52 protein-coding genes, 1 tRNA gene and 4 pseudogenes (2 of these 57 cut by a window edge) are annotated in these 57,671 nt (G+C 40.2%); 26 read left to right on the plus strand and 31 right to left on the minus strand.

Features of this window, described 5'->3' with window-relative positions:
- Together QT327_RS05690 and QT327_RS05695 are read right to left on the minus strand one after the other, a co-directional pair.
- A protein-coding gene (locus QT327_RS05690) for a ribose-phosphate pyrophosphokinase (RefSeq protein ID WP_289552324.1) crosses the window boundary here: on the minus strand, nucleotides 1-616 show its 5' portion. Its footprint begins 341 nt before the window's first position; 616 of the gene's 957 nt are visible here — the first part of the coding sequence; it begins with the start codon at nucleotides 614-616; its stop codon lies beyond the left edge, outside the window.
- A 67-nt stretch (nucleotides 617-683) separates the two neighbouring features.
- A tRNA-Gln gene (locus QT327_RS05695) sits at nucleotides 684-754 on the minus strand.
- Between the two features lie 283 nt (nucleotides 755-1,037).
- On the opposite strand from QT327_RS05695, the gene QT327_RS05700 reads away from it, so the two are divergent.
- The gene (locus tag QT327_RS05700) at nucleotides 1,038-4,073 is read left to right on the plus strand and encodes a glycosyltransferase family 117 protein (protein ID WP_130856489.1); all 3,036 of its coding nucleotides are present in this window, start codon (nucleotides 1,038-1,040) and stop codon (nucleotides 4,071-4,073) included.
- Nucleotides 4,074-4,137: 64 nt separating this feature from the next.
- Here QT327_RS05700 and QT327_RS05705 read toward each other — a convergent pair whose 3' ends face one another.
- Nucleotides 4,138-5,322, minus strand: coding sequence for a C1 family peptidase (locus QT327_RS05705; protein WP_207303764.1), 1,185 nt, complete (start codon nucleotides 5,320-5,322; stop codon nucleotides 4,138-4,140).
- Between the two features lie 189 nt (nucleotides 5,323-5,511).
- Nucleotides 5,512-6,033, minus strand: a complete 522-nt coding sequence (locus tag QT327_RS05710) for a hypothetical protein (RefSeq protein WP_013668345.1) — start codon at nucleotides 6,031-6,033, stop codon at nucleotides 5,512-5,514.
- A gap of 250 nt (nucleotides 6,034-6,283) precedes the next feature.
- Between QT327_RS05710 and QT327_RS05715 the strand changes: the two genes are divergently transcribed.
- From QT327_RS05715 to QT327_RS05730, 4 genes are all read left to right on the plus strand, one after another.
- A complete protein-coding gene (locus QT327_RS05715; protein ID WP_013668346.1) occupies nucleotides 6,284-6,634 on the plus strand; it encodes a hypothetical protein in 351 nt (116 codons plus the stop codon).
- Between the two features lie 5 nt (nucleotides 6,635-6,639).
- Nucleotides 6,640-7,542 carry a lysylphosphatidylglycerol synthase transmembrane domain-containing protein gene (locus tag QT327_RS05720; protein ID WP_130856487.1) on the plus strand — a complete coding sequence of 301 codons (903 nt, stop codon included), beginning with the start codon at nucleotides 6,640-6,642 and terminating at the stop codon, nucleotides 7,540-7,542.
- Nucleotides 7,543-7,619: 77 nt separating this feature from the next.
- Nucleotides 7,620-8,324 (plus strand): SDR family NAD(P)-dependent oxidoreductase, encoded by a 705-nt coding sequence (locus tag QT327_RS05725; protein ID WP_013668348.1) that lies wholly within the window; start codon nucleotides 7,620-7,622, stop codon nucleotides 8,322-8,324.
- A gap of 78 nt (nucleotides 8,325-8,402) precedes the next feature.
- The gene (locus tag QT327_RS05730; RefSeq protein ID WP_130856486.1) at nucleotides 8,403-8,921 is read left to right on the plus strand and encodes a hypothetical protein; all 519 of its coding nucleotides are present in this window, start codon (nucleotides 8,403-8,405) and stop codon (nucleotides 8,919-8,921) included.
- A gap of 50 nt (nucleotides 8,922-8,971) precedes the next feature.
- On the opposite strand, the gene QT327_RS05735 is transcribed toward QT327_RS05730, so the two are convergent.
- Nucleotides 8,972-9,322: a single-stranded DNA-binding protein gene (locus QT327_RS05735; RefSeq protein WP_130856485.1), complete on the minus strand. Its 351-nt coding sequence runs from the start codon at nucleotides 9,320-9,322 to the stop codon at nucleotides 8,972-8,974.
- Nucleotides 9,323-9,506: 184 nt separating this feature from the next.
- Between QT327_RS05735 and QT327_RS05740 the strand changes: the two genes are divergently transcribed.
- The 4 genes from QT327_RS05740 to QT327_RS05755 all read left to right on the plus strand — a co-directional run bounded on the left by QT327_RS05740 (nucleotide 9,507) and on the right by QT327_RS05755 (nucleotide 11,759).
- A complete protein-coding gene (locus QT327_RS05740) occupies nucleotides 9,507-10,001 on the plus strand; it encodes a pyrophosphohydrolase domain-containing protein (protein ID WP_289552327.1) in 495 nt (164 codons plus the stop codon).
- Nucleotides 10,002-10,068: 67 nt separating this feature from the next.
- The gene (locus QT327_RS05745; RefSeq protein WP_013668352.1) at nucleotides 10,069-10,545 is read left to right on the plus strand and encodes an OsmC family protein; all 477 of its coding nucleotides are present in this window, start codon (nucleotides 10,069-10,071) and stop codon (nucleotides 10,543-10,545) included.
- Between the two features lie 330 nt (nucleotides 10,546-10,875).
- The gene (locus QT327_RS05750) at nucleotides 10,876-11,250 is read left to right on the plus strand and encodes a GreA/GreB family elongation factor (RefSeq protein ID WP_013668353.1); all 375 of its coding nucleotides are present in this window, start codon (nucleotides 10,876-10,878) and stop codon (nucleotides 11,248-11,250) included.
- Nucleotides 11,251-11,582: 332 nt separating this feature from the next.
- Nucleotides 11,583-11,759 (plus strand): hypothetical protein, encoded by a 177-nt coding sequence (locus tag QT327_RS05755; RefSeq protein WP_242627217.1) that lies wholly within the window; start codon nucleotides 11,583-11,585, stop codon nucleotides 11,757-11,759.
- On the opposite strand, the gene QT327_RS05760 is transcribed toward QT327_RS05755, so the two are convergent.
- Nucleotides 11,749-12,585: a hypothetical protein gene (locus tag QT327_RS05760; RefSeq protein ID WP_130856484.1), complete on the minus strand. Its 837-nt coding sequence runs from the start codon at nucleotides 12,583-12,585 to the stop codon at nucleotides 11,749-11,751. The two genes, QT327_RS05755 and QT327_RS05760, sit on opposite strands and share 11 nt — an antisense overlap.
- Nucleotides 12,586-12,850: 265 nt before the next feature.
- Here QT327_RS05760 and QT327_RS05765 point away from each other — a divergent pair, with 265 nt between their 5' ends.
- The 7 genes and pseudogenes from QT327_RS05765 (at nucleotide 12,851) to QT327_RS05795 (ending at nucleotide 22,899) form a co-directional block, all read left to right on the plus strand.
- Entirely contained in the window at nucleotides 12,851-13,897 is a 1,047-nt protein-coding gene (locus tag QT327_RS05765) for a TonB-dependent receptor (RefSeq protein WP_289552329.1), read from the plus strand.
- Nucleotides 13,779-14,753, plus strand: a complete 975-nt coding sequence (locus QT327_RS05770; RefSeq protein WP_289554412.1) for a TonB-dependent receptor — start codon at nucleotides 13,779-13,781, stop codon at nucleotides 14,751-14,753. The genes QT327_RS05765 and QT327_RS05770 overlap by 119 nt, the downstream gene beginning before the upstream one ends.
- A gap of 337 nt (nucleotides 14,754-15,090) precedes the next feature.
- Nucleotides 15,091-18,231: a SusC/RagA family TonB-linked outer membrane protein gene (locus QT327_RS05775; protein ID WP_289552330.1), complete on the plus strand. Its 3,141-nt coding sequence runs from the start codon at nucleotides 15,091-15,093 to the stop codon at nucleotides 18,229-18,231.
- An 11-nt stretch (nucleotides 18,232-18,242) separates the two neighbouring features.
- The gene (locus tag QT327_RS05780) at nucleotides 18,243-19,697 is read left to right on the plus strand and encodes a RagB/SusD family nutrient uptake outer membrane protein (protein ID WP_289552332.1); all 1,455 of its coding nucleotides are present in this window, start codon (nucleotides 18,243-18,245) and stop codon (nucleotides 19,695-19,697) included.
- A 50-nt stretch (nucleotides 19,698-19,747) separates the two neighbouring features.
- Nucleotides 19,748-21,229, plus strand: a complete 1,482-nt coding sequence (locus QT327_RS05785) for a sulfatase (RefSeq protein WP_242627216.1) — start codon at nucleotides 19,748-19,750, stop codon at nucleotides 21,227-21,229.
- Nucleotides 21,230-21,239: 10 nt separating this feature from the next.
- Complete coding sequence (locus tag QT327_RS05790) at nucleotides 21,240-22,088, plus strand: sialidase family protein (RefSeq protein WP_289552333.1); 849 nt, start codon at nucleotides 21,240-21,242, stop codon at nucleotides 22,086-22,088.
- A 92-nt stretch (nucleotides 22,089-22,180) separates the two neighbouring features.
- A pseudogene (locus tag QT327_RS05795) lies at nucleotides 22,181-22,899 on the plus strand (sialidase family protein).
- Nucleotides 22,900-22,926: 27 nt separating this feature from the next.
- Here the strand turns inward: QT327_RS05795 and QT327_RS28175 are convergent.
- The 8 genes from QT327_RS28175 to QT327_RS05830 all read right to left on the minus strand — a co-directional run bounded on the left by QT327_RS28175 (nucleotide 22,927) and on the right by QT327_RS05830 (nucleotide 30,091).
- Nucleotides 22,927-23,475 carry a glycosyltransferase family protein gene (locus tag QT327_RS28175; RefSeq protein WP_354004752.1) on the minus strand — a complete coding sequence of 183 codons (549 nt, stop codon included), beginning with the start codon at nucleotides 23,473-23,475 and terminating at the stop codon, nucleotides 22,927-22,929.
- Nucleotides 23,476-23,501: 26 nt separating this feature from the next.
- Nucleotides 23,502-24,065, minus strand: a complete 564-nt coding sequence (locus QT327_RS28180) for a lipid-A-disaccharide synthase (RefSeq protein ID WP_354004753.1) — start codon at nucleotides 24,063-24,065, stop codon at nucleotides 23,502-23,504.
- 18 nt (nucleotides 24,066-24,083) lie between these two features.
- Entirely contained in the window at nucleotides 24,084-24,350 is a 267-nt protein-coding gene (locus tag QT327_RS05805; RefSeq protein ID WP_013668362.1) for a hypothetical protein, read from the minus strand.
- Between the two features lie 145 nt (nucleotides 24,351-24,495).
- Complete coding sequence (gene surE, locus QT327_RS05810) at nucleotides 24,496-25,266, minus strand: 5'/3'-nucleotidase SurE (protein ID WP_013668363.1); 771 nt, start codon at nucleotides 25,264-25,266, stop codon at nucleotides 24,496-24,498.
- Nucleotides 25,267-25,794: 528 nt separating this feature from the next.
- Nucleotides 25,795-25,980: a CsbD family protein gene (locus QT327_RS05815; RefSeq protein ID WP_013668364.1), complete on the minus strand. Its 186-nt coding sequence runs from the start codon at nucleotides 25,978-25,980 to the stop codon at nucleotides 25,795-25,797.
- A gap of 112 nt (nucleotides 25,981-26,092) precedes the next feature.
- Nucleotides 26,093-28,012: an acetate--CoA ligase gene (gene acs / locus QT327_RS05820; RefSeq protein WP_289552335.1), complete on the minus strand. Its 1,920-nt coding sequence runs from the start codon at nucleotides 28,010-28,012 to the stop codon at nucleotides 26,093-26,095.
- A 258-nt stretch (nucleotides 28,013-28,270) separates the two neighbouring features.
- The gene (locus QT327_RS05825) at nucleotides 28,271-28,489 is read right to left on the minus strand and encodes a DUF6814 family protein (RefSeq protein ID WP_130856478.1); all 219 of its coding nucleotides are present in this window, start codon (nucleotides 28,487-28,489) and stop codon (nucleotides 28,271-28,273) included.
- 24 nt (nucleotides 28,490-28,513) lie between these two features.
- A complete protein-coding gene (locus QT327_RS05830) occupies nucleotides 28,514-30,091 on the minus strand; it encodes an MFS transporter (protein ID WP_130856477.1) in 1,578 nt (525 codons plus the stop codon).
- Nucleotides 30,092-30,559: 468 nt separating this feature from the next.
- Here QT327_RS05830 and rpmB point away from each other — a divergent pair.
- From rpmB to QT327_RS05880, 10 genes and pseudogenes are all read left to right on the plus strand, one after another.
- Nucleotides 30,560-30,792: pseudogene (rpmB, locus tag QT327_RS05835) on the plus strand (50S ribosomal protein L28).
- Nucleotides 30,793-30,872: 80 nt separating this feature from the next.
- The gene (gene rpmG / locus QT327_RS05840) at nucleotides 30,873-31,055 is read left to right on the plus strand and encodes a 50S ribosomal protein L33 (protein ID WP_013668369.1); all 183 of its coding nucleotides are present in this window, start codon (nucleotides 30,873-30,875) and stop codon (nucleotides 31,053-31,055) included.
- A 44-nt stretch (nucleotides 31,056-31,099) separates the two neighbouring features.
- Nucleotides 31,100-31,282: a DUF4295 domain-containing protein gene (locus tag QT327_RS05845; protein ID WP_013668370.1), complete on the plus strand. Its 183-nt coding sequence runs from the start codon at nucleotides 31,100-31,102 to the stop codon at nucleotides 31,280-31,282.
- A 205-nt stretch (nucleotides 31,283-31,487) separates the two neighbouring features.
- Complete coding sequence (ftsY, locus tag QT327_RS05850) at nucleotides 31,488-32,450, plus strand: signal recognition particle-docking protein FtsY (protein ID WP_013668371.1); 963 nt, start codon at nucleotides 31,488-31,490, stop codon at nucleotides 32,448-32,450.
- 13 nt (nucleotides 32,451-32,463) lie between these two features.
- A pseudogene (rimO, locus tag QT327_RS05855) lies at nucleotides 32,464-33,793 on the plus strand (30S ribosomal protein S12 methylthiotransferase RimO).
- A 110-nt stretch (nucleotides 33,794-33,903) separates the two neighbouring features.
- Complete coding sequence (gene bshC / locus QT327_RS05860) at nucleotides 33,904-35,253, plus strand: bacillithiol biosynthesis cysteine-adding enzyme BshC (protein ID WP_502910523.1); 1,350 nt, start codon at nucleotides 33,904-33,906, stop codon at nucleotides 35,251-35,253.
- On the plus strand, nucleotides 35,175-35,495 hold the full coding sequence (locus QT327_RS28505; protein WP_502910524.1) for a hypothetical protein: 321 nt from the start codon (nucleotides 35,175-35,177) through the stop codon (nucleotides 35,493-35,495). The genes bshC and QT327_RS28505 overlap by 79 nt, the downstream gene beginning before the upstream one ends.
- A 106-nt stretch (nucleotides 35,496-35,601) precedes the next feature.
- Nucleotides 35,602-35,955, plus strand: a complete 354-nt coding sequence (locus QT327_RS05865; protein ID WP_289552338.1) for an MmcQ/YjbR family DNA-binding protein — start codon at nucleotides 35,602-35,604, stop codon at nucleotides 35,953-35,955.
- 87 nt (nucleotides 35,956-36,042) lie between these two features.
- Nucleotides 36,043-38,849 (plus strand): annotated as a pseudogene (locus QT327_RS05870) (glycosyltransferase family 117 protein).
- On the plus strand, nucleotides 38,846-39,067 hold the full coding sequence (locus tag QT327_RS05880; RefSeq protein WP_289552342.1) for a hypothetical protein: 222 nt from the start codon (nucleotides 38,846-38,848) through the stop codon (nucleotides 39,065-39,067). The pseudogene QT327_RS05870 and the gene QT327_RS05880 overlap by 4 nt, the downstream one beginning before the upstream one ends.
- Before the next feature lies 1 nt (nucleotide 39,068).
- Here the strand turns inward: QT327_RS05880 and QT327_RS05885 are convergent, their stop codons facing one another.
- From QT327_RS05885 to QT327_RS05965, 17 genes are all read right to left on the minus strand, one after another.
- Complete coding sequence (locus QT327_RS05885; protein WP_130856472.1) at nucleotides 39,069-39,605, minus strand: CopD family protein; 537 nt, start codon at nucleotides 39,603-39,605, stop codon at nucleotides 39,069-39,071.
- 121 nt (nucleotides 39,606-39,726) lie between these two features.
- Complete coding sequence (hemE, locus tag QT327_RS05890; RefSeq protein WP_041388786.1) at nucleotides 39,727-40,752, minus strand: uroporphyrinogen decarboxylase; 1,026 nt, start codon at nucleotides 40,750-40,752, stop codon at nucleotides 39,727-39,729.
- A 13-nt stretch (nucleotides 40,753-40,765) separates the two neighbouring features.
- Entirely contained in the window at nucleotides 40,766-41,278 is a 513-nt protein-coding gene (locus tag QT327_RS05895; RefSeq protein WP_013668378.1) for a tetratricopeptide repeat protein, read from the minus strand.
- Between the two features lie 3 nt (nucleotides 41,279-41,281).
- The gene (locus QT327_RS05900; protein ID WP_013668379.1) at nucleotides 41,282-41,992 is read right to left on the minus strand and encodes a response regulator transcription factor; all 711 of its coding nucleotides are present in this window, start codon (nucleotides 41,990-41,992) and stop codon (nucleotides 41,282-41,284) included.
- A gap of 2 nt (nucleotides 41,993-41,994) precedes the next feature.
- Nucleotides 41,995-42,858, minus strand: coding sequence for a sensor histidine kinase (locus tag QT327_RS05905; RefSeq protein ID WP_013668380.1), 864 nt, complete (start codon nucleotides 42,856-42,858; stop codon nucleotides 41,995-41,997).
- Nucleotides 42,859-42,942: 84 nt separating this feature from the next.
- Nucleotides 42,943-44,307 (minus strand): glutamate-1-semialdehyde 2,1-aminomutase, encoded by a 1,365-nt coding sequence (gene hemL / locus QT327_RS05910; RefSeq protein ID WP_013668381.1) that lies wholly within the window; start codon nucleotides 44,305-44,307, stop codon nucleotides 42,943-42,945.
- Between the two features lie 133 nt (nucleotides 44,308-44,440).
- The gene (gene hemB / locus QT327_RS05915) at nucleotides 44,441-45,409 is read right to left on the minus strand and encodes a porphobilinogen synthase (RefSeq protein ID WP_289552346.1); all 969 of its coding nucleotides are present in this window, start codon (nucleotides 45,407-45,409) and stop codon (nucleotides 44,441-44,443) included.
- A 165-nt stretch (nucleotides 45,410-45,574) separates the two neighbouring features.
- Nucleotides 45,575-47,215 (minus strand): hydroxymethylbilane synthase, encoded by a 1,641-nt coding sequence (gene hemC, locus QT327_RS05920; protein ID WP_013668383.1) that lies wholly within the window; start codon nucleotides 47,213-47,215, stop codon nucleotides 45,575-45,577.
- Between the two features lie 272 nt (nucleotides 47,216-47,487).
- The gene (hemA, locus tag QT327_RS05925; RefSeq protein ID WP_130856470.1) at nucleotides 47,488-48,732 is read right to left on the minus strand and encodes a glutamyl-tRNA reductase; all 1,245 of its coding nucleotides are present in this window, start codon (nucleotides 48,730-48,732) and stop codon (nucleotides 47,488-47,490) included.
- A 370-nt stretch (nucleotides 48,733-49,102) separates the two neighbouring features.
- Complete coding sequence (locus QT327_RS05930) at nucleotides 49,103-49,699, minus strand: OmpH/Skp family outer membrane protein (RefSeq protein ID WP_013668385.1); 597 nt, start codon at nucleotides 49,697-49,699, stop codon at nucleotides 49,103-49,105.
- A gap of 140 nt (nucleotides 49,700-49,839) precedes the next feature.
- Nucleotides 49,840-50,376 (minus strand): OmpH/Skp family outer membrane protein, encoded by a 537-nt coding sequence (locus QT327_RS05935; RefSeq protein ID WP_013668386.1) that lies wholly within the window; start codon nucleotides 50,374-50,376, stop codon nucleotides 49,840-49,842.
- Between the two features lie 285 nt (nucleotides 50,377-50,661).
- Nucleotides 50,662-53,229 carry an outer membrane protein assembly factor BamA gene (gene bamA, locus QT327_RS05940; RefSeq protein ID WP_130856469.1) on the minus strand — a complete coding sequence of 856 codons (2,568 nt, stop codon included), beginning with the start codon at nucleotides 53,227-53,229 and terminating at the stop codon, nucleotides 50,662-50,664.
- Nucleotides 53,230-53,346: 117 nt separating this feature from the next.
- Entirely contained in the window at nucleotides 53,347-54,087 is a 741-nt protein-coding gene (gene uppS, locus QT327_RS05945; protein ID WP_013668388.1) for an undecaprenyl pyrophosphate synthase, read from the minus strand.
- Nucleotides 54,088-54,094: 7 nt separating this feature from the next.
- On the minus strand, nucleotides 54,095-54,910 hold the full coding sequence (gene porG, locus QT327_RS05950) for a type IX secretion system protein PorG (protein WP_165446991.1): 816 nt from the start codon (nucleotides 54,908-54,910) through the stop codon (nucleotides 54,095-54,097).
- A 286-nt stretch (nucleotides 54,911-55,196) separates the two neighbouring features.
- The gene (locus QT327_RS05955; RefSeq protein WP_289552348.1) at nucleotides 55,197-56,087 is read right to left on the minus strand and encodes an NAD kinase; all 891 of its coding nucleotides are present in this window, start codon (nucleotides 56,085-56,087) and stop codon (nucleotides 55,197-55,199) included.
- A gap of 88 nt (nucleotides 56,088-56,175) precedes the next feature.
- On the minus strand, nucleotides 56,176-56,841 hold the full coding sequence (locus QT327_RS05960; protein ID WP_013668391.1) for a CBS domain-containing protein: 666 nt from the start codon (nucleotides 56,839-56,841) through the stop codon (nucleotides 56,176-56,178).
- Nucleotides 56,842-56,982: 141 nt separating this feature from the next.
- Nucleotides 56,983-57,671 carry the 3' portion of an alpha/beta fold hydrolase gene (locus QT327_RS05965; protein WP_013668392.1) on the minus strand. 73 nt of this gene lie beyond the right edge of the window, so only the last 689 of its 762 coding nucleotides appear in the window; its start codon lies beyond the right edge, outside the window; the stop codon is at nucleotides 56,983-56,985.

The following is a 57,671-nucleotide window of genomic DNA, read 5'->3' on the forward strand; positions in this document are numbered from 1 at the left end:
TTGATTCAATCTCATTCGCCCGCTTGCGCTGTTTATCGCAAATAACCACTTCGGCATTAAAGTATTTGGCGAAGGTTCGCGCTCGGTAAGAACCGCCCATGTCAGGCGAAGCTATTGTAAGATTGGGAAGATTCAGCGATTTTATATAAGGCACAAAAATACTCGCCGCATCTAAGTGGTCAACAGGTATATCGAAGAAACCTTGAATTTGAGCGGCATGCAGATCCATTGTCATAATCCGATGAGCCCCCGCAGCTGTCAACAAATTTGCGATCATCTTCGCTCCTATAGCCACCCGAGGTTTATCTTTGCGATCCTGACGGGCAAACCCAAAATAGGGCACCACTGCCGTTATATAGTGGGCAGATGCTCTTTTTGCAGCATCAATCATTAAAAGCAATTCAAATAAGTTATCAGTGGGCTGATAGGTAGACTGAATCAAAAATACGTCGCTACCACGAACCGATTCGTTATAAAAAGGCTGGAATTCACCATCACTAAAGCGAGACAAAGTCATCTCACCTAATTCCTTTCCATAAGCTTGAGAGATTTTTTGAGCCAGTTCTTTGCTACCAGATCCGGCAAATAATTTAACCGTGTTAAATTGAAGAGGCATGAGTGCGGGTTTGGTGTTTAAAAAAATTCGGGCCGTTTTAAAACGACCCGAGTTCTCTTTTGTTATGTTGCCCGACCAGGATTCGAACCTAGACAAACTGAACCAAAATCAGTTGTACTACCTTTATACTATCGGGCAATCCTTTGTGTTTATCAGCCTTCTGCCGTAAACGGAGTGCAAATATAAAGCGATATTCTAAATACTCAAAATATTTTATTCATTTTTTTTCGCTTTTTTAGCACCTACTTGAATATCAAGCGGATTTTTTTCACTACCCCTTTTTTTACTTTTTACTTTTTAATTTTTCCTTTATATCAATACTAATACTTATTTTCGGCACTTAATTGTATTATAATGATATATTATGCGTTTATCCTAACAAGGTATGGGCATAAAAGAATGAAATAAACAATAGTAACTGATGGATTATAACAAAACAAACAATTTACTTGGATGGATAACATTTATGGTGTCCACCTTAGTTTATGTGTTAACCCTAGAACCTACAGCCAGTTATTGGGACTGTGGTGAATTTATCGCAGCGGCCTATAAGATGCAGATTGTGCATCAGCCCGGCGCCCCACTTTTTTTGATGTTGCAAAATATCTTTAGCAATTTGGCTTTCGGCAATAAAGAGTCCATTGCCTATTGGATGAACTTTGGGTCTGCTGTTTCCAGTGGCTTAACCATTCTGTTCTTGTTTTGGACCATCACCGCGTTAGCGCGTAAAGTACTATGGAGAAGCGGTACAGAACTTACACAGGGGAATCTCATTCAAATTATGGGTGCAGGCCTTGTGGGCGCTCTGGCTTATTCCTTTTCAGACACTTTTTGGTTTTCTGCTGTGGAGTCCGAAGTGTACGCTATGTCCTCACTGTGTACTGCTATCGTGTTCTGGGCAATCTTGAAATGGGAAGCTCATGCAGAGGAACCCCGTGCCGATAAATGGCTATTATTAATAGCTTATGTAATGGGGCTTTCTATTGGTGTTCACTTGCTCAATTTGTTAACCATTCCGGCATTGGCACTGGTCGTTTATTTTAAACGGGTTAAAAGTCCGACTAATAGCGGTGTTTTTAAAACCCTTCTTATCGGCTGTGTTATTGTGGCATTTGTACTATGGGGAATCATTCAGTACTTAATCAAGTTTGCCGCCTATTTTGACCTTTTCTTTGTCAACACATTGGGCCTGGGCTTTGGTACCGGTGTTGTATTCTTTGCTTTATTGGTAATAGGAGGCTTGACATTTGGCATATTCCACTCAATTAAAAAAGCAAAACCCCGGCTCAATCTTATTTTGCTGGGCATATGCTTTATTATTTTTGGATATGGTTCTTTTGCTATGATTTTAGTACGTGCAAAAGCTGATCCAAGCTTAAACAATAGTGATCCCGATAATGCATTTTCATTTTTGGGTTATCTTAATCGCGAACAATATGGTGAAGAACCACTATTGAAAGGACCCTACTTTACCTCAAAAATTATTGATCGGAAGGAAGGGGGCAACAGTTATATCAAAGGCGAAGAAAAGTATGAGAATATAGGAAAAAAATACAGTTATGTTTATGATCGCGAAACCATATTCCCGCGTATTTATAGTAATGATCCGGGAAGAGGGCATCCGCAATTTTACAGAAGCTGGTTAAACTTGGGAGAGAACGACCAACCGACTTTCGGGAACAACCTCAGTTTCTTTTTCACTTACCAAGTCGGACATATGTATGCCCGCTATTTTTTCTGGAATTTTGTTGGAAGACAAAATGATCAAAAAGGTGACGGCAGCTTCACCGAAGGGAATTGGATTACGGGTATCAAACCAATTGACCAAGCCCGCCTAGGTGGCCAGGACGCACTACCTGAATCATTAAAAACAGATCCCTCGAATAACAAATTTTATGGATTGCCTCTAATTCTAGGTATAATTGGCGCATTATGGCACTTTAAGCGTCATCAAAAAGATGCCGGTATTGTTGGTCTGCTCTTTTTCTTTACCGGTTTGGCTATTGTACTTTATCTTAACCAAACGCCACTCCAACCACGCGAACGCGATTATGCGTATGCAGGATCTTTTTACGCTTTTGCTATTTGGATCGGATTAGGCGTCATTGGCCTGGCTGATATGCTACAGAAGAGAACCAATGCCAAAACAGCAGGCATCGCGGCTACGCTCATTGGCTTACTCGCAGCTCCTGTTTTAATGGCGAAAGAAGGTTGGGATGATCACGATCGCTCTACTAAATATGTAGCAAGGGATCTCGCAAAAGATTATTTGCAATCCTGTGCGCCTAACGCTATTTTGTTTACATATGGAGACAATGACACCTACCCGCTTTGGTATGTGCAGGAAGTTGAAAATTTCAGACCCGACGTCCGCATTGTTAATCTTAGTTTATTGAGCGCAGATTGGTATGTACGCCAAATGAAAGAAAAAGTGAACGAAGCGGATGCCCTGCCTATCACTATGAAGGATAGTCAGTTTAAACAAGGAACACGTGATGGTTTATCTTTTATGGATGCCGGATTCAAGCAACCGATTGAATTAAGCTCCGTTCTGGACGTTTTGTTGTCCGACAATCCAAATGATCAAGTTGAATACCAAGATGGTAGTCGGTCAAACTATCTGTTTACCAAAAACTTTAAACTGACGGTAAATAAGGCTGACGTTTTGAAAAACAAGGTAGTTCCTACAAAATGGGATAATAATATTGTGGATACAATGGTTTGGACCTATAATAAGGATTTTGTATCTAAAGCAGAATTGGCCATGTTTGATATTTTGGTACATAACAACTGGAAACGGCCGATCTATTTTGCTACAACCGTACCTAACAGTAACTATTTGGGTCTTGACAACTACCTGATTAATGAAGGTTTCGCATTACGACTCATGCCGGTTAAATTTAATAAGACGGAAGAGCAGATGCGGATGGGAGAAACTGTAAATGTCGATGCCCTCTATGATAATACGATGAATAAATTTGTATGGGGCAATATGGCCAAGGCACGTTATCTTGATCATGAGTCTTATGGAATGCTTTCTTTGATTATCAACAACTTCAGTACACTTAGCCAGACTTTATATGAAGATGGGCGCAAGGAGGAAGCTAAAAAGGTATTGGAAAGATGCTTAGCTGTGGTTCCGAAACGTATTTACTCACTTGGCCAATCAAGGGTGCTATATTTCTTGTCTCGACAATTGTATCAGGTTGGTATGACTGATAAAGCAAATGCACTCTTGGAACAAAATGGCAAATATGTAGATGAGCTTCTGCGGTATTACATCGCAATTGCAAACACAAAGCCCAATTTAGAAATGCAAAATATTCAAATCGGCACACAGATTATCTACAGTTCAGCGGAACTTGCTAAAGAGTATAAACAAAGCAAACAAGCAAAGTCTTTGGAAGACGCCTTAAACAATATCGAAAAGCTATTTTCGGGAACTCCCCAAGGCTAAGAAAAAAGCGCCTATCGCATTTGTCGATAGGCGCTTTTTTTTCTAAGCAGCATAATTGAACAAGCTACAATCCTAATTTTTTAGCTATATCTTTAGGCAAGCCCCCTTTGTGCAACATAAACGCAGTGGTTTTAAATTGGACAAAGGCTTTGGTCACGTAAAGATAACCGTTATAATCGTTTGATACACCCCACGAATTTTTCACTATATAATACTCCTTACCATTTTGATCTTTGGCTAAACCCACGATATGCATTCCATGATCATCCGTGGTAGAATAATCGTCAAAAGCTTGTTGCCTCAAATCTTCCGTTATGGCCAGTTCAGGCTTCGGACCATTGAACATAGTCGCCTTCTCTTCCTCCGTCATTTTTTCATAAGCTTTCTCGGGCACATAAGCCACGCCGTTTTTCCAACTGAACCCTTTCTCACTTACATCTGTAGCCCAACCTACCGTATACCCATTTTTTAATGCATGATCGATAATAGCAGTGATATCGGTCATTGAAACATTATAAACTTGATCAAAAGACCAATTGTCTGGAATCAGAAGCGTAAATTTACTATAATAAGGATGGTCTTTAAAAGAAGAAAGCTCTATATAGTCATCCGCATTTAAGCCGATCACTTCTTTAGCAAAGGATTTTGGTGTATAACTTTTCCCTTTGTAATTGAACGTTTCAGGAACTTTCCCTAAATAAGTATCAATTGTATTGGTATAGGCACTGATCCAATTGGGCGTTAACTTACCATTCGGATTTTTCACAACCGCAGCTAATATGGCATCTGTCATCGCGCTCATTTCTGCCAACTTGTTCCCCTCCGTTCCATAATTTAATCCGGTATATACGTCACGAGGCACCGCACCATATTTACGATACATATTGATCACATCGTGCAGTTGCCCGCCTTCGCCCAAACTCAAACCACCATGTAAACGAACATAATTTTTGCCTTTCTCAATATATACATTTCTTGCGGTAAATAATTGAGATATTTCTACCGGCTCTCGCCCATTTCTGATCATTTCAGACTCAAGGAAGGAATTTCCTGAATAACTCCAACATGTACCCGATGACCCTTGATTCTTTACAGATGTATTTTGCAGGTTGATTACTTCTGTAAACTTAAATCCGAATTTACTGCTGTCGCTTCGGTTGTTCTGAAGCGCCCTCACCAGATTGTCTTGTGCAAAGCTCTGCCCACTGCCTGCGATAAAGAAGGCCGCGGCAACGACGAGCGTTTTCATATTAAATTTTAGCATGTGTGAAATATGTTTAGGGCCGTAAATGTAGAATTTTAGGAAACAAACTACAAGAAGAGGTTGATATATTGGAAGGTTCGTGGTAAAATGTGCTTATTCACGATACCCAAAAAAGAACAAAAGCCCTGTAACTTAATTGCTTACAGAGCTTTGTAAAATCTTTATTAAGCTAACTTAGCGTTTACTGAATTTAAATTCCAAAAACGAGTCGTTATTACCTCCCGTATTTACGGGCATTTGTAAAGTAAATGTTTGCTCATCTGCATAAGCCAAATCCAACCGGTAACCTTCAGTTACATTTTTAGCTTTTTCTCCGGGATAAAGCTTTTTAAATTGAAATTGAGCCTCTCCCCCATTTTCAGGTTCATAAATCGACCAAAAAATGTCTCGTGTTGCACCAGGTGCGCAAAGTTCACCATCAGTTGAGAACGTAATGGTGCCTTTTCCATTAGCGATCAAGTTCCAAGTACTTCCTATAAAGCAATCAATCGGTGCTTCATCAAAAATACGCTTCACATTAGCGCCTGAGGGAAAGTTCTTTTTCTCAACACTATTAAGTACCCATTGTCCCTTCACACCTCTCTTCCATTGTCCGGAACTAGGCGAGGATGACGATACTGCTTGTTTCGAGGATGAACAACCAACGAAAAAGAACAGAAAGGGCACTAAAATTAAAAGTTTCAAAGTTGTTTTCATTCTTACTAGTTATTAATGGTAAAGTACTCACTAAAGATTACTCCGATTGCGATACGAATCGCATCCGATAGCCGTTTATTCTTTAGTGATAGATTTTAATCTTAATACAATAAAGTTGTACATTTGTTTCCTTTGTAAAGGTTTCAGTAATAAAAAACGCAACGCAAATATATAGCATTGTGCAGCTTTTTAAAATTATTATCGCTCGATTTAATTATAGGCAGCTGCAAAAAAATAACAAAATAAGTACATGAAGTCTAGTTCTAAGAAATCCATATCCAAAAATCATACCATAAGTAAATTTGTTTCCAAATTATTGGTACGCCTTTTTATCCTTATCTTGGCAGCAGCTGTTATCCCTGTTTTTGTAGACGATGAGATCGGCGCAAAAATGGAAACTACTTACGTGTATATTGAAAACAAATGGGTCTTTGTATTTCCGTTAATCTTATTTTTAAGCTTTTTAACCTTATTAATCTTAACAGGAAGGGCTCGCCACGAAAAAACAGACCTCAACTGGATGCTCTCGCTAAACACCTTACTTCTGATCATTTATGTAATCATGCTCTTTATCCGCTTAGCTCCTCTGATCTATAAATAGCCCCAATGACCAAACAGACACTCTGGACTACTTCCAAATTACTCTTAAAATTTGCCGTTACCGCCCTGGCCTTATATTTAGTATTTACTAAAGTAAGTTTGAACGACTTGAAGGAAGTTTTCACAAAATCTGACCCTTTGTTTCTCTTCCTTGGCTTTTTGAGCTTCTTTATTTCGATTGTTATCTCCGCATGGCGGCTAAATACGTTTTTCAAAGGCATTAACCTCAATCTTCCGGAGTTATACAATTTCAAATTGTACTTGTTGGGTATGTTCTATAACATATCATTACCCGGTGGTATAGGTGGCGATGGTTACAAAATATACTTTTTGCGTAAAAAATATCAAGTAAAAGGGAGAAAGTTACTGTCATGCGTTTTTTTTGACAGACTAAGTGGTTTATGGGCTCTCTGTCTGATAACTGCTGCACTCGTTATTTTCATTCCAAAACTTGGCATTCCCAATTGGATCCCCATTTTCGTAGTCATCATCGGAACGATTATATATTATTTAATTATGCGCCGATTTTTTAATGACTATGCCTATTCATTTACTTTCAAGCACCTCAAGGCATTGGGTGTTCAATCGCTACAGGTAATTTGCGCGATATGCATTTTGTATGGACTACATTTCGAAGGCAAATTCTCTCCTTACCTATTGCTCTTTTTGCTTTCGCAAATTGTTGCGGTGATTCCTTTGTCAATAGGCGGATTAGGAGCAAGGGAAGTCGTATTTATGTATGGGTCAGATTTTTTCCATTTAGACTCCCACCGTGCGATCTTGATCAGTTTAATATCATACTTTATATCAGCAATTATATCCTTGCTGGGCTCCTATTTCACCTTTCATCCGAAAGCCTTGGGAGAGGAAAAGCTTCCCGAAACCAATGAGATAGATTTAGCCGACTAAGGAAAAGAATATTAACTTTATATAAACATTTACAGCACTGGAATGTAGTGCATAGTAGGTGAAAACTAGTGTTAAATATGAATATAGTAATAACGGGTGCGAGCAGCGGTGTAGGATTTGAAGCCGTTTTGGAGCTAATCTTACGAAATGAACATCATGTCGTGGCTTTGGCCCGATCACATGATAAGCTAAAAAAGCTGTTCGAAATAGCTAAAGGTCTAAATCCCGATTGCAATATATATCCGGCAAGATTTGACATCGTCCATGATGACTATGAGTCGGGTCTGTTGCCGTTTATTGTAGAAAAAATAGGTCATGTTGATATATTAATTAACAACGCCGGGGTTCTCATCAATAAATCTTTTGAAGAAACGAGCACGATTGATTTTGCAGAAATGTTACAAACAAATGTTTTAGGACATGTAAAAATGATTAAGCACCTTTGTCCAATCATGCCGGCTGGAAGCCATATCTTAAATATCGGCAGCATGGGCGGATTTCAGGGTAGCGTAAAATTTCCAGGCCTGGCAGCCTACTCGGCGAGTAAAGCGGCACTTCATACACTGACAGAGTGCTTGGCCGTTGAATTTGCAGAGAGAAAGATTCACATCAACTGTCTCGCACTGGGGTCGGCACAAACAGAAATGCTTGAAAAAGCGTTCCCTGATTACCAATCACCGATTGCTGCTTTTGAAATGGGTAAATATATTGCGGATTTTGCATTGACCGGACATAAGTTTTTTAATGGGAAAGTATTACCGGTGGCGGTTACAACACCATAAAATGCAATGATGATCTGCAAGTTCTAGACGCTTGCAAGTCAGTATCAAAAGGAATTTTTGGACTTTAGTAAAAATCACATGAGAGCAAAAAAGTCATTCACAAGAATTATCATTATAACAATGATGTCCTTTTTAATTTTCGCTTGTCGAAACGAACAAGAGAATAAAGCTAATCGAACTAGCTCAGACACCGTTGATACAGCGAAAACTATTTCCTCAGCGAGCAAAACGCTGACCTTGCCCTTTATTGCTGTTGTTGACTCAAATACAACACGCATAGAGCTACAGGCGAATCCACAGAAGAGTAAAGTTCCTTTAAATAAAGAAGAACTTGCTGAAGCACTAAATATCAAATATCCTGAAATTAAATTAGAACTTGGAAAAACCAGCCACGATACGTTATTAGTCAATATTCCAAGTGCTACTTTTTTGACGCAGCAAATGGGAACAACCGGTGCTCTTACTTACCTGGCAGAAGCAACGTATGCTTTTACTGACTTAGCAAATATTAAAGTGGTAAATTTTGTATTCAAAGAGGGGGATCATGCTGTTCCCGGCCCGTATACTCGTAAGAGTTTTAATACAAAAAACATTTAATTTTTATGCAATTGTCCCACTAGGACCATAGCGGGACAATGCTCCGATAGCTATTCAGAATGCGTTTCCATCTTACGAATTGCCTGCACCTCATTGACAACGATTTCCGTGGCATATCTGATTACCCCTTCTTTATCCGTGTAGCTTCGATTGATTAATCTTCCTTCGATGGATATTTCACTTCCCTTATCCAAACTTTTTTCAACAAAGGAAGCTTCTTTCCCCCAAAAAACCAGTTGATGCCATTGAGTATCCGTTAACCATTCTCCTTCTTGATTTTTGTAACGCTCGTTGGTTGCAAGTGATACACGCGCTAAACATTTGTTATCGCCAAATTTTTTAATAACAGGTTTATTCCCTAAAAAGCCTGTCAATCTTACGCTGTTTTTTAAAGTGCTCATAATTACTGATTAATTTGAAAAACTGTATGTACCCACAAATTTCGCACAGCTCCATGATCTAGTCGTATAATAAACGGGTATATCCGTTTATATCCGTTTATAAACGGTTAAAGAAACCGAAAACGACCAATAAATCTTTCCGTGAGATCACTTATTGATTGCCGTGATTTCCTCCATTTTTTTTATGTTTGAAAAAAATTTTATTATCATCATGCAGGATCCCATAACGCTTACCTCGGTCGCAGAATTTCATAAAACATTTAAACATCCTATTCTTGAAGATCCCACAATTCCCAGTGAACAACGTTGCAAACTACGTGTTTCACTCATTGCCGAAGAATTGAAAGAATTAGAAGAGGCTATCCAAAACAACGACATTGTAGAAGTTGCGGATGCGCTTTGCGATATTCAATATGTGCTGTCAGGAGCTATTCTTGAATTTGGTTTAGCAGAAAAGTTCAAGACACTTTTTGACGAGGTCCAACGTTCAAACATGAGCAAAGCCTGCAAAAGTATAGAAGAAGCCGAGGCAACGGTACTTCATTATAAAAACAAAGGTGTCGACTGTTTTTACGAGCAACAGGAAGATCTATACTTGGTATATAGAACGGAAGACCGCAAGACCTTGAAGTCGATCAACTATTCTCCGGCCAACCTTAAAGGTATTATCGAAAGTTAACAGATCATTTGTTTGTTCTAAAGAAACCGGCTTACAAACGAGCTGTATTTTATTTATATTTTCCACCATGCAGAAAACACATCAATACCGACTTCAAACGGAATGGACGGGTAATTTGGGGAAAGGTACGGCGAACTATAGTGCATATGATAGAAGTTATAAAATAGCTGTTAATCAAAAAGTAGTTATAGAAGGCTCTTCCGATCCCGCTTTTAGAGGGGATCGTACTAAATATAATCCCGAAGAGCTTTTGCTCGCATCCTTATCGAGCTGTCATATGCTGTGGTATTTGCATCTATGCGCAGAGGCCAAGATAACAGTTCTAGCGTATACGGATGATGCGACGGCATCCATGATTGAAACAAATGAAGGTGGAGGCGCTTTCAGCGAGGCTCACCTTCACCCAAGTGTGATTATCGCCGAAGAAGATATGATAAAAATGGCAATCGCCCTTCATAAGAAAGCAAATGAACTTTGTTTTATCGCTAACTCAGTTAATTTTAAAGTACACCATCACCCTACGTGTTCAGTGAAACAGGGATAAATGATTCCCTTACTGTTATTACTGAACCGTTGCAGGAAACTATTGTCTTTCCTACAAATTTTACATAGCTTTGCTATTGTGGAAAAGACATTACAAGGTCATTTAGGGAAGATCTCCTTCTATACAATTCATCGTTGTATGGAAAGTTTTTACCGTTTTTCCAGTCTTAAGGAATTCCACATGCAAACCCCGGACTTCCCTTTCAAGAAATCCACTTAGTCTCGGGGAAAAATCACTTAGCATTCAATAATTTTTCTAAGCTCATCCTGATTGATGAGCTTCTGCAATTTCGTTCAATTTAATTTTGCTATCTATAAAACTATAAAGAATATGAATAATCTAAAAAATCAAGTTGTATTATCCGAGGAGGACTATAATGTACTCATCAAACACGTAAGACCTTCCAATAATCCCGACCAGACCATGTCGCTGGCTTATGAGTTAGGGCGAGCAAAGGTTCTTGCAAAAGATGCCATTGAAAAGGAACGGGTGAAACTCAATTCGCAAGTTATGGTAAAAGATCTCGATAGCCAAAACACCATGGTATTTCGTATCGTAACACCCGACTTGGCCGATATGAAGCAACAGAAAATATCTGTTCTTACCCCCATGGGTTCTGCCCTAATCGGATTTAAAGAAGGTGATCAGGTAGAATGGAAAATGCCGATAGGTATAAAAAGATATGTTATATTGAAAGTAGAGTGAGCAAACACCGGATAATTTTCAGGATGAAATCGAAAAATTTAAATTGTTCAGTTTATTCATTCTCTAGTCGTGCCGTAGCATTCGTTGTTTATTTTGGTATATTGCAACATTCAGCCTATTGAGCAACACTAATCGCGCATTTAACTATGAATCGGTTTTGTTTAGATTGCCAGGAGCCTTTAATTGGTCGTTCAGATAAAAAGTTTTGCAACGATGCCTGCCGAAGTAATTTCAACAATAAACTGAAAACTCAAGATCAGAACTATGTTCATCGCATAAACGCTATACTCAAAAGGAATAGGCGGATAATAATGGATCTCAATCCCAACGGAATGAAAAAGGTCCTCAAAGAGGACCTTTCAAACATGGGTTTTGATTTCAAACATTATACGCATATACTCAATACCGCCAAAGGAAGCAGGTATTTTTTCTGTTATGAATTTGGTTACCTATTCATCAAACAAGATGAAGTGCTATTGGTAAAGAACGAATCCTTACTCAATCAATAGACCGCGCTGTTTGGTTTCTTTCGTTAGCGACATATCCCAGCGTACCAATAGCCACTGCAGCAGTTACTAATGCAACGCCCCGCCCCTTTGTCTTCTTGTTAAAGAAAGTATCTCCTCTTTTGCTTTTAAAGCTTAAAAGATTGGCAGGGCTTATCCCGAGCTTCGATACTTGATTTACATAAAAATTCTGTTCGAAGACCATTCGTTTCGTTTTTTCGGTTTTATCGTCACGCACATACATTGTTAGATAGCTTCTGAGGGTAAGGGGTGTGTTTTCTTGCGTGTAATTTCTTACTTTAATTTTTCGCATCGCCCCATCAATCGTTGCAAGGTCGACACTTCTATAGCTTGAGTCAGCTATATTTTCATAAAACAAATTAGTGAGTTTCAATTTGGTCTGTTTTATCTTCGAATGAGGTGGTATAAATGTTAAGCTTTGCGGAACAGTTGCCGTACCGGCAAAGGCACCCTCACTTAGTGACGTACGCCAATCATCGAAAGTGCGGTAACTCGAACCGGTAGACAAACTGCGTCCCTTAATAACCAGGTTGTCTCCTACGTAACTGGTTGCTTGGTCACCAACAATCAATGCCGATCGCTGCCAGTCGATATAAAGGGGTTCCTTTAGTTTATTATATACGTCAATGGTAACCGGCGCGTTCTCTCCGAAAAAATTATAAGTAACTTGTACAGAATCGTTTTCAAAAACGAACACACCCGTTTCATCGTTCTTATTTAGATCAGGGCTATTTAATTTACTCACATAATAGGTCGAACAGGAAGAAAACAGAAATGTCAAACCAAGAAGGGAAAACAGTCTATTCATAAAGATACGATTTAATAGTAAGTCTACGATTGCTTATTTGACAAGCTTTTACTACTTTAGTTTAATATCCTGAGACAAAAATGAAATTTAGTTTTTTGCATTACTTTTTCTAAGCCTTTGCCTATCATCTATTGAAGAAAGCCGCGCACAAGAAAAAACACCTGATACCTTACGTCAGTTACCTACGGCTTCCGTAAGAGCTTACTTAAGAACACAGCCCTATCTTCAACTGACAAGTTCTGTTGGTCTCATTGATAAAGAATTATTGAATTTGCAACAGGGGACCACCTTGCTACCGGCTTTTAACACAATTCCCGGTGTGCGCATGGAGGAACGCTCGCCCGGTAGCTACCGACTGTCGATCCGAGGGAGCTTACTACGGTCTCCCTTTGGTGTAAGAAACGTTAAAATATACTTAGACGAAGTGCCCTTAACCGATGCCAGTGGCAACACCTATTTGAATTCCATCGACCCATCTACACTTCATAATATTACCATTTTAAAGGGACCAGATGGGAGCTTATTTGGTGCAAACTCAGGCGGAGTAGTTATTATGACACCGAATGGACTGCAAAGTAACCCCTCCACCACATGGGGTATAAGAGAAAGCGCAGGCTCTTATGGATTGTTCCATCATCACCTTACCGGCAATTATGTGGTCAACAACAAGTATAATGTAGGCTTAGATTATGCTTATCAACGATCAGACGGATATCGCGAAAATACCGCCAGTCATCGACACTTTATACAAACTGCCCAACGTTTCAAATATACCGAAAAGAACGAATTACGTTTTATCGGTCTATACTCCAGTATGGCTTACAGAACACCGGGAGGACTTACTGAAGCACAATATGCAGAAAATCCCAAGCAGGCAAGACCAGCCGCAGGCCCTAATCCCGGAGCTACACAACAGCAAGCAGCGATTTACAACAACACCCTTTTGGGAGGTCTTATTCACGATGCCTTCTTAACAAGTCATCTTAAGCACGTATTTTCTGTATTCGGATCGTATACCGATTTTAAAAATCCTTTTATAACGAACTTTGAAAAAAGATATGAACATAATTATGGAGTGCGTTCCTATTTCTCTTATACCGGCCAATTTCACTCAAATTTCACTTGGCAAGCAGATGCAGGCATAGAATGGCAGCAAAGTAAAGCCGATATACTTAATTTCGACAATAATGGAGGTGTGCAGGGAAAGGAACAAGCCGGAGACGCGCTTAAAAAATTATCAACACTTTTACTTTGTCCGTTTTTCAGGCGACTTAGCAAAGCGGCTGAATATAGAAGCCGCCTTAAGTCTTAACTATTATAAATATGCTTACAAAGGTCTTTTCCCAGAGACCAATGATCAGTATCAAATAGTGGATTTTAAACCAACGTGGATGCCGAGGGTGGCAGCCTCTTATTTAATTACGCCAGCTATCAGCTGGAGAGCTTCTGTTGGAAGAGGCTTTTCTCCACCTACTGCTGCGGAAGTAAGATCCTCGGATAAAATTATTAACACCGCATTACAGCCGGAGACAGGTTGGAACAAAGAAACCGGCGTCAGATGGCAGAGCAGCAGCAATAGATTCCAATTGGATATTTCAGTGTTCAGCTATCGAATGCAGGATGCGATCGTACGTTTAAGCAATGAAAATGGAGAAGAGTTTTTTACCAATGCAGGAGGCGTTAAACAACGGGGTGTGGAGGCCGCTGTAAGTGCGTGGATCTTACAACCCGATACGCATCGGTTTATTAATGGATTGCGTCTTTCAAGCAACTTTACATGGAGTCACTTTAGGTTTGATGATTACCGCGATAATGGAAATAACTATTCCGGGAATAAACTAACAGGAGTACCCGGAGAGACTGTAGTGAGCGGAATGCACATACTTTTCCCAAAAAAATTCAGTTTTTATCTTCAACATAATTATACCTCTTCCATCCCTTTGAACGATGCCAATACAGCTTATGCAAAAAGATATCACTTAGTACAAAGCAAACTTAGCTGGGAAAAATCAATCTTCGGAACAACCAGACTCCAACTATTTGCTGGAATTGATAATTTATTGAACGAAAATTACAGCTTGGGAAATGACATTAATGCCTTTGGTGGGCGCTATTACAACGCAGCGATGCCACGCAATTATTATATGGGCCTGAATGTACAACTGTAATTGCTTGAGTCTAGGAAATTCGTCATATGCTTGGTAAATGGCGTAATTGTTAACTCTTTCACTTCTTTCTCAAAAAATAAGATCTACACATTTTTTTGTTTTGATCGGATATATCGTATATTTGAAATATGTTCTACATAAGAACTAAAAAACCAGTTATAAGCAATTTTTAATAGACATTCCTTCACTACAAAAAATCCACTTTCGATTTTTTAACAAAAGTTTTGAAATACGGAATTAAGTCTATTATATTTGTTTATATGTTCTACATAATAACCAATTCCAATTAGTAAACTTAACACGATGTTATGAAGGTTCGTTTGTTATTCATTATTTTTTGTATTGCACTGCTTTTGCAACGCAACTTGCAGTCGCACAAGACAGAAAGGTTACCGGCACTGTCAGTGGGGCTGACGGAAAGCCGTTAGAAGGGGTGACCGTCTCACTTAAGGGTTCGGCTGTAAAAGCCACCACGAATGAAGGCGGTGCATTTCGTATCGACGTTCCCTCTTCAGGTGGAACACTTGTTTTTTCAACCATTGGTTTTGAAACAAAAGAAACTGCAATCCCGGCTTCCAATGAAGTTATCATCACGCTGACCGAGACACATGAAAATTTAGATGAAGTAGTAGTGGTTGGTTATGGTACACAATCCCGCAGAACAATTACTTCGGCGATTACAAAAATTGAAGGAGAAGTTTTGCGAGACATTCCCATCAGCACAGTGGGAGAAGGTTTGAGAGGAAAAGTTGCCGGCGCACGGGTGTATCAATCTAACAATACACCGGGAGCAGATGCCGTTTTTCGGATACGTGGGGGCTCGTCCATTAATAAATCAAACGATCCGTTAGTCTTGGTGGATGGAGTAGAACGAGCTTTTTCGGGGATCAATCCCAATGATGTTGAATCAATTGAAGTACTGAAAGATGCTGCTTCGACTGCCATCTATGGATCACGCGCATCCAATGGGGTCGTGCTGATTACTACGAAAAAAGGTTCAGCTTCACAAACGCCACTGATCACTTTTGACGCAAGCCTTGCATATCAGGAGCCGGAAACGCTAATTGACTTCATGAACGCGCGCGACTATATCAATACGGTAAGGCCCGCCGTGGCCTTGAGTCCGACCCCTGAGTACAACAACGCTTCGGGATATTCGGCCAGTTCGGGCAATGATGAAAATTCGCTTTATTCCACTCGATACCTAAGGGAGGGTGAAGCTGTGCCTGCAGGGTATCATTCGATGCCGGATCCATTGGATCCAAGTAAAACTTTAATCTATCAGGATAACGATTACCAATCGCTGATGTTCCGCGAAGCGCTTTGGCAAAATTACTACCTGGGTGTAGATGGCGGTAACGAATTTCTTCGCTATGCAGCGAGCGGAGGTTATACGGATGACGCGGGCGTAGCCTTAGGGACCGGTTATAAACGTTATAGTGCGCGCGCAAAGACTGATGTAAAAATATCCGATCGACTTACGCTGAACACCGTTTTTGACTTCTCATCAACACACTCAAGTCAGTTCGAGAACCAGATGAACGTGATTGCCAGAGGCCTAGCCACTCCCCCTACCCAGAAAGTATACTATGCTGATGGACGGCCAACACCTGGCTATAATGCCAGCTCGCCAAACCCGGTTTGGTGGGACTACACACGGGATGTAGCAAATAAAGACAAACGACTTTCGTTGATTGGAGGATTAAATTACCGGATTTTAGACCAATTAAAGGCCAATGTTCAAGTTTCTAACTATAGCCATGTCACGCAATATGACTATTTTGAGAAAGCTCACGAATTCAGTGGCCTTCGGACCACTAAAGCGGAATTCGGAGAGCTGGAACGAACAAAACTGGATGCCTATCTTTCTTATGACGAGACTTTTGACAGCAAACATACCGTGTCCGGAATGGCAGGTTACTCTTATCAGGTTACAGATAACAAAGGATTTTCCGCCAGCGCCACGGGCGCTAGCTCGGATAAAGTACCCACACTTACTGCCGGGCCGAACAAAACCGGTGCGGACAGTAATTTTGACAAACAGGTCCTTATCGGTTATTTTGGGCGGTTGTCTTACAATTTTAAACAAAAATACCTGCTGATGGCCACCTTCCGAATGGATGGGTCGTCCTTATTTGCAAAAGAAAATCGCTGGGGCTTTTTTCCGGGTGTATCCGGTGGTTGGATTATGTCGGATGAAAATTTCCTAAGAGACAACCGATTGATTAACTACCTAAAGTTGCGGGCAAGTTACGGGCAAACAGGTAATAACTCCATCGGATTATACGATGCCCTGGGTCGCTTCGCCACCGATGCACGATATAACGGAAATGCGGGTATTCTGCCGAATATTATGCAAAACAGAAAACTGACTTGGGAAACCTCTACGCAGTTCGATGCAGGTTTCGATCTGAATGTTGTTAACAGTCGGATTTCAATCAGCGCCGATTATTTCAACAAAATCACGGAAGATCTTCTTTTCAGCATGGAGCTGCCCAATACTTCCGGGTTTAATAATGTGCAAACCAATGTCGGTAAGGTACGGTTCTATGGTTATGATCTTGAATTGTCATCACGAAACATTCAGACGGACGCCTTTTCTTGGGATTCTAAGCTTACCTGGAGCTTTGTTAAGAATAAAGTACTTGAATTGCCCGACAATGGCCGTGATCGGAATCGTATCGGTGGAATCACTTTATCGGATGGAACAGCTTATGGTGGTACGGCTGAAGGGGAACCTTTGTATAGATATTACGGTTATATGGTAGATCATATCCTTCAAAACGCCGAACAAGCGGCAAATGCACGATATGATGAGAGCGCTCGAGGCTGGGATCCTGCAGACGGAAAGAGCGTTCGCGGACGCAAGCTGCCCGGCGACTATGAATGGGTGGATCGTAACGGTGATGGACGAATCAATAATATGGACCAATTTGAGCTAGGCGTAACGGTGCCACACACTACCGGTGGATTGAACAACTCCTTTTCTTACAAAAACTTTAGTCTAAATATCTTTGTGGATTGGGCATTGGGTCATTCCATCAACCATAATGCGTATATGCGCTATTTCATGAATACCTTCGCCAACAATTATACACTTGTGGACAGAGTGAAGGAGACATGGAAGCAAGAAGGCGATGACACGAAATATGCCCGGTTTACGGCGAACGATCCGGATGCCGGTAATTCGAACTTTTCGAGAACGTCTAACGTCTTCAATTACAAAGGAGACTACCTCTGTATCCGGGAAGTAACCCTACAATATCGTCTACCCGAGAGCGTTTTCAGCAAATTGGGGGTAAAAAGCATGGTTCTTACCCTTTCCGGCAATAATCTGCATTATTTCTCCGCCGTGCGGGGCACGGGCATTTCACCGGAAGTAGGCGCTTCTACTACGTATAGTAATGCCAGTGGCAGTGCATATTACAACTATCCTCCAATCAGAAGATTTTCGATTGGCGCTAAAATCACCCTGTAAATCTAAACATTATGAAAATCAAACGATATTATCTAATCTCTATAATGGTCAGCTCGCTCGTAATGCAAGCATGCCATGACAAATTGGATGTTGATCAAAAAAGCGCTATTACAGCGCCCGCCATGTGGGCGGATGAAGGGGATGCCACTGCGGCAATGTATGGCGTGTACAATAAAATGCGTTCCTCTTTTGCGGATGCTTATATTTTCTGGGGAGAGTACCGATCTGGCCTATGGGGAAAGGGTTTGGCCACCAATGCAACTTATAGTGACCCGTTTACCAACCAATTGAACAGTTCACACACGTATGCTAACTGGCAAAACCTGTATACGACAATCAACGATTGCAATCTTATCCTGAAATATACGCCTACCATTTCCTTTGCTGACGAAGCAGACAAGAACAAGGTGCTAGCCAACGCGCTATTTGTTCGCGCGTTTTGTTATTACTGGATTGGCCGCGTTTGGGGAGATGCGCCTGTATTAATCGATGGATTCGAGTCCGGTGAACAAGAAGGCCTCTATCCTTCCCGAGAGCCCGCCGACCGTGTGTTCGAGCAGGTGAAAGTCGACCTGGAAGCAGCTAATTCGCTCATGCCTGAAAACGTGACCGACCGCAATTTAGCATCAAAGGGAGCGATCAATCTATTGCAAGCAGATTACTATTTGTGGATTGCTAAGGTGAGGAACGGAGGTGATGCAGCCTTAAATTCAGCAAAGCAAGCCATTGATGTCGTTTTGAACAACTCCAATTATACATTAATGAATGATTTTTCAAGTGTGTTCAAAAACAAACTTAACCAAGAAATCATATTTGCATGGAGCTTTGTAATGGATGAGTATACAGGCGGCTATCCTGCGGATCACCTAGTACCTTTACAATACATATCGGCACAATACATAGAAAATCCGATTAAGGTAGGTAGTCATCAACAATGGATTTTCTTAACGGATGAATATAAGGACTTCCTGTCGGAAAATGCAGATGATCAACGGACAAACGTAAGTTTTGAAACTTTTTTTGATGAACCGAAGAATGCAACTTTTCAATGGATCAATAAGTATGCGGGTAGCTGGCAGAATCAAACTCGCGTTTTTGATTCGGACATTATCGTTTACCGATACGCGGATGCCTTACTGATGAGTGCCGAAATTGAAAACGCTTTGGGTAATTCGGCCCTGGCGATTGAACGGCTTAACGCCGTTAGCCTACGAGCTTATGGTATAACTAATTTTTATCCTACTATATTATCAAAACAGCAAGTAGATTGGGCGATTCTGGACGAACGGAAGAAAGAGTTCGTAGCTGAAGGGAAAATCTGGTGGGATCTGATTCGATTTGGTGTTGTGTTCAGCGATGTTCCTAGTTTAGTAGGTCGCGAAAACGAACAGAATATTCTCCTTTGGCCGGTTCACAACAACTCGATTAACACGAATCCCAACATTATCCAAACACCTGGCTATTAATACAAGTATAAAAATAATCTACTTTTGAGTTAATCGCTAAATTAGAGGGTATGATGTCCGAGATCAAGAAAATGACTACAGTTATCATTACTATGCTGGTATTGATGGTAGTTCCAAATCTTTATGCACAAATATTACCGCGGTCGACAACTGCTAAAAAAGTCAATGTTTTATTTATAGCCGTTGATGATCTAAGAAATCAGTTGGGATGTTATGGTGATTCAGTGATCATAACGCCTAACATTGACCGTTTAGCAAAAAATGGCATTGTTTTTAACAATGCCTATTGCCAACAAGCTGTTTGCGGGCCTTCGCGTGCCTCTTTATTAACTGGACGACGGCCTGATGTAACGAAAGTTTGGGACTTAGAGACCCACTTCCGCAAGGCCCTTCCAAATGCAGTTACACTACCGCAATATTTTAAAGAAAACGGCTATCAATCGCTGTGTGTTGGTAAAATTTATCATGATCCTGCAGCTTCGCAAGATTCGATTTCATGGTCGGCTCCTGAGATCATGGCAGTAACGGGTACTGTTGGACATAAATATGTGCTTAAAAAAAACAGCAAAGCCAAGGGGAAAGCGGCAGCTGTCGAATGTGTAAATGTACCTGATAGTGCATACGTTGATGGTATGGTATGTAATGCTGCCATAAAAGTTCTTAGAGAGATTAAAGATAAACCCTTTTTTCTAGCGGTAGGATTTCGCAGGCCGCATTTACCTTTCACGGCTCCAAAAAAATATTGGGATTATTATAAACGAGATGAAATCCCTATGCCAAAACAGCCTGCACCTCCTCAAAATGTACCTGAAATTGCCTTACATAATTCCACAGAACTGAGAGGTTATACAGACGTTCCGGACGAAGGACCAATACCTCCGGATAAAATTCGTCAATTACGCCATGGCTATTATGCCAGCGTCACGTATACCGATATGCAAATCGGTAGACTGTTAGATGAACTGAACAAGCAAGGTTTAATGGATAACACGATCATTGTGCTTTGGAGCGACCACGGTTATCACTTGGGTGAACTCGGTCTTTGGTGCAAAAGCACAAATTTTGAGTCGGATACCCGCATCCCATTGATCATTTCCGCACCTAATATCAAAAATAAAGGTGTATATACCGATGGCATTGTGGAGTCGGTCGACCTGTACCCCACCTTAGCTCAACTGGCAGGTTTGTCCATTCCCGACGAATTAGACGGGCTCAGCATGGTTCCATTAATGGAAGCTCCGGAAAGACCTTGGAAAAAGGCGGCCTTTAGCCAATTTCCACGCCCCTGGATGTATAAAAACCTACCTAGGGTGATGGGTTATTCGGTACGTACAAAAGATTTTCGTTATACCGAATGGCGTAATTTTAAAAATGGCACGATTGAATTCACAGAACTTTATCGTTATCAAGCAAATGGCCGATTAGAAGAAAAAAACTTAGCGGCAATGAAGCAATACGATAACATAAAGATTACACTGAAACAGTTGTTAGATGACGGATGGCAGAAAGCACTTCCGGTTAAAAATCGATAGATTAAGAACCATGAGTATTTACAAAATATCATTACTAATTTATGTGTTTGGCATTTTTTTCCATCTGTCTATAGCTAAACCGGTTATCCAAATTGAACAGACACAATTTCAAGTTCCAATTTTAATTGGAAAACCGGTAAACCCGGTACTTCGGATCAAAATTACCATAGAGGGCACAAAACCGCATCAGCTTAAAGCTCTCTCCTTGCAAACACAAGGCACAACAGCTATTCAAGATTTAAATACTGTAGAGGTATACTATACAGGCAAAGACACGCTGTTGAACAAAATGTCGACAGCACTGAAGCTCTTCGGTAAAAAAGCCAATCCTAAAGCCAATATAACCCTAGAGGGTGATACGGAACTAAATCCGGGAATACATTATCTTTGGGTCACCTGTCGTCTTACTGATCAAGCCAATTTGCTACATAAAATAGCTTTCCAATTAGAAGATGTACACTTTAATGAATCCACCGATGTGAGAATAACCGACCGTCCAATAATGGAACAACGCATCGGCATTGCCATACATCAGCGCATGGAAAATGGCATACATACCGCACGCATTCCTGGTTTGGCCGTCACTCCCAAAGGGACTTTGCTTGCCATTTTTGATGCCCGCAGAGAAAGCTCTCGCGACTTACAAGGAGATATAGATATCGGTCTCCGTCGAAGTACCAATGGTGGACAAACCTGGGAGCCTCTAACAATTGCAATGGATATGGGCAAATGGGGAGGCTTACCGGAAAAATTTAATGGTGTATCAGATGCATGCATACTTGTTGACAAAAACTCAAATACCATTACATTGCAGCATTGTGGATGCACGGTATTATCGACAAAGATGGACAGTGGGTAAAAGGTTTAAAGGAAAACAGCGACCATTGGAACCATCAATGGAAAAACAAGGGCTCTCAACCTGGATTCGGGATAAAGCAAACATCACAATTTATGCTGGTTAAAAGTACCGATGACGGTAAAACTTGGAGCAAACCGCTGAACATTACAAAAATGTGTAAAAAGAAAGATTGGTGGCTCTTTGCTCCGGCACCTGGTAATGGCATTGTATTGAACGATGGTACACTGGTTTTCCCACTCAGGGTCGTGATTCTTTAGGCACGCCATTTTCAACCATCACATATAGTAAGGATAGCGGAAAAACATGGCAAACCGCCAAAAGAGCCTTAAATGAGGTAGCGACGACTGAATGCGCCGTTGTACAACTTGCAGACCGATCGCTTATGCTCAATATGCGGGCTAATAAAAACAAAGGCGAGATAGGCTCCAACAACGGCCGGGCCGTTTGTGTAACCCGTGATATGGGCAAGACATGGACTCAACACCCAAGCGCTTTTCATGCACTGCCCGAACCGGTTTGTATGGCGAGCTTGTATAAACATTCGTTTATGGATCCAGGAAAACAACGGCATCTTTTACTGTTTTCCAATCCAAACTCAAAAACGGATAGAGATCACTTAACGATTAAAGTTAGCACTAATGACGGCCAAACATGGCCACAAAAATACTGGGTGCTTTTGGATGAATGGAAAGGCAGAGGATATTCGTGTATTGCCGCTGTGGATGAACAACATATTGGTATTTTATATGAAAGTAGTCAAGCCGATATGGTCTTTCAAAAAATAGCTGTAAGCGAATGGCCTGAAAAATAGCCATCATCACGTTAAAAATCGTGAATTTTAATGAGAATCCCTCTTAGGTGTGCCTTGCTGAAGATATCGCAATATGTGCTGTGCTACTTTTGGTGATGCGCCAGGCAGGCCCATCCGTTCATGCAGCGACTTGTATTGCGCAAGCATCTCTTCCCGATAAGCCTTATTGTTCAGTAATTGATCCAACTCTTCGGCAATGGTATGATGATTAGCTTCCTTTTGTATCAATTCTTTAACGATCTCTTTATTCATGATCAGATTAACCAAAGAAATATAATCGACTTTGATCACCATCCGCCCGATGGCGATGGACAACGCATTTGCTTTATATACAACAACTTGCGGAACGTTTAGCAGAGCCGTTTCTAACGTCGCCGTTCCACTGGCAACAACTGCTGCTTCTGCATGCTGCAATAAATCATATGTCTGTCCGAAAACGAGCGGTATATTATCATTATCTAGAAATTGCCTGTAAAAATGAGTATTTAAGTTAGGGGCACCCGCTATTACAAATTGGTGCCCCGGAAAAAGTTTAGCGAGCTTCACCATTTCAGGAAGTAGCTTGCTTATCTCCATTTTTCTACTTCCAGGTAGCAGTGCAATTATTTTTTACCTTCCAATCCATAACGCGCTTTAAATGTCGTGTCCGGATGATGTAAGGTGACCGCATCTAATAGCGGATTCCCTACATAATCAACGTGCATATTCCAGTGTTTATAGAAATCGACTTCAAAAGGGAGGATACAGAACATATGATCAACGATACGTTTGATCTTTTTTACCCTACCTGTATTCCAGGCCCAAACTTTCGGCGAGATATAATAGAAAACCTTTATATTATGTTGCTTAGCAAAGGACGCGATCTTCAAATTAAATCCGGGAAAATCAATCAGAACCAAGGCGTCAGGACGGTATGCGAGGAGGTCTTTTTTAACAATTTTTAAGTTTTTAAGAATACTTTTTAAGTTCAACAACACTTCAACAAAACCCATAAAGGACATGTCCCGCACATGTAAAACGGCTTTTTGTTGGCTCGCTTGCTCCATACGATCTCCCCCCACAACCCTAAATTGGACATCTGAGCCCTGTTGTTTCGCTAATTCGCGGATCAGATTAGCTCCATGTAAATCACCGGAGCTCTCGCCCGCGATAATATAATATTTCATATCAATCGTGTATCCTATTTAAACCTTTATGCCACCTTTGAAATATAAAATCAATATCAAACCAATAAAGGTGATCCCCATAACACTTCCACCTGTTTTCGAGGCCTGCTGTTTATAACAATACCTGACTATAAGTAAATTTACTGCCCCCGCAATGGCATACAATGTCAGCGGTTTGTCTGCAAATTTACTACCTAAGCTTGTATATTCATTAAATAAAAAAGCAATTAAAGGAGCAATAGCACCTAACAAAATGCCAAGCAGTGGGTTATTCTTTTTTAACATATTTATTCAGCTATCAGCTGCTCGTTAGTCAGTCTCAGTTATGGCTACGGGTCCATCGGCCCATCATCACATTGGCTCATGAACTCCTCAACTATTGTCCTACTTAATAGCTCATTAATAGCTCAACTGTTTAACTTCAACAAAGCTACACATCAAACGACCACGAATTCAGTTGAGGGATAGCATGGTGCGCAGTCATATCAAATTGCACAGGTACCAAAGACGCAAAGTTATGCTTCAGCGCCCATACGTCCGTATCTTCTCCCCTATCGTTCAACACGAACTTACCGGTAAGCCAATAATACGGCCGATGATAGGGATCGATACGTTCTTCAAATTCCTCCGCCCATTTTGCATCAGCTTGTCTACATACCTTCACTCCTTTAATCGCGCCTTGAGGAAAATTTACATTCAACAACGTTCCCAACTGAAGCCCGTTCTTTAAGACTTGACTTGCAATTTCCCGTACAAATGGCCTGCAATTTTCAAAATCGGCATCTAAATTATGATCGTCATAAGAAAACCCGACAGACGGTATACCTTCTATAGCGCCCTCAACGGCTGCTGACATGGTTCCGCTATATAATACGTTGATTGAATTATTTAGTCCATGGTTAATACCTGATACACAAAGATCCGGCTTACGTCCTTTGAAAATCTTGTTGACCGCTAACTTCACACAGTCTACGGGCGTTCCAGAGCATCGATACATCTCAACATGAGGATATATATTTACCGGATCAACACGGAGTGGTTTACCTATGGTTATGGCATGTCCCATTCCCGACTGAGGGCTTTCAGGCGCAACAACTGTTACCTTTCCCAACATTTGCATTTCTTCCATTAACACCTTAATGCCGGGTGCCGTAATCCCATCATCGTTTACTACCAATATTGTTGGCTTTTGCTTTGTCATGTTGCGAAGATACTAAACCTTGGTTTATAAATATAACCAAAGCTGGTTGATTCCAGATTTTGCCGATCTCATAATAAGGTAAAATGAACTATTTTTTTAGTCACTTTTATTCGTTGCGGGAGTGCATCAACATGCAAGCCGCAAATTTCTAGGCGATATTTAAAGAGCTTTTACGTTTAATCGGACGTATTATCTTTAGCGGAATGTGCCCCTGTGTGCCGGAAGAATGACCTTGGAGGATACCGACGCAACGAGCAGCAAAGCATGTGCACAATCGTTCACCTTGCAATATCCAAGCGGATTGAGGAAGTGAAACGGCTCCAATATGCGCCGTAAATGCTTTTGCAATCAGTTGCAAGGTAGCCTACATATGCCTTGGCTTTTTGTTCAACTTTTGACAAGAAATTGATTAAAAAAATAGTTCCTTTATTAGGAACGAATACGGAATCCAACATCTGGCTATATATAACAAGAGAGGATGACATCTATTGCCATCCTCTCTCTTATTTAAAGTACTGAACGTAAAGCCTACAGGTTATTCAACCAATCCACCACCTGATCTCTTGTTTTTCCGGTCTTCTTCTGCAAACGTCCTATTAACTCATCTTCTTTCCCCTCTTCATACAATAAATCATCATCGGTTAAATCGGCATAAGCCTGTTTTGCTTTACCCTTAACTTCGTTCCACATTCCTTTTAGCTTCAAATTGCTCATTTCGACTAGTTTTTAATAAGTAAATAATTTTATTCTTTTCTAGTTAAACAAGCATAGAAACAAATTGTTTTAGCAACTTCAAAAGTCGTTGCTTAAAAATACGGTTATTGACCTATCCACGTAAGGCTTCCGCACCTTTCTTTATATCTTCAACTACTTCCGGATCTAACAAAGTAGTCGTATCACCGAGATTTGAAGTGTCACCTTCCGCAATTTTGCGAAGGATCCGTCGCATGATCTTCCCTGATCTGGTCTTTGGCAACCCGGTAACAAACTGGATTTTTTCCGGTTTAGCGATGGCTCCAATGATACGGGAAACGGTTTTATTAATATCTCCCCGCATTAAATCAGCATCTTTTAAATGATCTCCTGCAACGACAAAGGCATATATTCCTTGTCCTTTAATTGCATGCGGATACCCCACAACGGCTGATTCCACTACATCGCTGTGACGGTTTATGGCATCTTCTACCTCCGCCGTTCCGATACGATGTCCCGAAACATTCAGTACGTCATCCACACGGCCGGTAATACGGTAGTACCCATCCTTATCCCGCAAACAACCATCCCCTGTAAAGTACATATTTTCGTAAGTAGCAAAATAGGTTTTTCTACAACGTTCATGATCGCCGTATGTTGTTCGCAACATGCCCGGCCAAGGGAATTTAACGCATAGATTACCGCTAACATCATTCCCTTCTATTTCCCTCCCATTTTCGTCCATTAAGGCCAATTGTATACCCGGTTGCGGAAACATGGCGTAACTCGGTACCGTTGGTGTAATTCCTGCGATCGGACTAATAATAAAACCTCCCGTCTCCGTTTGCCAATAGGTATCTACGATAGGCGCTTTTCCATGACCTACTTTTTCATCGAACCATTTCCAGGCTTCTTCATTAATGGGCTCACCGACCGATCCCAGGGTTTTAATGCTGCTCAGGTCTTTACCCTCCACATATTCGTCTCCGAAACCCATCAATGAACGGATAGCAGTTGGCGCCGTGTATACAATATTAACCCTGTGCTTTTCAACAATATCCCAAAGACGTCCCGCATCCGGATAGGTGGGAATTCCCTCAAACATTAAGGAGGTGGCACCCTGCGACAAAGGGCCATACACGATATAGGAGTGTCCGGTAATCCAGCCTATGTCCGCCGTACAGAAATACACGTCTCCCCTTTCATACTGAAAAGTATTTGCAAAAGTATAGCCGGTATAAACCATATAGCCGCCGCATGTATGTACCACCCCTTTCGGGCTTCCCGTTGAACCGGATGTATACAATATGAACAACATATCTTCTGCATCCATCTCCTCTGCCGGAAAATGGGGGTTGCCCTGTGTCTCCACTTTTTTAATCTCGTCTTCCCACCATACATCACGGCCTTTTATCATCGAAACGGGCGTGCGTGTTCGCGTCAGAACGATCACTCTTTCCACTGATTTACATTGTCCCAAGGCATCATCTACAATATCTTTTAACTCAATTACTTTTGTGCCTCTAAAACTGCCATCTGCGGTAATCACCAATTTACATTGCGCATCATTGATCCGATCAGCAATAGATTGAGCAGAAAATCCACCAAAAACAACCGAATGAACTGCTCCAATACGAGCACACGCCAATACGGCAATTGCTAGCTCAGGCACCATAGGGAGGTAGATACAGACGCGATCGCCCTTAACAATGTCGTTGTTTTTTAATACGTTGGCAAACTGCTCAACATTGAAAAGTAATTGTTTATAACTTAATATACGATAATTTTCGTTCGGATCGTTCGGTTCCCAAATAATAGCGGGTTTATCTCCCAACTCTTGGATATGACGATCCAAACAGTTCTCGGTAATATTCAATTTCCCACCTTCAAACCACCTAACATCCGGACCTTTAAAATCCCAGCTTAATACTTTATCCCACTTTTTACGCCATTTAAACTCTTCTGCTATGCCTGACCAAAATTCCTCCGGCCGCTCGACGCTCTTTTTGTACGTTTCCTTGTAATCCTCAAATGACCTAACTTTTAAATTCATTGGTTATTAATTTAGTTTAGTTTATCGTTTATTCCCTTAGTGCGTGATTAGAATGGAAAGAATCAGGAACTACCTTTTGCATTCTAAACGGTTAGCTTTTTAAATATATTTGATTTTTTGCACCCAAGTTAATAATCTTTGTTGCCCTTTCCAAGGGACTATGTACAATTTAATCAAGCAGTTATCCGATTCGGCCAATTATTATTTATATTCAGCCAAGCACATTTTGAAATAACAGAAAAGGGAAAAACGAGCCGACTAATCGTCGTACTCTCCGAGTAAGGCGTACCATCCGAACACAAGCAATCCACCACTTATAATCGGCATTAACACAAAGGTATAAACAATCGCCGGCACCAAGTCTTCGGGTTTTTCACTTTGAAATTGGGGGATAGCCTGACTTACTATTAAATAATAGCCCGAAACAACGGCAAGCACGATCCAAAGAACACCTAAATATTTTTTTATGTAACGCATAGCTAATTAGATTAACAAAAACAACTACTCGGTCTTTTTATTCGATAAATAGACAATCCCAATAAGGAAGCTCACTCCTATGATAATAATAGGATACCAAAGTCCTTCTAAATACGGTTTGTCAAAAGGCAATGCTTTTCCGGCTGCCTGCGCAGCATCGTTAGCAGATTGAGCTTTCGCAACCAGATAAGTCGCGACAGTAGGCATCAATCCACCAAAAACACCATTTCCTATATGATAAGGTAAAGACATGGAGGTATAGCGGATTTTTACAGGAAACATCTCCACCAAAAAGGCAGCGATTGGACCATATACCATGGTAACATATAAAACCTGCAAAAATATGAGTCCAATCGCTATCCACATATCCTTTGTGACCAATTTAATAGAAACAACATCCTCTCGATGAATAATATGGCCATCGATAGGATCCACGTACTGTCTGCTAATTTCATCCTTCTGTGTGCCATCCTCATACACTCTGTGTATTGTAGTAACCAACCTCTCTTTTGCGCCGAAATCCCCATCCGGTACAGGCTCTCTCTTCATTGTATTTTTCAACGCATCTATTTGTTCCTTTTTTTCCCCTACATCTGCTAACTGATACAATTTATCGAAAATTGGCCGATAGGTAAGAATAGCCAGTAGCATCCCGGTCATCATTACAATCTTTCGACCAATTTTATCGGATAACCAACCAAAAAAGATAAAGAGTCCTGTACCTAAAAAAATAGCGATACCTAATATATAGTTTGTTTGGTCAAAATCGACGTGGCAAACTCTTTGCAAAAATGAAAGTGTATAAAATTGTCCGGTATAAAATACCACACCCTGCCCCATCGCTGCTCCAAACAGCGCCAAAAGCACAAATTTAAAGTTGTATCGGTGACCAAAAGACTCTTTAAGTGGGTTTTTAGAAGTTTTACCTTCCGCCTTTACCTTTTTGAATAAGGGCGATTCATCCATATTCTTTCGGATAAAGTAGCTCACAATAACCATTAATATCGAGATCAAAAAGGGTATCCGCCAGCCCCAGTCCATAAACGCTTCATTGGACATGCATTTGCGGGTTAGCAAAATAACAGCAAGGGAAATAAATAAGCCGAAAGAAGCTGTTGTCTGTATCCAGGATGTCCTTTCTCCCCTCCGATGTGGCTCGGCATGTTCCGCGACATAAGTAGCTGCTCCACCATACTCACCGCCAAGTGCCAAACCCTGTAAAAGTCTAAGTAGTAAAATTAAAATGGGGGCTAAAAATCCAATGGTTTTATATTCGGGGATTAATCCAATAGCCACGGTCGATAAGCCCATCACCAGCAGTGTTACCATAAAGGTATACTTCCTACCGATCATATCGCCTAACCTACCAAAAAAGAGAGCCCCGAAAGGTCTGACAACAAACCCCGCTGCAAAGGTCGCTAATGTCGATAGGAAAGCCGCCGTTGGATTATCTGCCGGAAAAAATTTCGTCGAGATAATAACGGCCAAACTGCCAAAGATGTAAAAATCATACCATTCGATAAGTGTTCCCAGTGAAGAGGCTCCAATAACTTTCCATAAGCCTTTGGTAGTAGTCGGTTTAACCGATAACGGTTCGTTCATAATTCAATAATGGTTTAAAATAAGGTTTTATTTCCTAGGCATTGCCCTTTCGCAAAGTAATAATAATACCGGAAATAATTACTTTCAGTAAGCGTTTTTTTGTTTAGAATTTATCGGCGTAAACAGGATCGTGTTGTTCGATTACTGAACTTCATAGCGATTATTTATGTATCTTTTTATGTAAGGCAGAAAATAGTTAGCAGGCGACATTATCAATCTGTTGAATATTTGGATTTTATTCAATAACTTCACGCTACCGTATGATAGCTATGGTGCTAATACCTATAAAATACGGGTAGCCGACGAATCTCTTCATATCCTAATGCAATCATCTATTTGGACGGTGGCAATGATGAACTGCTTTTTTTATAATCCTTTAAAAAACACTTGCATAAGAAAAACATTTTCAGATATTTGCAAACTCTTTGAGAAAATTGTTTTTTAAAATAGAACGAACATCATATAGTCATGTCAAGAATTTGTGATTTAACCGGTAAAGCAGCAATGAATGGATATAACGTTTCTAACTCAAACGTTAAAACCAAACGTAAATTTTACCCAAACCTTCAAACTAAAAGGTTCTTTATCCCGGAAGAAAACCGTTGGATTACGTTGAAAGTTTCAACTTCTGCAATCAAAACCATCAACAAAAATGGTATACTGCAGTTATTAATAAGTTCATAAAAAAAGGATACGTTTAGTTCCTACGTTATCACGCATAGTGATCTATCGATCCTGTTAAAAAATATCCCGCAGAATTGCGGCATTAAGACAAATAACAATGGCTAAAAAAGGTAATAGAGTTCAAGTAATCTTAGAGTGCACTGAACATAAAGAAAGTGGTTTACCGGGAATGTCTCGTTATATTTCCACCAAGAATAAGAAAAACACTACTGAACGCTTAGAGTTGAAAAAATACAACCCTGTACTTAAAAAAGTAACCGTTCATAAAGAGATTAAATAAATCTTTGATAACAACAGCTCGAAAGAGCATAAAAATAAAAGAAAATGGCTAAGAAAACCGTTGCAACCCTTAAAACCGGTAAAGGTAAAGATTACACGAAAGTAATTACTGCGGTTAGATCACCGAAAACAGGTGCTTATACTTTTAAAGAATTAATTGCTCACAACGATCATATCAAGGATGCAGTGGAAGCTGCAAAAGAGATTGTTGCCGAAAGCAACGCTTAATTTATTAAGTTGAGAAATTAAAAAGCCGTTCCGATAGCATATTGGAAGGGCTTTTTTTGTTACCGTCCTTCATCAATGATGGGCTATTGGCCGGCACGTCATCACCATTTAGCGGAAAGCTGAGATCTTGATACTGAGCAAACAATAAATTACGGTCAATTTAGTACCTTTACCAACAAAAACTAGATTCTGGCATCTTAATATTATGGGATTATTCGATTTTTTCAAGAAGAAAGAGCAGACCCCGGAAGCGCAGGAAGCGCTGGATAAAGGCTTAGAAAAAACCAAGGAGGGTTTCTTTACGAAAATCACAAAAGCAGTGGTAGGGAAATCAACCGTTGATGAAGAAGTATTGGACGATCTGGAAGAAGTGCTAGTTACCTCAGATGTAGGTGTTACCACCACCTTGAAAATAATCGAGCGCATTGAAGACCGGGTAGCCCGCGATAAATACATCAATACTTCGGAACTAAACGGAATTCTACGGGAAGAAATACAAGAGTTATTAGCCGAAAACAACAGCAACGATTTCGAGAATTTTGAATACGGCAACCATAAGCCTTATGTTATTATGGTTGTTGGTGTAAATGGTGTTGGTAAAACTACAACCATTGGAAAACTCGCACATAAACTGAAACAAGCAGGGAATAAGGTCGTTTTGGGTGCTGCCGATACCTTTAGGGCGGCCGCAGTCGATCAAATAAAACTGTGGGGAGAAAGAGTGGGCGTTCGCGTCGTTGCACAGGCCATGGGCTCTGATCCCGCTTCCGTGGCTTTTGACACCATCCAATCAGCGGTAGCAAATCAAGAGGATGTCGCTATTATTGATACTGCCGGGCGTTTGCATAATAAGCTTGCCTTAATGAATGAGCTGACGAAGATCAAAAACGTGATGAAAAAAGTGGTACCGGGTGCACCGCACGAAATACTACTTGTACTTGACGCATCCACCGGGCAAAATGCCATCGAACAATGCAAACAATTTACCCAAGCAACTGATGTCAACGCATTAGCATTGACAAAACTTGATGGAACCGCCAAAGGCGGCGTTGTCATCGGGATTTCGGATCAATTTAAAATACCCGTAAAATACATCGGTGTCGGCGAAGGAATAAACGATTTGCAATTATTTAATAAAAAAGAATTTGTGGATTCCCTTTTTAAATAGGGATAGTAGAAGAATGAGAACAAAAAAAATAAACAACTTACCATCGAAACCACGTGTCAATGTCATCACACTGGGTTGTTCAAAAAACATTCACGATAGTGAAGTGCTTATGGGGCAACTTCGTGGTAATCAGATGGAAGTTGTCCATGAGGCTAATAATATTTCTAAAAACGACATTGTCGTTATCAATACTTGTGGATTTATCGATAATGCCAAACAAGAATCTATCGATACCATTCTGCAATACAGTGCGTTGAAGGAAGAAGGCAAGCTGGAAAAAGTGATTGTAACGGGCTGCTTGTCAGAACGGTATAAACCTGAACTGGAAACGGAAATCCCGAATGTGGATGCCTATTTCGGAACCAACGATTTACAGCAGCTATTAGCAAGTGTAGGCGCCGATTATAAGCACGAGCTATTGGGTGAGCGGATGTTAACAACCCCTTCGCATTATGCCTATTTTAAAATCGCCGAAGGTTGTAATCGCCCCTGCTCCTTTTGTGCTATTCCTTTAATGCGTGGAAAACATATATCGAAACCCATCGAGGATTTAGTTAGCGAAGCGAAACACCTGGCAAAAAACGGCACAAAAGAGCTTATACTAATCGCGCAAGATTTGACCTATTATGGTTTGGACTTATACGGAAAAAGAAACTTAGCGGATCTCTTAAGAAACTTATCCGATGTGGAAGGTATTGAATGGATACGTTTACAATACGCCTATCCGTCAGGTTTTCCGATGGATGTATTGGATGTGATGAATGAAAGGCAAAATATTTGCAATTACTTAGATATGCCTTTGCAACACATTGCTGATAATATGCTAAAATCCATGCGCAGGGGAATTACCAAACAAAAAACGATCGACTTGGTAAATGCAATTCGCGACAAAGTACCGAATATTGCGCTTCGTACCACGTTAATCTGTGGCTACCCGGGAGAAACAGAACAAGATTTTGCTGAAATGATGGAATGGGTCGAACGTACTCGATTCGATCGTTTAGGATGCTTTACCTACTCTCATGAGGAAAAAAACGCATGCTTTCTCTTTAGTTGATGATGTACCTCAGGAAGAAAAGGAATCGCGAGTGGAGCAAATTATGGAAATTCAACAGGGTATATCTTACGAAATTAACCAAGAGAAAGTCGGAAATACGTATAAGGTCCTGATCGACCGAGTAGAAGAGGGATATTTCATTGGCCGCACAGAATATGACTCGCCGGAAGTAGACAACGAAGTATTGATTGCAGCAAATAACAATTATGCGGCTGTGGGGAGATTTGTTGATGTTCACATCGATAGAGCTGAGGACTTTGATCTTTACGGAACCGTCAAATCCTAAGGATTTATTAAATTGACGATAAAAGGACGAAAACAATCGGTTTTATAAGTTATTATTGTAGCTATATTATGTGATTGCCGACGGCTGATTGCTGAAAGCCTATATAAAACATGAAAGCAAGTTATATTAATTACAGCGATACCAATAGTTTTTCCGAAACGCTCTTAGCGTATATAGCACAAGATAAAAAACTAACACCCTTCTTGGGCAACAGTCCGGATATTGCCGGTTTTGAAAAGCAAATTAATCAGAAGAAAGCGAATCGGACTAACCGCAAGGTATTGGTAAATACACTCAGAGATCAATATAGCGCTTTCCACAATCTTCCATTAGAAGTTAAAAACAACATCAACCTACTGGAAGAAGCGAACACTTTCACGATAACCACCGGACATCAGCTAAACATTTTCACCGGTCCTTTGTACTTTATTTTCAAAATTGTCAGTACGATCAAGTTGTGCAAGCAATTAAAAGAAAAGTTCCCTGACTACCATTTTGTTCCTATTTATTGGATGGCGACAGAAGACCACGACTTCGCTGAGATTAACCACACCCAATTGCAGGGCGAATTGATTAAATGGGACATCCCTGCTCAGGCTGCTACGGGTCGAATGGAAACACTATCCATGGCACGTACCGTGAAGAAATACCAAAAATTACTTGGCTTAAGTCACAATTCAGATAAGCTAGCCAGGCTGGTTGAAGAAGCGTACTTGCAACATACCAACTTGGCTGACGCTACCCGCTATTTAGTGAACGGTTTGTTCGGAAAACACGGGCTGGTTGTAATGGATGCTGATCATCGCGACTTAAAAACGCTTTTCGCTCCCTATATCAAAGAAGATATTCTAGAACAACGTAGTTACCACAATATTACACGTACAACGGAAGCCTTAGAGAAAGCTGGTTTCGAAACGCAAGTTCATGCCCGAGAGATTAATTTTTTTTACTTGACGGAAGAGTACCGGGAACGGATCGTTCAAACAACATCAGGCGATTTTGAGGTATTGCACCATAATTTATTTTTCTCAAAGGAAGAATTAGTAAAAGAAATTGAAAACCACCCTGAGCGTTTCAGCCCAAACGTGGTGATGCGGCCGCTCTATCAGGAAGTTGTTTTGCCTAATCTCTGTTATATCGGCGGCGGTGCAGAAATTGTGTACTGGTTGCAATTAAAGAGTAATTTCGATCATTATAAGGTGGACTTTCCCATTCTACTTCCTCGTAACTCTGCAATCGTATCTAATGAGCATCTCGACTATAAAATTTTTAGGCTCAATTTAACATTTAAAAGTCTCTTTCGTGACGCAAACGAGTTAAAAAGAGAATATGTACGTATACACTCAAAACATCGCCTTAATTTAATGATGAGTGGCTTGAGATGGAAGCTATATTTGAACGTATTAAAGAAAGAGCCACTAAGATTGATCCTACCTTACGTCCCAGTGCAGAGGCTATAAAAACCAGGTTATGTAAAGCAATCAATAACCTCGAAAAGAAATTTGTTAAAGCAGATAAACTGAACTTTGAAGACGCTGTATCACAGATAGACAAAATAAAGGAGAAATTTTTTCCAAATGGTGGACTTCAAGAGCGGGTGGAGAATTTTGGATTACTCTATGTGAAATACGGTGACGAGCTCATAAACGATCTACTCAAATTCTTCAACCCGCTGGATATGAAGTTTACGATATTGTATTAGTTATTGGTTATTAGGTGTTAGGTGTTAGGTGTTAACCTAAATTTTTGAATTTTGAATTTTGAATTTTGAATTTTGAATTTTGAATTTTGAATTTTTACTTAAAAAAATGAACATCGAAGAACTAAGGACATATTGCCTAAGCAAAAGAGGAGTGACGGAAGGATTCCCCTTTGGTCCGGACACGCTAGTTTTTAAAGTCGGAGAAAAAGTCTTTCTTTTGACTGGCCTTGATGCACAACCATTATCTTTTAACGTAAAATGTGATCCCGAACGAGCTATTGAGTTACGAGAACAGTATCCCTCAAGTGTTCTTCCCGGTTATCATATGAATAAAAAACACTGGAGCACAGTACAAGCAAACGGGGAGCTCTCCTTTAAGCAGCTTACAGAACTCATCGACCATAGTTACGAACTCGTTTATAACAGCCTTCCACAACGAATCAAAGAGACGTTATCGTAACAAAAACGTATACATTCATATATTTAACATTTCGCCCGACACTTTTAACATTTTCTCCGTTAATTTTAGCTAACAAAACGCCTTATTATGGAGAAGACCTACAAAAAGTTGAACGATCTTATTGGTTGGCTATGCGCATTTATTGCGACCTTCATCTACTTTCTTACTAAAGAGCCAACCGTTAGTTTTTGGGATTGTGGCGAATTTATCGCCGCTGCTTATAAACTGGAGATTGTACACCAGCCTGGAGCACCCCTCTTCCTAATGTTGCAAAATATTTTTTCCAACCTTGCATTGGGCGACAAAACATCACTGGCTTACTGGATGAATACAGGTTCTGCTGTTTGCAGCGGCCTTACGGTGTTGTTCTTGTTCTGGACTATTACCTCATTGGCGAAAAAAATACTTGTTACTGAAGACCATTCACTATCTCTGCTAATCACAGTCAAGCTTTTAGGAGCTGGTATAGTAGGTTCTCTGGCCTTTGCTTTTTCAGACAGCTTCTGGTTTTCGGCGGTGGAAAGCGAAGTATATGCTTTGTCTTCTTTATGCACGGCGATTTTGTTCTGGCTTATTTTGAAGTGGGAAAACCACGCACATGAAGTAAGGTCATCAAAGTGGATTGTCTTAATCGCCTATATTATTGGGCTATCCATCGGAGTACATTTACTAAACTTATTAACTATTCCCGTACTTACCCTGGTAATTTACTTCAAGAACGCAAAGCAAATTACGACAAGAGGAATTATTAAACAGCTCGGTATTAGCTTTCTTCTACTAGGCGCTATTTTATGGGGTGTCATACAATATTTAATTAAAGCGGTCGCACAATTTGATGTTTTCTTCGTCAACACCTTAGGACTTGGGTTCGGAAGTGGCATCTTCACCTTTATTATATTATTGGTTACAGCAATCATTCTTGGCATTCGCTATTCCATTAAATACAATAAGGCTCAACTAAATTTGATACTACTTTGTTTTTGCTTTGTGCTCTTTGGATATAGCTCCTTCGTTATGGTATTTGTTAGAGGGACAGCCAATCCTTCGCTCAATAATAATCATCCCGACAACATTTTCTCCTTCCTAGAATACGTAACGCGTGATCAATACCCTCGCAGCCCATTAATCGTAGGTCAGTATTTTGATTCCAACCCGATCGCCGTAGAAAACGGAGCACCGATTTATAGAAAAGACGCCGAGAAATACACCATTGTAGGACATAAATCAGAATATACCTATGATCGCACGACATTATTCCCACGCGTGCACAGCCAAAAGGATAGCGATTTTTACAAACATTGGCTTCGTTTAGCAGAAAATGAACGTCCAACGTTTTGGAGCAATTTGCAGTTTTTCACAAGCTATCAAGCAGGCGTTATGTTCTGGCGTTATTTTATGTGGAATTTTGTTGGAAGGCAAAACGACGAATCGGGACAATTCGGCAATCTTACGGATGGAAATTGGCTGAGCGGAATTAAAGCGATCGATCATATGCGTTTAGGAGGCCAATATGATTTACCGTCATCTGTTAAGCAAGATCCGTCTCGCAATCACTTTTATTTTCTTCCACTACTACTGGGCTTAATTGGTTTAGGGTGGCACTATCAGCATAATAGAAAAGATATGAGTATCGTATTGCTTCTTTTCTTTTTCACTGGATTGGCAATCGTTCTTTATTTAAACGACACACCTCTGCAACCACGCGAACGTGATTATGCTTATGTAGGGGCTTTCTACGCTTTCGCTATCTGGATTGGCCTTGGCGTTATTGCATTGACTAGTCTAGCTAAGAAACGATCGTTGGTTTTCTCAACAACGCTCCTCTGTCTACTCGCCGTTCCGTTTTTATTATTATACCAGGGCTGGGATGATCACGATCGATCGGAAAAGTATACAACTAGAGATCTATATGCGCGCAATTATCTTGCATCTTGTGAACCAAATGCCATTTTATTTACTTATGGTGATAACGACACCTTCCCTATTTGGTATGCACAAGAGGTAGAAGGAATTCGTCCGGATGTCAGGATCGTTAATATTGGCTATCTGAATTCTGATTGGTATTTAAAGCAGATGCGCAAAAGGATCAACAATTCAGCGCCCTTGCCTATAGACATCGAACCCGCAAAAGTAGATAAAGGTGTAAGGGACTATCTGGTATACGAGGATTACCATATTGACAAGCCGGTGGAAATTAAAGATTTATTAGACATTATGTTGTCGGACCATCCCGACGACAAATCTGATCGCACCGGAGAAAATTTTCTACCTACCAAGAAGATGAAGCTGATGTAAGTAAGAAGAATGTAATGAAAAACAAGGTGGTACCAAAAGCTTGGCAAGACTTCATAACCGATAGCATGGAATGGGATTTCAATCGTAACTATATCACCCGTGGTGACTTAGCAATTTTGGATCTTTTGAAAAATAATGCGTGGAAGCGTCCCATTTATTTTGTCAAAATTCCACCAAGTGAAACCCTGGGATTGGACAAATACCTCGTAAACGAAGGACTGTTATACCGATTAATGCCGGTAGACTTAGCTAAAACCAACACCAAAGCAACTGCCAAGGCTCCGGTCGATACGCAGCACACCAATAGGTGGGCTATGTATCATAACTTGATGCATCGATATAACTGGGCGAATGTGAATAAGTTAAATTACTTAGATCCCCTTACCCGGAACATCGTTCCGCAATACACGAACAATTTTAATATTTTATCTCGAGAGCTCCTGGAAGTTGATCAAAAAGCAAAAGCCAAAGATGTCGTCAATAAGTGTCTAGAGGTACTTCCAAAACAGGTTTTAAGTATGAATCAAGCGGTTGACTATTATTTTATATCGGATACCTTATATGAAGTAAACGAAAAAATAAAGCAAATGAGCTTATGAAAAGAAATGGCGACTATATTATAGAGCAGCTCAATTATAATTTAGCAATCGCAAAAGATAAACCAAATGTTATAGACGAACGTAATATTCGCTTAGGCATGGGCCTCTTGAATGCTATGCTAGACAATTCCAAAAAATACAAACAGATGGATATGGAAAAATACTTAGGTAACCAGTACGCCATGCTCGAAAGAAAAATAGCAGCAATTAGCCAATAGGCTAATTGCTCTTTTCCCGTATCTTCTTGTAGATCTTAACAGCTATCATCAGCATGACAGCAAATAGTACCAGACCTACCACGCCATATATCCAGTTTATAGCGCTTTTTAGCACCACCGTAAAAACGATAGCAAATAATAAAACCGTTGCTAATTCATTCCATAATCTAAGTTTAATGGAGGTCCACTTGCTCGTTTCTCCCGCCAGCTGAAACATAATTCGTTGGCAAATAAAATGATAGACAATCAATCCTAAAACAAAAGTAAGTTTGACATGCATCCACGGTTGAGACCACCAAGCCGGATTCAGGTGCATCATCACCGCTGCAGCAATAATGGTTAAATACATAGATGGAGTAGCGATAATCCACCACAACTTGCGTTCCATCAAAACGAACTGCTTATGTAAAATGCGGTACTCATTTTCAGACTGCTGTTTTGCTTCTGTATGGTAAATAAATAGCCTGACCATATAAAATAGGCCCGCCATCCAGCAGACAACAAAGATAATATGTACAGCCTTTGCGTATAAATACATTTTTCCGTTATTAGTTGTTAGTTATTAGTTGTTAGAAATGTATGTCTTTTATGATAATGATTAAACCAGAATATCAAATCTAGGACGAATAACAAATAACCAACAACAGACAACAAAAAACTTAATACCTAAACTCCTTTACTACATCAATTGCATACTTTACGTTATCAAAAGGAATATCCGGCATGATGCCATGTCCTAAATTGAAGATAAAACCTTCTTCACCACGCATACGTTCGAAGAGATGTAAAATTTTTTTCTTTATTACCGCTTTGTCAGCATATAAGATAAAGGGATCTAAGTTACCCTGTACGGCTATTCCTTTCGGCAAATTGTTTTTTATTTGTTTCAAGTCTGCGTTCCAGTCGACCGAGATCACATCTGGTTTCGCCTCGGCCATAAGTGGTGCAAACACCGAACTTCCCTTACAGAAAGAAATAACCGGTATATCTTTTCGATCAAGTTGCGCAATAATTCCAGCATTATATTGGTGAGAAAATTCGCTATAATCATCCCATGATAATGCAAGTGCCCAACTGTCAAATAGCTGCAACGCATTCACTCCGGCCTTTATCTGCATGTTCAGATAAGTAACCGTCACATCAGCAATCTTCTTTAATAATTTGTGGGCTAATTCCGGCTGGTTGTTCAAAAAAAGCTTAGTAAGCTTAAAATCTTTGGATGATCCACCCTCGATTAAATAACTTAGAACCGTAAAAGGGGCCCCGGCAAAGCCTATTAAAGGAATTGCTCCATTAAGTCGTTGTTGGATAACCTGAATAGCATCAGCTACATATTGTAGTTTATCCGCGACGTCGGTTTGCAAGGCATCGATATCGCTTTCATTTCGTACCGGATTTGCAAATTTAGGCCCCACTCCCTGCGTAAAACTCAATTCACCGCCCATCGCTTCCGCCGTTACCAATATATCTGAAAAAAGAATAGCTGCATCAATTCCCAACAAATCGACAGGCAGCATGGTTACATCCGCCGCTATTTCAGGCGTCTTACACATTTCCAAGAAAGAATATTTATTTTTTATATCCCAGTATTCTTTCATAAATCTGCCCGCTTGCCGCATCATCCATACCGGGGGGCGTTCTGTTGGCTGCGAAAAAGCAGCTCTGATAAATAAACTATCTTTTATAGCTGTGGTCACGTTATTTTGGTATTTCGTTTTCTATTCTATTTACAATCTGGGCAATTCGACTACTCACTTCCAATTCCTTCACCTTTTCCAGATACGTCTTCACCCGATCATAGTCTTTCTTCATTAAGTTGATATTCGCCAGGTTTACAAAAATCAGTGCCTTATCACTTTTCCGTCGAAAAGGCAATCTACTGGCAATTTGGAAATGTCTTTCCGCGCTATCATAATTAAGTAATTGCAGATCCAAGCTACCGCTGATAAATTCATAGTAATTTCGTCTCCTCTTCCGCAGATGATCAGGATTCTTGATATCGGCCAAAAGGTTACGCGCTAAATCATATTGTTTCTTCTTAAAAGCCTCAGAAGCCAAGAGTACAGTACCTTCTCTATAGTAACTCCATATCGTATAGCCGATCAAACAAACCATTAAGGCTGTCAATTGGTATGTCTTTGCATACACCGTATAGGCTAATAGCAATAAAGCAAGCACGATAACACCTAGTCGAGCTTTTGAAGTCATCATAGGCTAATGTGTCTTGTTATCGGTAAACTTATAACCAACACCTCTGATCGAGTGGAAATAGATCGGGTTTTTCTGATCTGGCTCAAAATACTTACGGAAGGTCAAAATAAAGTTATCGATGGTGCGTGTTGAAGGATACACATCGTAATTCCAAACGGTTTCTAAAATTTGCTCGCGGGAAACGGCTTCATTTCTTCGCTCGATTAATAACTTAAGGAGCATCGTTTCTTTTTTTGTTAAAGCGGTAATCGTTCCGTCGGCGTGGTGTAACTCGAACGAGTTGAAATAAATCGTTTTGTCGCCGATTTGATAAGAATTTAACTCTTTCAGGTCATCACCTTTCATGCCTCTTCTCACTAAATTGCCCACTCGCAGGATAAGTTCTTCCAGGTTAAAAGGTTTAACTAGATAATCATCAGCACCTTTTTTTAAACCGGTAATACGATCTTCGCTTGTATTCTTGGCCGTGAGGAACATAATGGGCACTTCTGTATTTTCCAGTCGAATAGTCTCAGCAACTTGGAATCCATCAATTTCCGGTATCATGACATCAAGGATGATCAAATTAAATCGTTCTTCCTTGAACTTTTTAAGTGCCTTTTTTCCATCTGTAGCAGTAGTTACTTTATATCCTTCCAATTCAAGATTCAACTTGATGGCTTCGAGCAAGTGCTCTTCATCTTCTACGAGAAGTATGCGTTGTTTTGCTTGCATAATCAATTAAATGTTACATCAAAAATGCTCCCTGTAGGAGTGTTATTTAATACTTTAATTTGGGCGTTGTGTTTATCTAATACCGATTTTACAATGTATAACCCTAATCCCGTACCTTTAGTTTTACGGGTATCTTCACTCCCTACACGATAAAATTTATTAAAAATACGTTTTTTTTCCTCATCATTAATGCCTATTCCTAAATCAGCCACTGAGAACCGTATCTGCCCATCTTGTTTATACAGTCGCACATTAACATGTGCACACGGTGGCGAATATTTGATAGCATTCTCAATTAAATTGGTGACAACTGAAGTGATAGCCAGCTTATCACCGACAAAAAAAATGTTTGGCTGAATATCCGTTTTAATAATCTGGGAGGTGCAGGAATGTACCTGCAATCGATCAGCTATTCGTCCGGTCAGCTCAGAAAAATCAAATTCCTCTTTTGGAATACTTTTGCCTACACTTTCCAGTTTAGTTGCTAGCAGCACATTTTCCACTAAATCGTCTAGACGCTCAATATCTTTTAGAGAATTTGATAGGAATTGATCCCGTTGCTCTTTATTCAGATCACGTTTTAATATGGTTTGTATATACAATTTAATTGAAGCTAAGGGCGACTTTAGCTCGTGTGTAACGGAAAGAAGAAAGTTATGTTGTTGTTTATGTGTTTTATGCTCGTGTACGAAAGCTCTTTTCAGCTTAATAGCACCCACCAAAAAGATGGTCATAAAAATAAACCCCTCACCTATCACCATGCCTTTTCGTAATGGCTCCAGTTCCATTAAAAGCATTCCCCACCATACAATCTGCGCTATTGCATAGAAGACAAGAAAATAAAATAAAAACAATGGCTTTCGCATACCTAATTAGTTGTTAGTTGTTAGTTGTTAGTTGTTAGCTAATTCAAGCTTATAAGCTAAAAGCTAATACCTAAGTCCTAACACCTACTTAAACACCACATCCAAGCTTTCAAATATAGCCCTTTTCGCTTTCTCTAGTTCTATTTTCGAATGGGCAGCCGAAACAAAACCAACCTCATAGCCCGAAGGTCCGAGGTAGACACCTCTATTCAGCAATTCCCGATGCATTACCTTATATTTATCCATGCTTTCTGCTTCAATATCAGATGCGGCCTGGATATTATCTTTATCAGTAAAGGCAATCCAAAATATAGACCCTACGTTAAACACACGTACCTTATAATTTTTTGCGCTTGCATATCGTTGTATGGAAGCTGAAAATTCAGCTGCCTTCTTATTTAATTCTTTATAAAATCCGGGTTTATTCAGTTCGCTTAGCTGTGCAATCCCCGCAGCCATCGCAACCGGATTGCCGGATAAGGTGCCTGCCTGGTAAACGCCACCGTCCGGTGAAATATAACCCATAATTTCCTCCGAGGATCCATAAGCGCCAACAGGCATCCCTCCCCCAATTATTTTTCCGTAGGTTATAATATCCGGATGCACGTCGTAATAAGCCGCTGCGCCTTCAAATCCCAGACGAAAACCGGTAATCACTTCATCAAAAATAAGTAAACTCCCGTGATCGCTTGTTATCTTACGCAGAAATTCGATATATTCTTTATTCTGCATCAATAAGCCGTTATTTGCAGGGATTCCCTCAATAATAACAGCTGCAATTTCTTCTTTAAATTCAGCAAAAGCACGTTCCAAAGCCTCTTTATCGTTCAAGCCGATTACCACTGTTTCATCGGCAAATGCTTTAGGCACACCTAAAGAGGAAGTCTCACCAAAAGTTACCAATCCAGAGCCAGCTTTTACCAATAAAGAATCCGAATGCCCATGGTAACAGCCCTCAAATTTAATGATCTTATCCCTTTTGGTATAGCCCCTAGCCAAACGGATGGCCGACATAACAGCCTCTGTACCGGAACTGACAAATCGTAGCTTTTGGATATATTTATTATTTTTTAGAATTAACTCCGCTAATTCATTTTCCAAGGCTGTTGGTGCTCCGAAACTCAGCCCATGCTGGAGTGTAGAAATGACGGCTTCCCTTATTTTGGGATGATTATGGCCAAGAATAAGCGGACCCCAAGAGCAACAGAAATCTATAAACTGATTTCCATCAGCGTCCCACAAAAAACATCCATCGCCTTTCTCAATGAATAAAGGCGTGCCGTATACCGATTTAAAAGCCCGCACAGGCGAATTTACGCCACCCGGAAAGTACTTTTTTGCTTTCTCAAACAAAATTGCAGACTTCTCGCGCGATATGTCTGCTTTAGACCCGGCCACCCGTACCTCTTCCTCATTTCCCGAAAACATTTTTTTTATGGAATCTAACATGTTCGTTATTTGTTGAAACGTTAAGTAGTTGAGTTGTCTAGACGTTAAGTAGTAGAGTCGTTAAAACGTTAAGTGGGGTATTCATCATTCTTAACCACTTAACTACTTCCCTATTTAACTACTCAACATTCCATTAAATCCACTGCTGCTCTACCATATCTCTAATATGATAAGTGGTAATTATACGAGCACCCGCACGAGCAAAAGCATACATGGTTTCCATTACAATTTTTTGCTCGTCTATCCAGCCGTTTTGCGCAGCTGCTTTAACCATTGCAAATTCGCCTGAAACATTATAGCATGCCAAAGGCAAAGTGGTTTCATCCTTGATCCTACTAATAACATCCAGATAAGCTAAAGCCGGTTTAATCATTAGCACATCAGCGCCCTCTTGCTCATCTAAAAAGGCTTCTCTTAATGCCTCATTAGGATTTCTGAAATCCATCTGATAAGCCTTTCGATCTCCTTTGCTTGGAGCACAATCTGCTGCTTCCCTGAATGGACCATAATAAGAGGAAGCAAATTTTGTTGCATGCGACATAATCGCTACGTTTACCAGGTTATTTTCATCCAGTGCCTTTCTGATTGCACTAATTCTGCCGTCCATCATATCGGAAGGAGCTAACATATCCGCCCCGGCCTCCGCATGCGCGAGTGACATTTTTGTTAACACGTCGATGGTGGCATCATTCTGAACATAATCATGTTCTAAAATCCCACAGTGTCCGTGTGTCGTGTAAGAACATACACAGACATCCGTTACAATATATAGATCTTCACCAAAAGCTTCTCGAAGTGCTCTGATGGCTTTAGGAACCAGCCCATGGTGATCATAAGCCGTGTGTGCATCCGCACTCTTCTCTTCTCCAACCCCAAAAAGCATGATTTTATTAACGCCCAGTTTCAATCCAATTGCTACGTCCTCTATCAGTTTATCAATAGAAAAATGGTGTATACCCGGTAAGGAGGGCAAGGCATGTTTTATTTGATTTCCTGGAACGATAAAATAAGGATATATAAACATATCCTTTGACAGATGAGTTTCTGCCACCATCTCCCTCACAATTGGATTTTTACGTAATCTACGTTGTCGATAAATCATTTTCTTTTTTTTAATCTTAATCTCTCAAGACAAATCTCGTAGCTTTACAAGCTAAACACCAGGTATTTTCGAAAGAAAAAGGGAGGTGCTCGTACACGAAGCTTTTGAGATTTTTCTTGTTACAAAGATAAGCATGAAAATGTGCGATTGAAGTAGCAAAACATATTATAGCAATGGGGTGACAGTTCCTGATGAATCATTTTTCGTTGGCTTTCCCTTACTGTAATTCAGTGCAAAAACTGCTTCTGCCAACCCTAGCTCGTCAGGTGAGAAAGGCAATGTGTATTGAACTCCTATTTCCTCGAGCTTTTTTCCTGTAGAGTTACCGATACTGATCACTTTCTGCCCCGGCTCTACCAGGTTATCCTTAAAGTAGGCTTCAACATTGGTTGGACTAGTAAAGATTAGGACATCCGCTCCCGAGCCTTCTACCTGCTCATCAATACGCGTTTCATAAACCGGTAAATCAATAACCTTCGTATCGGCAGTTAGCCGACTTTGAATGGTTTGCAGCGAGCCTTTTGCGCGAGGAAATAGTACTGTAGAACCTGCTGCTACTTGGGCGAAGGCATCTCCCACTTTTTCCATTTCAATCCCCTCGGCTTCTCCAGTGAACGCAGGTATAATCCCATGGCTTCTTAAAGCTTCTTCGGAACCCCGACCAACTACGGCATATTGCACATGTTTACTAAGTCTCGGTTTAAGCTTGAAAAAATTTTCGATTCCATTTTTACTACTAAAAAATACCCATCGAACATATTTGAGTATATATGGATCCAAGGTATTTATAATGGAAAAAATTTTAATGAGCGATCGCCCTTCAACTTTTATATGATGTTGTTCCAAGGACCGCTTCAGAAAAGAGGTGTCAGCAAGTTCACGGGTGATAAAAACGGAACTTGGCAATTTTCTATCCGGATCAAATTTCTCTACAATCTCTTCTGCCAAGCCAGCAGCACTTTCCGCTTTAAGATATAAACGTGTAGGAAAGCTTTCTCCGTCTTTAGCTTTTGCAGTCCAAACTTCATAACCGGTTGTAGTTTTCCGACAGTAACAACCTAATGGCATATGACATCCTCCTTCAAAAAGGTTAAGGACTTTACGCTCTACTCCTATAGTTTCAGCCACATCTTTTTGATGCAGTTTTTGCAAAACTTCATACAATGTATGATCGGATTCACGAATTTGAATAGCTAAAACTCCCTGAGCGGGAGCCGGAATAATTTCCGTTGGAGGTATGATTTCCACATGAAACTCGCTTAAATCTAATTTCAAACGTTCAACACCCGCTTTTGCCAACATGATAGCATCATATTTTTCATCACGCAACTTTTGTAAACGAGTATTTACATTACCTCGTAAATCTTCGATTTCCAAATCCGGTCTGAAAGCCAACAACTGTGCTTTCCGCCGATTGGAGGAAGTGCCAACAATGGCGTTATGTTTAACGGATAATCTTTTCTTAAGATCAACGCAATCTTTCAGAATAATCAATAATTCTGAAGGATCTTCTCTTTCAGATACCGCTGCAATTCTTAATCCGGGTGGATTTGCAGTAGGAAGATCTTTGTGCGAATGTACGGCAATGTCGATTTTTTCAGCAAGCAGTTCTTCTTCCAATTCTTTCGTAAAAAAACCCTTGCCTTCTAATTTATCTAAACGAAGATGCTGTATATTATCTCCCTGTGTTTTAATAACTTTAAGCTCTGCTTGTACGCCAATTGTAGCTAAACGATCTTTCACATGGTTAGCTTGCCACAAAGCCAAATCGCTACCTCTTGTTCCAATAATAAGCGTTCTGTCCACCTTTATAATATATGTTGCAATTGTAAATAATCCATTTTCTAACCCTCATTACCCAACTCAACTTTTATTCCGCCCTTGGAATACTCCCTTTATTCGTCCGCTATCTATTCATTGAATCCATTCAGCGCAGCTAGAGTCCGATGCTTCAACTAAAACACTTCACTAAATGCCAAAAAAGATGGTGTATTGTTAGATAACCATCTTTAATTGCTATAAAAATAAAAAAATAATGTGATAAGCTAAAAGCAATGTGTAGAAAGAAACCCTACCCTCTAATTTTCTGCCGCCTCTTTGCTTTTTGCGATTAATATTTCCTTTGCAAGCACCATCGGACCGCTGATATATTTTTTCTCCATATAGTTAATAACCTTTTCCAAAACCTCTCTGGAACTGGCATCCAAGGAATTAAGCTCGTTAGCAAATACCGTATTCAATGCAAAAGATTTTATTTCCTTCACTCTTTCGGGTACCTGGCGCATGGCTATTTCTACCTTTCGTTGTTTTAAAATAGGTAAAAACTCGGCAACATTGCTTTCAATAATTCTTTCCGCGTGGATAAGTTCGTTATAACGTTCCTGAAGATTCTTATTCGCAATTGCTTGCAAGCCGCTAACTTCTATGTAGTGTATTGCGTTTTCAGCAAGTACCTCCTCCGAAACATCGTTCGGGATTGCCAAATCAACGACTATCTTCTTGGATGTCTCCCCATTTAGCAAACTGGCATAAATAGACGATGTAATAACGGGTTCTGTAGAACCTGTACAGGTAATCAGTATATCAAATCCTTCCTTATAGTGCCTTAACTCGCTTAATGGAAAGGCTCGGCCATTTAACTCTTTCGCTAAACGTTCCGCTTTATCCATTGTACGGTTGAATACTACGAAGTTTGAAAATTTATGTTTTTGTAGGTATTTTGAGATATTTTGGTTGGTTTCACCTGCGCCTACTAGTAAGATACGGGGATTATCAGTGAACTTGAGATCTCTTAATTTACGATAGGCTAATGATACAACGGACACCGGATTACGGGAGATCATGGTATGCGTATAAACCTCCTTAGCCGTCTTCACCAAACTGTTCATCATTAAGCGCATAAAATCACCCGTTAATCCCCCTTTACGACATCTTTCATAAGCTCGTCGAACCTGCGCTAATATTTCCTTTTCTCCGACAACTAAACTCTCCAAAGAACAGGACATCCTAAATAAATGATGTAAAGCATCCAGTCCTTCATAAGTAGTCACCTGATTAAGAAATTGATCAAATTGTTCATCAGGCACACAAAAATTCAATCCACGCAAAAAGTTCTTCACGAACTCACTTGTTAAGGTATGTTTTCCATGAAAAACGAATTCAACCCGATTGCATGTGCCTACGTAAAAAATCTCTTCGATGTCAAAATTGTTTTTGACGTTAATCAATCGGCTTTCAAGCTCTTCATTACAAATAACCAAATTGCCTAAATCTTTTAGGTCAACGTGCTTGTGTGTAAATGCTATTACTTTAAGATGCTCCAAGGTCTCTTTACCCTCTCTATATTATACTGTCGACAAAAGTACATCTATACGCTTGTTACAGTGTCAAAACTTTGTCAAACACAGCTATTTAGAATGTTTTTAAATAATAGGGATTTCAAGAGTTTAGCTTCTGAGGCCCGGCATCTAATCACACCTTATACCTCACTCGTTATACCCTATACCCTATACCCTATACCCTATACCTTACACCCTATACCATATACCTTACACCTTATACCCTATACCCTACACCTCATCCCCTATACCTTACACCCTATACCTTACACCCTACTCCTCTCTTCTCACCCTCCTCATAAAACAAAAAAACCGTTCCTATAAATAGAAACGGTTTTCTTTACCTTTAAATCACTTATTTTGTTGCTGGAGTGGTAGTAGTAGGCGTCGTGGCTGCCGGTGCTACCGGTTTCGCATTTGGATCGATTCCTAACTTCGTTTTTACTGCAGCACTAATATCATCTCCTCCCTCAAAATATAAAACAGATTGTTGTGCAATATCTAGGATATAGGCATAACCTTTTTCCTTTGCCACCGCTTGAATAGCCTTTTCTGCTTTTTCAAAAACCGGTTGGAACACCTCTTCTCTTTTCGCACCTACTTCCTGTTCTGCCTTCTGCTGCACCTCTCCCATACGTCCTTCCATCTGCTGGATTTCTGTACTTAAGGTTTGCAATTCTTTATCTACTGTTTCTTTATTAGCTTCGCTTCTGGTTTTTTGCTTGTCCATAAATGCTGTGATCTTTTTTTGACGCTCAGCATCCATTTGTTGAATCTCAGTACGTTTAGTACCTACAAAAGTTTCCAATGTTTGATTGGCTGTTTTGTACTCCGGCATTAGAAGCAAAATCTCCTGTGAATTCACGTGTCCAATTTTTTGTTGTGCACTCACAGCGCCAACTGTTAAAAATAATCCTGCAGCTACTAAAACCGACTTAAATAAATGTTTCATTCGCAATTTTAATTTTGTTGACTCAACAGAGCCGTCTATAATTTTTGTTTAAGTTAATTACATTTTACACAACACAATCCGTAGTAGGCAAAAGCTCAGCTACGGATTTGAAAATTGGTGCAATTTTAAGCAAGTATTCTCTATTTTGCAAGTGCCTCCGGTTTATAACCCAAGCGAGTGATTACATCATTGCTTTTATCCAACCTCGGATTAGAGTACAAGAATGTCACTTCACTTCCTTTATCGAGTACCACGTCTAGATTTTGGCTTTCGGCAACCGCTTGTATGGCTTTGGAAACACGCTCTTGTATCGGCTTGATTAGTTTAAGGCGTTCCTTGTACAGATCACCTTCAAAGCCAAAAATTTTCTTTTGAAACTCTTTAGTCTCACGTTCCTTCTGCACAATCTCGTCCTCTCTTTTCTTTCTCATCTCATCGCTCAACATCACCTGATCTTGTTGATAAGCCTTATACATTCTTTCTATGCTGCTGTACCGAGCATCCACTTCCTTTTGCCATTTTTCGGACATATCTTCCAGTTGCTTCTGCGCAGAAACATATTCCGGAATGTGCTTTAATATGTATTCACTATCTACATAAGCAAAGCGTTGAGCGAATGCAGAAGCGCCGGCAATAAATATAAAAGCTAACGTTAAGAATATTTTTTTAGTGTTCATATGATCATTTCTTTATGTTCTTTCAGACTCGACTTTTCAGCCAAGGTTTAACCTGACTAATCGGGATGAAAGACCTCATCTTTTCTTAATGAATGCCAAATATAATACCATTCCTATATTTTAGATATAAAATTTAACATTTTTTAGCAATTCTTTTGGCATCAAGATATCAGTATCAAGACTAAAGTATCAGGTATCAGCACAAGTCTCACCGTCTTTTCCACTCCCTTACATTATCCTGTTTCTTATGTCTATATCCTACTACTTACGTCTGATGTCCTATTACTAGTTAAATCCTCCCATCTGTTGCATAATACTGAACGTGAATGGTTGGCGCCACTGGCTTCTATCAACCCCCGGTATAGGATCGAAGGCATGTCCATAATCAATTCCTAATAAACCAAATATTGGAAGGAAAATGCGCGCGCCTATACCCACCGAACGACGCACCTTAAACGGATTGAAATCTTTAAAGGCATCCCAGGTATTACCCGCGTCAGCGAATCCAAGCAAGAAGACCTTCGCCTGCTCATTCATCATGACAGGGTAACGCAACTCCATCTGATAACGTGTATAAATCGGGCTACCGGAGTTTCTTGCAATTTGAATATCCTGGCTGTTTGTTTTCGTTTCCGGTATCACATAACCATTGGCATAACCGCGCATGGCAACTACTTCAGAACCTTGTAGAAAGTCGAAGCCCATCATACCATCGCCCCCTAACTTAAAGCGCTCAAAGGCCGAGGTACCGGTAACTTTACTATAAGAGCCAATAAATCCAAATTGAGCTTGAGCTTTAAATACCAGTTTACCCACAACCGTTTGAAACCACTGCGAATCAAATTTCCATTTGTGATATTCTACCCAACGATAACGGATATGATCCGGCGCCGTAGGATAATTGATATTATTAAACAAAGAATAAGGAGGCGTTGCTTGTACCGTGAAGCGCAAATTCGATCCGGAGGTAGGGAAAATCGGATCGCTCAGCGAGTTCCGGCTTATCTCTTGCGTTAAGTTAATATTATAAGATGTACCATTTCTAAACAGGAAGTAAGCATCGTAATTACGCAACTTATATTGTTGTAAGTTTAACGAATAGTTTACCTGAAAATAATAGTCGGGCCATTTTAAACGCTTACCTAAGCTAACCGTTACACCGTTCATCCGGATTTTGGGGGTACTCTCCGTAACGTTCTCGCGGCCGGTATAATAATCGTAACCGCCATAGGCCGACATAGAAGTAAAGGCACTTATACCAAAATAAATCGGTTTCTTCCCTCCTAGCCAAGGCTCAGAAAAAGAGAAGCTATAGGATTGATACGATTTACCACTCGTTTGGCCTCTCAAGCTTAGCTTTTGCCCGTCTCCACGAGGAAGCGGTTTCCAAGCTTTTTTATTAAATAGATTTTTGGTAGAGAAGTTATTGAACGTTAAACCTAAGGTACCGATAATACGTCCCGCTCCGAAACCTCCAGACAATTCCACTTGATCGGAAGGTTTTTCAGCCACCGTATATTCAATATCGACCGTTCCATCGGCTGGGTTTGGCTTCGGCACCGGTGAAGTCTTGGATTCGTCAAAATTACCTAAGGTGGCAATTTCACGGATATCCCGCATGATATTCGTCTTGGAGAATTTTTGTCCCGGTTTCGTTTGTAATTGACGCCGAACCACTTTATCGTTTGTCACGTCGTTTCCTTTTAGCACAATCCGATTGACATCATATTGTGGTCCTTCATACATACGCATCTCCAAATCAATGGTATCCCCATAGATTTTTGTCTGCACAGGATCTACCTGGAAGGTCAAATAACCATCATCCATATAATAGGCAGAAACATCGGCTCCTGTTTTGGATGGGCCTAACAATTTGGTATTCAATTTCTCTTCACTAAATACCTCTCCCTTTTCTATCCCTAAGATCTTGCTAAGTGTTTCGTCGGTATATTTTGCGTTACCCGACCAGGTTATGTCACCAAAGTAATACTTTGGTCCTTCATACACATCAATGTCAATGCGAACATTTTTTCGATTCAACTGGGTAACAGAATCCCGAACAATGGTTGCATCGCGATAACCTTTACTGCGCATCTTCGAAATAAGCGCCTCTTTACCCTCAGCATATTTTTCATAGTTAAATTTACCGGGGCCCCAAAACCGCCACCACCTCTTTTGCTTCACTTTTTTCAGGTATTTATGCATTTTCGCATCGGAAAATTCCTTATTACCGGTGAAGTTAATTTCTTTCGCTTTTACTTTTTTATTTTTCTTAACTGCGACTTTTAGAATTTGGTTATTTGCTTCTGTTGTATCTTTTACTTGCGAAATGTTAATATCAGGATATAAATAGCCCTTTTCCCTAAGGTAACGTTTAATCGTATTTCGGGTGGTATTCAGTAAGTTTTCGTTAATGATTTTCCCCGTATTTTCGTTTAGTCGCTTTCTAACCTCCTCTGTTTGACTTTTACTCAAACCATCCAGGTCGATACGCGTTAAACGCGGTCGTTCTACCACGTCAATATTAAAAAATACTGTATCACCCCGAACTTGGTCTATGGTAAGTTCAATATTATCAAAAAGCCCTTGCGACCATAGGTTCTTGATTGCGTTGGAAGTTGCTTCTCCGGGTACTTCAATACGATCACCGACAGAAAGTTTCGAAATCGTCAATAATACATCGTTATCTAAAAACTTAGTACCACTTATTGTAACACCTCCAATAATATAATCCTTTGGATTCAGGTAGCCAGACCCACCCGTTTGCCTAGACGAATTACCTACTCGAAGTTGTGCTGAAGCAATTTGCGCTCCTATCAAACAAAAACCTATTAAAAGAAAAAGTCGCTTCATTGAATTTATTTATCGCCGCTAAAGTAAAATAAACAGTTGTTAATTTTTGTTAAACTATTTTTTTTCAAATTTTGAACGTTAGCTTTTGATATTTTGATATATATAAAGTTAAAATACTTATTTTAATTGTTCGCTGGTTAAGCCGAATCTGCGCTCTCGATTTTGAAACTCAACAATAGCGGCATACAGGTCATCCCTTCTAAAATCCGGCCATAATTTACTGGTAAAATACAATTCAGCGTAAGCTAATTGCCATAGTAAGTAATTACTGATGCGCTGTTCTCCGCTTGTGCGGATCATAAGTTCGGGATCAGGTAGAGGATAAGAATTAAGATGCTGAGCAAACAAGGCTTCGTCGATATCGTCAGCTTTCAATAAACCCTGTTGAACAGACTGTGCTATTTTTTTTGCTGCGTCTGCAATCTCCCAGCGGGAACTGTAGCTCAAGGCCAGCGTCAACGTACATTTGGTATTGGACGCCGTTTCTTCCATACACTGTTTCAAGTGCGCTAACGCTTTAGCAGGCAACAGATCGAGATTTCCGATCGCGTTTAGCTTCACGCCATTTGCCATCAATCGTTTTGTTTCTTTACCAATTGAAGACACTAACAACTCCATAAGGGCGGCCACCTCCAATTTCGGGCGGTTCCAGTTTTCAGCAGAAAATGTATATAGGGTTAAATAAGGCACACCGATTTCCACAGCACCTTCTAAAACATCTCGCACCGAGTCCACACCACGTTTATGGCCAAACACTCTCAACTTACCGCGTTCTTTTGCCCAGCGTCCATTTCCATCCATAATGATGGCTATATGTCGCGGCAACTTACTGCGATCTATCAGTTCAACATTAGTCATCGTAAAGCTAATTCTTCTTTATATAAACAGGACATCCTGCCCTAAATATCGCATATGTTACCGTAAAGGTGGCTAACATATACGTGTCTTTTTGTCGGCCATCACCTCGCTGCGTTCCCACGAGCATTTGCTGCGATGGATCAATAAAATACAGCCGTTGATTGAGCTCTTCATCCCCCAACCTGTTTCTTCCCGGCACCCAATCAAATCCATTTATGTAATCTCCACTTATATCATCTATGTAATCGGTAAATGCTATGCGATATCCCAACTCCACTCCAATTGTCCAGGGCCCGCGCAGATTATAACGAAACCCTACGCCAAAGGGAATACTAAGCGCATACCTTTTGTAATCAACACCTTCCGTTTGATAATCGTGTAGATTTACTAATTCTCCGTCAAAATTATAGTTCTTTGGCTGAAAATGAAAACCTCCAATACCCGCAAACAGATAAGGAGTATAAGAAACCCGACCATACGACGGTTCAAATTTAAAAAAATTAAACTCACCTACTAGCGATGCCTCATATATTGGTGATTTAAAATACAGTTGCTGCTGTCTTACAAATTCGTTGGAATTGGAAGCTCCATCACCCTGTGTATTGGCGCGAAGAAAATTAAACCGCACTGCCCAATTTCTGCTTAGGTTTTTTCTCACGAGTAAACCAAGCGTCCAGTCATTTAACTTAAGCGGATTAGTAGGATTCAATTCTCCCATATAACCTGACATGCCCCCACTAAGCCCAAACTCCCAGTCCTGAGATCTTCCTACATTTGTCACAAGAAGCATAACCGCAACTAGCAGCGATGTATTTTTTAGCATAACGTGCATGCATCTTCAATAAAGGTGGTAAAGATAAGAGAAATTTTATATAAGCGGTTAGGTTTTAGCTATTAGTTATTGAGCGGTTATTAGTTATTGAGTGGTCCATGACATCTTCAGCCTTCAGCAATCGGCACTGTCTGTTTTAGTTACGCACGGTACTTATTCCCCATTGGCTCATTAACCGGCTGTCAGCTTTCGTTCGCATTGGACCCTCATTATCACATTAGTAATTATCATATTGACTAATTAATAAGTTTCTTACTCAACTACGTTACTATTTTCACTAATAGTTCCTCGTGTCCAGCCCCCACAAAAGTTTATGGCGTATGGTACTAAAAAAACTTTCTTGCTTTAGCCGAATCAGATTAACAGCATAATCGGCCTTCCGTATATGGATCGCTGCCCCGGTATTAACCGTTTCAGTTGTTGAATCATAAGAAAACAAAAAAGAGTCGCTTCTGCTTTCGACTTCGATACGGATCGTGCTACTGTCTGATACCACGATAGGTCTGACATTTAGGTTATGAGGTGAAATAGGTGTAATGATAAAGTTTCCCGAGCCGGGCATTACAATTGGCCCACCGCAGCTCAATGAATATGCAGTAGAACCCGTCGGAGTCGCGATGATAAGTCCATCCGCCCAATAAGCATTTAACAGTTCGTTATTTACATAAGCATGAACCGTTATCATAGCAGAGCTATCTTTTTTAATGATTGTAATATCATTTAAAGCAAAAGCTAATTGCCTCCCATCCGGTTCCTGCCCATTACCTTTATAGGTAGCGAGCAAGACCCTCTTTTCGATATCATAATTCCCGCTAAGCAGTTGGGCAAGCGCATGTTCAATTTTGTCTTTATTGATACTTGCCAAAAAACCAAGTCGCCCAAAATTTATACCGGTCACCGGAATACCGCTATCACCGATAATGGAAACGGCTGCCAACATGGTTCCGTCACCGCCAAGGCTCAACATAAACCGGGTATCACCGGGAAGGTCTGTATAAGAATAAAAGGAGTGGGTTTCCTTCCTCCAAGCTATTTTATCGGCTAAAAATTCATTGAAAGGTTGATATACCCATATTTCGATATCTTCTGCTGCTAAAAGATCGAACAACGCTTGTACATATTGAATGACAGCATTCTGAAACTCTCTTCCGTATATAGCTATTTTCATTAAAATAATTTATTCTTAACGGAGATGAAGCTTTGATCGCATGAGGCGGTCGGCTGTGTCATATCGTCTGTCTGTTTCATCCGTAAAATCATAAATCCAGGTACCTCATTAACTGATCATACCGATCCCGGGTAGAGTCGTAGCCTCTCTTATCATTATAAATTCCCTTGACGATATAATCGTGCCTTAAAAACGCTGCCACAATAGAAGATATATCCGTTCTATTTAATTTCAATGTGATTTCAAGCCGCGTTGAGTCAGGAAAGCTTCTGACACTTGAACTGAGAATCTGGGTATTATCTGATTCGATAATTTGTGATATATGGGACAATGAGTTATCTCTATTTCCTATTTCCAACACAATGATTCCGCCTTCTGCATCGGACGCCATGTTTTCTGCCAGGAAATCTGTTAGATTTTTCAACGTAATCACACCTTTGTACTGCTGTTGTTCATCCACAATCGGCAATATATCCAAGCTATGTGCATGAAAAAGACGTAGCGCGTCATAAACGTGTTGATTTTCGAAGGCAAAAATCAGTTTTAAGGCATGCTTGGATGCAACCGCTTCCAAGCGCATCTCTCCCACATGCTCCAAAAGATCATCTTCAATAACCAAACCCAAGTAAGCGTTATTCTGCACTACAGGAAGTTGCGACACTTTATATTCAGTCATTCTATCCAAAAGAAATTGTAAGGTATCTTCCGGGCGGACTGGAAATATGTCGTTTTTTATGATTTCACCTGTAGTCATCGTTGCTTTTACTTTTTTAGTTAATCGGGTAATGAGTGCTGCAATTTCTCATCGCGCGAGTCATCAATAACTATTTATATATACGATAAAAACAACGTTTGGTTTAATCCCTTATCAAAAAAGAGGTCTTTTTGATAATACCTATGCATCCAGTTTATTCAAAAATGCTTTTAAGTGTTGATTAAACTGCAAAGGTTGTTCCATCATTGGAGCATGGCCACACTGATCGATCCAGGTCAATTCAGCATTGGGCAGTTTTTCTAAAAATTCCTCAGCTACTTCCGGCGGCGTAATTTTATCATTTTTCCCCCAAATTAAGCCTACTCGGATTTTAATATTTGGCAATTCCTTGGCCATATTATGCCGAATTGCCGATTTAGCCATAGCGATTGTTTTAATGACTCGCTCTTTATTATTTACGGTTTCGAAAACTTCATCTACTAGTTCCTTAGTAGCTATTTTTGGATCGTAAAAGGTAAACTCTACCTTTTCCTTTATATAATCGTAGCTTTCCCTTCTGGGAAATGAGCCGCCAAATGAATTTTCATATAATCCTGAGCTTCCCGTCAATACCAGCGCTTTCACTTTATTTTGGTGCTCCGCGACATACATGAGAGCCACATGGCCTCCTAAAGAATTACCGATTAGTACAAAATTGTTTAACTTGAGGTGGTTAACAAATTTTTCAAACCATTTTGTTAAACTTTTAACACCCGTTGAGATTATCGGCATATCGTATATCGGCAACATGGGGATGATCACTCTATGGGTCTCTTTCAATTCGCTAACTGTATCTTCCCAGTTACTTAAGGCTCCCATTAAACCATGGA

The sequence above is a fragment of the Olivibacter sp. 47 genome, assembly GCF_030372825.1.
In the GTDB taxonomy this organism is placed as follows: domain Bacteria; phylum Bacteroidota; class Bacteroidia; order Sphingobacteriales; family Sphingobacteriaceae; genus Olivibacter; species Olivibacter oleidegradans.

What these genes read in the sequence shown, in the direction of transcription:
- QT327_RS05740 (WP_289552327.1), top strand. Translation starts at nt 9,507, where the DNA reads ATGTTTGAAAAAAATTTTATTATCATCATGCAGGATCCCATAACGCTT.
- QT327_RS05880 (WP_289552342.1), top strand. Translation starts at nt 38,846, where the DNA reads ATGAAAAGAAATGGCGACTATATTATAGAGCAGCTCAATTATAATTTA.
- QT327_RS05830 (WP_130856477.1), bottom strand. Translation starts at nt 30,091, where the DNA reads ATGAACGAACCGTTATCGGTTAAACCGACTACTACCAAAGGCTTATGG.
- QT327_RS05790 (WP_289552333.1), top strand. Translation starts at nt 21,240, where the DNA reads ATGAGTATTTACAAAATATCATTACTAATTTATGTGTTTGGCATTTTT.
- QT327_RS05960 (WP_013668391.1), bottom strand. Translation starts at nt 56,841, where the DNA reads ATGACTACAGGTGAAATCATAAAAAACGACATATTTCCAGTCCGCCCG.
- uppS (WP_013668388.1), bottom strand. Translation starts at nt 54,087, where the DNA reads ATGACTAATGTTGAACTGATAGATCGCAGTAAGTTGCCGCGACATATA.
- QT327_RS05710 (WP_013668345.1), bottom strand. Translation starts at nt 6,033, where the DNA reads ATGAAAACAACTTTGAAACTTTTAATTTTAGTGCCCTTTCTGTTCTTT.
- QT327_RS05955 (WP_289552348.1), bottom strand. Translation starts at nt 56,087, where the DNA reads ATGAAAATAGCTATATACGGAAGAGAGTTTCAGAATGCTGTCATTCAA.
- hemL (WP_013668381.1), bottom strand. Translation starts at nt 44,307, where the DNA reads ATGTTAGATTCCATAAAAAAAATGTTTTCGGGAAATGAGGAAGAGGTA.
- QT327_RS05930 (WP_013668385.1), bottom strand. Translation starts at nt 49,699, where the DNA reads ATGAAACATTTATTTAAGTCGGTTTTAGTAGCTGCAGGATTATTTTTA.
- QT327_RS05735 (WP_130856485.1), bottom strand. Translation starts at nt 9,322, where the DNA reads ATGAGCACTTTAAAAAACAGCGTAAGATTGACAGGCTTTTTAGGGAAT.
- ftsY (WP_013668371.1), top strand. Translation starts at nt 31,488, where the DNA reads ATGGGATTATTCGATTTTTTCAAGAAGAAAGAGCAGACCCCGGAAGCG.
- QT327_RS05895 (WP_013668378.1), bottom strand. Translation starts at nt 41,278, where the DNA reads ATGATGACTTCAAAAGCTCGACTAGGTGTTATCGTGCTTGCTTTATTG.
- QT327_RS05745 (WP_013668352.1), top strand. Translation starts at nt 10,069, where the DNA reads ATGCAGAAAACACATCAATACCGACTTCAAACGGAATGGACGGGTAAT.
- QT327_RS05725 (WP_013668348.1), top strand. Translation starts at nt 7,620, where the DNA reads ATGAATATAGTAATAACGGGTGCGAGCAGCGGTGTAGGATTTGAAGCC.
- acs (WP_289552335.1), bottom strand. Translation starts at nt 28,012, where the DNA reads ATGAATTTAAAAGTTAGGTCATTTGAGGATTACAAGGAAACGTACAAA.
- QT327_RS05935 (WP_013668386.1), bottom strand. Translation starts at nt 50,376, where the DNA reads ATGAACACTAAAAAAATATTCTTAACGTTAGCTTTTATATTTATTGCC.
- surE (WP_013668363.1), bottom strand. Translation starts at nt 25,266, where the DNA reads ATGACAAAGCAAAAGCCAACAATATTGGTAGTAAACGATGATGGGATT.
- QT327_RS05885 (WP_130856472.1), bottom strand. Translation starts at nt 39,605, where the DNA reads ATGTATTTATACGCAAAGGCTGTACATATTATCTTTGTTGTCTGCTGG.
- QT327_RS05785 (WP_242627216.1), top strand. Translation starts at nt 19,748, where the DNA reads ATGATGTCCGAGATCAAGAAAATGACTACAGTTATCATTACTATGCTG.
- QT327_RS05825 (WP_130856478.1), bottom strand. Translation starts at nt 28,489, where the DNA reads ATGCGTTACATAAAAAAATATTTAGGTGTTCTTTGGATCGTGCTTGCC.
- bshC (WP_502910523.1), top strand. Translation starts at nt 33,904, where the DNA reads ATGAAAGCAAGTTATATTAATTACAGCGATACCAATAGTTTTTCCGAA.
- QT327_RS05905 (WP_013668380.1), bottom strand. Translation starts at nt 42,858, where the DNA reads ATGCGAAAGCCATTGTTTTTATTTTATTTTCTTGTCTTCTATGCAATA.
- QT327_RS05700 (WP_130856489.1), top strand. Translation starts at nt 1,038, where the DNA reads ATGGATTATAACAAAACAAACAATTTACTTGGATGGATAACATTTATG.
- QT327_RS05715 (WP_013668346.1), top strand. Translation starts at nt 6,284, where the DNA reads ATGAAGTCTAGTTCTAAGAAATCCATATCCAAAAATCATACCATAAGT.
- bamA (WP_130856469.1), bottom strand. Translation starts at nt 53,229, where the DNA reads ATGAAGCGACTTTTTCTTTTAATAGGTTTTTGTTTGATAGGAGCGCAA.
- QT327_RS05900 (WP_013668379.1), bottom strand. Translation starts at nt 41,992, where the DNA reads ATGCAAGCAAAACAACGCATACTTCTCGTAGAAGATGAAGAGCACTTG.
- QT327_RS05865 (WP_289552338.1), top strand. Translation starts at nt 35,602, where the DNA reads ATGAACATCGAAGAACTAAGGACATATTGCCTAAGCAAAAGAGGAGTG.
- QT327_RS05780 (WP_289552332.1), top strand. Translation starts at nt 18,243, where the DNA reads ATGAAAATCAAACGATATTATCTAATCTCTATAATGGTCAGCTCGCTC.
- hemB (WP_289552346.1), bottom strand. Translation starts at nt 45,409, where the DNA reads ATGATTTATCGACAACGTAGATTACGTAAAAATCCAATTGTGAGGGAG.
- QT327_RS05755 (WP_242627217.1), top strand. Translation starts at nt 11,583, where the DNA reads ATGAAAAAGGTCCTCAAAGAGGACCTTTCAAACATGGGTTTTGATTTC.
- QT327_RS05720 (WP_130856487.1), top strand. Translation starts at nt 6,640, where the DNA reads ATGACCAAACAGACACTCTGGACTACTTCCAAATTACTCTTAAAATTT.
- QT327_RS05705 (WP_207303764.1), bottom strand. Translation starts at nt 5,322, where the DNA reads ATGAAAACGCTCGTCGTTGCCGCGGCCTTCTTTATCGCAGGCAGTGGG.
- QT327_RS05845 (WP_013668370.1), top strand. Translation starts at nt 31,100, where the DNA reads ATGGCTAAGAAAACCGTTGCAACCCTTAAAACCGGTAAAGGTAAAGAT.
- QT327_RS28175 (WP_354004752.1), bottom strand. Translation starts at nt 23,475, where the DNA reads ATGGAGATAAGCAAGCTACTTCCTGAAATGGTGAAGCTCGCTAAACTT.
- rpmG (WP_013668369.1), top strand. Translation starts at nt 30,873, where the DNA reads ATGGCTAAAAAAGGTAATAGAGTTCAAGTAATCTTAGAGTGCACTGAA.
- QT327_RS05750 (WP_013668353.1), top strand. Translation starts at nt 10,876, where the DNA reads ATGAATAATCTAAAAAATCAAGTTGTATTATCCGAGGAGGACTATAAT.
- porG (WP_165446991.1), bottom strand. Translation starts at nt 54,910, where the DNA reads ATGCTAAAAAATACATCGCTGCTAGTTGCGGTTATGCTTCTTGTGACA.
- QT327_RS28505 (WP_502910524.1), top strand. Translation starts at nt 35,175, where the DNA reads ATGGAAGCTATATTTGAACGTATTAAAGAAAGAGCCACTAAGATTGAT.
- QT327_RS28180 (WP_354004753.1), bottom strand. Translation starts at nt 24,065, where the DNA reads ATGAAATATTATATTATCGCGGGCGAGAGCTCCGGTGATTTACATGGA.
- QT327_RS05815 (WP_013668364.1), bottom strand. Translation starts at nt 25,980, where the DNA reads ATGAGCAATTTGAAGCTAAAAGGAATGTGGAACGAAGTTAAGGGTAAA.
- QT327_RS05730 (WP_130856486.1), top strand. Translation starts at nt 8,403, where the DNA reads ATGAGAGCAAAAAAGTCATTCACAAGAATTATCATTATAACAATGATG.
- QT327_RS05805 (WP_013668362.1), bottom strand. Translation starts at nt 24,350, where the DNA reads ATGTTAAAAAAGAATAACCCACTGCTTGGCATTTTGTTAGGTGCTATT.
- QT327_RS05760 (WP_130856484.1), bottom strand. Translation starts at nt 12,585, where the DNA reads ATGAATAGACTGTTTTCCCTTCTTGGTTTGACATTTCTGTTTTCTTCC.